General features: G+C 63.4%; 53 protein-coding genes, 1 tRNA gene and 1 pseudogene (1 of these 55 running past the window's edge). 27 read left to right on the top strand and 28 right to left on the bottom strand.

Features of this window, described 5'->3' with window-relative positions; all coding sequences use genetic code 11:
- Positions 1-189 precede the first annotated feature (189 nt).
- The 10 genes from ACIPHN_RS13425 to ACIPHN_RS13470 form a co-directional block, all read right to left on the bottom strand.
- A tRNA-Tyr gene (locus tag ACIPHN_RS13425) sits at positions 190-275 on the bottom strand.
- A 129-nt stretch (positions 276-404) separates the two neighbouring features.
- Positions 405-1,667 carry an AmpG family muropeptide MFS transporter gene (locus tag ACIPHN_RS13430; protein ID WP_400436904.1) on the bottom strand — a complete coding sequence of 421 codons (1,263 nt, stop codon included), beginning with the start codon at positions 1,665-1,667 and terminating at the stop codon, positions 405-407.
- 100 nt (positions 1,668-1,767) lie between these two features.
- Complete coding sequence (metW, locus tag ACIPHN_RS13435; protein ID WP_400436906.1) at positions 1,768-2,370, bottom strand: methionine biosynthesis protein MetW; 603 nt, start codon at positions 2,368-2,370, stop codon at positions 1,768-1,770.
- Positions 2,367-3,506 carry a homoserine O-acetyltransferase gene (locus tag ACIPHN_RS13440; protein WP_400436907.1) on the bottom strand — a complete coding sequence of 380 codons (1,140 nt, stop codon included), beginning with the start codon at positions 3,504-3,506 and terminating at the stop codon, positions 2,367-2,369. The genes metW and ACIPHN_RS13440 overlap by 4 nt, the downstream gene beginning before the upstream one ends.
- Before the next feature lie 325 nt (positions 3,507-3,831).
- Positions 3,832-5,619, bottom strand: a complete 1,788-nt coding sequence (gene ptsP / locus ACIPHN_RS13445) for a phosphoenolpyruvate--protein phosphotransferase (protein ID WP_400436908.1) — start codon at positions 5,617-5,619, stop codon at positions 3,832-3,834.
- Between the two features lie 263 nt (positions 5,620-5,882).
- Positions 5,883-6,152, bottom strand: a complete 270-nt coding sequence (locus ACIPHN_RS13450; RefSeq protein ID WP_400436910.1) for an HPr family phosphocarrier protein — start codon at positions 6,150-6,152, stop codon at positions 5,883-5,885.
- A 51-nt stretch (positions 6,153-6,203) separates the two neighbouring features.
- Positions 6,204-6,614: a PTS fructose transporter subunit IIA gene (locus ACIPHN_RS13455; RefSeq protein ID WP_198984625.1), complete on the bottom strand. Its 411-nt coding sequence runs from the start codon at positions 6,612-6,614 to the stop codon at positions 6,204-6,206.
- Between the two features lie 65 nt (positions 6,615-6,679).
- A complete protein-coding gene (gene gshB / locus ACIPHN_RS13460) occupies positions 6,680-7,630 on the bottom strand; it encodes a glutathione synthase (RefSeq protein WP_400436912.1) in 951 nt (316 codons plus the stop codon).
- Between the two features lie 70 nt (positions 7,631-7,700).
- On the bottom strand, positions 7,701-8,999 hold the full coding sequence (gene gshA / locus ACIPHN_RS13465) for a glutamate--cysteine ligase (RefSeq protein WP_400436914.1): 1,299 nt from the start codon (positions 8,997-8,999) through the stop codon (positions 7,701-7,703).
- A 238-nt stretch (positions 9,000-9,237) separates the two neighbouring features.
- A complete protein-coding gene (locus tag ACIPHN_RS13470) occupies positions 9,238-10,020 on the bottom strand; it encodes an IclR family transcriptional regulator (protein ID WP_400437211.1) in 783 nt (260 codons plus the stop codon).
- Between the two features lie 150 nt (positions 10,021-10,170).
- Here ACIPHN_RS13470 and ACIPHN_RS13475 point away from each other — a divergent pair, with 150 nt between their 5' ends.
- From ACIPHN_RS13475 to ACIPHN_RS13485, 3 genes are read left to right on the top strand one after another with little or no spacing between them, the layout of a single operon-like run.
- Entirely contained in the window at positions 10,171-11,082 is a 912-nt protein-coding gene (locus ACIPHN_RS13475; protein WP_400436916.1) for a polysaccharide deacetylase family protein, read from the top strand.
- Positions 11,079-12,080, top strand: coding sequence for an asparaginase (locus tag ACIPHN_RS13480; RefSeq protein ID WP_400436917.1), 1,002 nt, complete (start codon positions 11,079-11,081; stop codon positions 12,078-12,080). The genes ACIPHN_RS13475 and ACIPHN_RS13480 overlap by 4 nt, the downstream gene beginning before the upstream one ends.
- Positions 12,081-12,087: 7 nt before the next feature.
- Positions 12,088-13,296 carry an MFS transporter gene (locus tag ACIPHN_RS13485; RefSeq protein WP_400436919.1) on the top strand — a complete coding sequence of 403 codons (1,209 nt, stop codon included), beginning with the start codon at positions 12,088-12,090 and terminating at the stop codon, positions 13,294-13,296.
- 96 nt (positions 13,297-13,392) lie between these two features.
- On the opposite strand, the gene ACIPHN_RS13490 is transcribed toward ACIPHN_RS13485, so the two are convergent.
- Genes ACIPHN_RS13490 through ACIPHN_RS13500 form a run of 3 tightly spaced genes read right to left on the bottom strand, consistent with a single transcriptional unit; the run spans position 13,393 to position 16,084 of the window.
- Positions 13,393-14,934 carry an ammonium transporter gene (locus tag ACIPHN_RS13490; RefSeq protein WP_400436920.1) on the bottom strand — a complete coding sequence of 514 codons (1,542 nt, stop codon included), beginning with the start codon at positions 14,932-14,934 and terminating at the stop codon, positions 13,393-13,395.
- A 16-nt stretch (positions 14,935-14,950) separates the two neighbouring features.
- Positions 14,951-15,289: a P-II family nitrogen regulator gene (locus tag ACIPHN_RS13495; RefSeq protein ID WP_006713297.1), complete on the bottom strand. Its 339-nt coding sequence runs from the start codon at positions 15,287-15,289 to the stop codon at positions 14,951-14,953.
- A gap of 12 nt (positions 15,290-15,301) precedes the next feature.
- Positions 15,302-16,084, bottom strand: a complete 783-nt coding sequence (locus ACIPHN_RS13500; RefSeq protein ID WP_400436922.1) for a TorF family putative porin — start codon at positions 16,082-16,084, stop codon at positions 15,302-15,304.
- Positions 16,085-16,501: 417 nt separating this feature from the next.
- Between ACIPHN_RS13500 and ACIPHN_RS13505 the strand changes: the two genes are divergently transcribed.
- The 3 genes and pseudogenes from ACIPHN_RS13505 to ACIPHN_RS13515 all read left to right on the top strand — a co-directional run bounded on the left by ACIPHN_RS13505 (position 16,502) and on the right by ACIPHN_RS13515 (position 17,321).
- The gene (locus ACIPHN_RS13505; protein ID WP_121037228.1) at positions 16,502-16,747 is read left to right on the top strand and encodes an accessory factor UbiK family protein; all 246 of its coding nucleotides are present in this window, start codon (positions 16,502-16,504) and stop codon (positions 16,745-16,747) included.
- Between the two features lie 73 nt (positions 16,748-16,820).
- Positions 16,821-16,925 (top strand): annotated as a pseudogene (locus ACIPHN_RS13510) (magnesium chelatase); the annotation flags it as partial.
- A gap of 57 nt (positions 16,926-16,982) precedes the next feature.
- The gene (locus ACIPHN_RS13515) at positions 16,983-17,321 is read left to right on the top strand and encodes a recombinase family protein (RefSeq protein ID WP_400436924.1); all 339 of its coding nucleotides are present in this window, start codon (positions 16,983-16,985) and stop codon (positions 17,319-17,321) included.
- Here the strand turns inward: ACIPHN_RS13515 and ACIPHN_RS13520 are convergent.
- Positions 17,284-17,658 (bottom strand): winged helix-turn-helix transcriptional regulator, encoded by a 375-nt coding sequence (locus ACIPHN_RS13520; protein ID WP_400436926.1) that lies wholly within the window; start codon positions 17,656-17,658, stop codon positions 17,284-17,286. The two genes, ACIPHN_RS13515 and ACIPHN_RS13520, sit on opposite strands and share 38 nt — an antisense overlap.
- Positions 17,659-18,290: 632 nt before the next feature.
- On the opposite strand from ACIPHN_RS13520, the gene ACIPHN_RS13525 reads away from it, so the two are divergent.
- A complete protein-coding gene (locus ACIPHN_RS13525) occupies positions 18,291-19,733 on the top strand; it encodes a YifB family Mg chelatase-like AAA ATPase (protein WP_400436928.1) in 1,443 nt (480 codons plus the stop codon).
- A 104-nt stretch (positions 19,734-19,837) separates the two neighbouring features.
- Positions 19,838-20,986 carry a DNA polymerase IV gene (gene dinB / locus ACIPHN_RS13530; RefSeq protein WP_400436930.1) on the top strand — a complete coding sequence of 383 codons (1,149 nt, stop codon included), beginning with the start codon at positions 19,838-19,840 and terminating at the stop codon, positions 20,984-20,986.
- Positions 20,987-21,004: 18 nt separating this feature from the next.
- Here the strand turns inward: dinB and ACIPHN_RS13535 are convergent, their stop codons facing one another.
- The gene (locus ACIPHN_RS13535) at positions 21,005-23,008 is read right to left on the bottom strand and encodes an OPT family oligopeptide transporter (protein WP_400436932.1); all 2,004 of its coding nucleotides are present in this window, start codon (positions 23,006-23,008) and stop codon (positions 21,005-21,007) included.
- A gap of 133 nt (positions 23,009-23,141) precedes the next feature.
- Between ACIPHN_RS13535 and ACIPHN_RS13540 the strand changes: the two genes are divergently transcribed.
- Positions 23,142-23,666: a hypothetical protein gene (locus ACIPHN_RS13540; RefSeq protein ID WP_400436933.1), complete on the top strand. Its 525-nt coding sequence runs from the start codon at positions 23,142-23,144 to the stop codon at positions 23,664-23,666.
- A 167-nt stretch (positions 23,667-23,833) separates the two neighbouring features.
- Complete coding sequence (locus tag ACIPHN_RS13545) at positions 23,834-24,178, top strand: DUF1840 domain-containing protein (RefSeq protein ID WP_400436934.1); 345 nt, start codon at positions 23,834-23,836, stop codon at positions 24,176-24,178.
- Between the two features lie 123 nt (positions 24,179-24,301).
- Here ACIPHN_RS13545 and ACIPHN_RS13550 read toward each other — a convergent pair whose 3' ends face one another.
- The gene (locus ACIPHN_RS13550) at positions 24,302-25,507 is read right to left on the bottom strand and encodes an MFS transporter (RefSeq protein WP_400436936.1); all 1,206 of its coding nucleotides are present in this window, start codon (positions 25,505-25,507) and stop codon (positions 24,302-24,304) included.
- Between the two features lie 225 nt (positions 25,508-25,732).
- Between ACIPHN_RS13550 and rsmB the strand changes: the two genes are divergently transcribed.
- The 7 genes from rsmB (at position 25,733) to ACIPHN_RS13585 (ending at position 33,270) form a co-directional block, all read left to right on the top strand.
- Entirely contained in the window at positions 25,733-27,052 is a 1,320-nt protein-coding gene (gene rsmB, locus ACIPHN_RS13555) for a 16S rRNA (cytosine(967)-C(5))-methyltransferase RsmB (RefSeq protein WP_400436938.1), read from the top strand.
- A complete protein-coding gene (locus tag ACIPHN_RS13560; RefSeq protein ID WP_400436940.1) occupies positions 27,049-27,708 on the top strand; it encodes a DUF4390 domain-containing protein in 660 nt (219 codons plus the stop codon). The genes rsmB and ACIPHN_RS13560 overlap by 4 nt, the downstream gene beginning before the upstream one ends.
- Positions 27,705-29,987 carry an ATP-binding protein gene (locus ACIPHN_RS13565; protein ID WP_400436942.1) on the top strand — a complete coding sequence of 761 codons (2,283 nt, stop codon included), beginning with the start codon at positions 27,705-27,707 and terminating at the stop codon, positions 29,985-29,987. The genes ACIPHN_RS13560 and ACIPHN_RS13565 overlap by 4 nt, the downstream gene beginning before the upstream one ends.
- A 131-nt stretch (positions 29,988-30,118) precedes the next feature.
- A complete protein-coding gene (locus tag ACIPHN_RS13570) occupies positions 30,119-30,871 on the top strand; it encodes a response regulator (protein ID WP_400436944.1) in 753 nt (250 codons plus the stop codon).
- 490 nt (positions 30,872-31,361) lie between these two features.
- The gene (locus tag ACIPHN_RS13575; protein ID WP_400436946.1) at positions 31,362-31,619 is read left to right on the top strand and encodes a DUF3567 domain-containing protein; all 258 of its coding nucleotides are present in this window, start codon (positions 31,362-31,364) and stop codon (positions 31,617-31,619) included.
- A gap of 131 nt (positions 31,620-31,750) precedes the next feature.
- On the top strand, positions 31,751-32,428 hold the full coding sequence (locus ACIPHN_RS13580; protein WP_400436947.1) for a tRNA (guanine(46)-N(7))-methyltransferase TrmB: 678 nt from the start codon (positions 31,751-31,753) through the stop codon (positions 32,426-32,428).
- Positions 32,425-33,270 (top strand): DMT family transporter, encoded by an 846-nt coding sequence (locus ACIPHN_RS13585; RefSeq protein WP_400436949.1) that lies wholly within the window; start codon positions 32,425-32,427, stop codon positions 33,268-33,270. The genes ACIPHN_RS13580 and ACIPHN_RS13585 overlap by 4 nt, the downstream gene beginning before the upstream one ends.
- A gap of 14 nt (positions 33,271-33,284) precedes the next feature.
- On the opposite strand, the gene ACIPHN_RS13590 is transcribed toward ACIPHN_RS13585, so the two are convergent.
- The 5 genes from ACIPHN_RS13590 to ACIPHN_RS13610 form a co-directional block, all read right to left on the bottom strand.
- Entirely contained in the window at positions 33,285-34,946 is a 1,662-nt protein-coding gene (locus ACIPHN_RS13590) for an electron transfer flavoprotein-ubiquinone oxidoreductase (protein ID WP_400436951.1), read from the bottom strand.
- Between the two features lie 3 nt (positions 34,947-34,949).
- Positions 34,950-35,885, bottom strand: coding sequence for an electron transfer flavoprotein subunit alpha/FixB family protein (locus tag ACIPHN_RS13595; protein WP_400436953.1), 936 nt, complete (start codon positions 35,883-35,885; stop codon positions 34,950-34,952).
- 10 nt (positions 35,886-35,895) lie between these two features.
- Complete coding sequence (locus ACIPHN_RS13600; protein ID WP_400436955.1) at positions 35,896-36,645, bottom strand: electron transfer flavoprotein subunit beta/FixA family protein; 750 nt, start codon at positions 36,643-36,645, stop codon at positions 35,896-35,898.
- Positions 36,646-36,718: 73 nt separating this feature from the next.
- On the bottom strand, positions 36,719-37,309 hold the full coding sequence (locus tag ACIPHN_RS13605; protein WP_400436957.1) for a HutD family protein: 591 nt from the start codon (positions 37,307-37,309) through the stop codon (positions 36,719-36,721).
- A 14-nt stretch (positions 37,310-37,323) separates the two neighbouring features.
- Entirely contained in the window at positions 37,324-38,508 is a 1,185-nt protein-coding gene (locus ACIPHN_RS13610; RefSeq protein WP_400436959.1) for an NAD(P)/FAD-dependent oxidoreductase, read from the bottom strand.
- 208 nt (positions 38,509-38,716) lie between these two features.
- Between ACIPHN_RS13610 and ACIPHN_RS13615 the strand changes: the two genes are divergently transcribed.
- The 5 genes from ACIPHN_RS13615 (at position 38,717) to ACIPHN_RS13635 (ending at position 43,444) form a co-directional block, all read left to right on the top strand.
- On the top strand, positions 38,717-39,688 hold the full coding sequence (locus tag ACIPHN_RS13615; protein WP_400436960.1) for a LysR family transcriptional regulator: 972 nt from the start codon (positions 38,717-38,719) through the stop codon (positions 39,686-39,688).
- 46 nt (positions 39,689-39,734) lie between these two features.
- Complete coding sequence (gene hutG, locus ACIPHN_RS13620; protein ID WP_400436962.1) at positions 39,735-40,565, top strand: N-formylglutamate deformylase; 831 nt, start codon at positions 39,735-39,737, stop codon at positions 40,563-40,565.
- A 306-nt stretch (positions 40,566-40,871) separates the two neighbouring features.
- Entirely contained in the window at positions 40,872-41,873 is a 1,002-nt protein-coding gene (locus tag ACIPHN_RS13625) for an ABC transporter substrate-binding protein (RefSeq protein ID WP_400436964.1), read from the top strand.
- A 9-nt stretch (positions 41,874-41,882) separates the two neighbouring features.
- Positions 41,883-42,656 (top strand): ABC transporter permease, encoded by a 774-nt coding sequence (locus ACIPHN_RS13630; protein ID WP_400436966.1) that lies wholly within the window; start codon positions 41,883-41,885, stop codon positions 42,654-42,656.
- Positions 42,644-43,444, top strand: a complete 801-nt coding sequence (locus tag ACIPHN_RS13635; protein WP_400436968.1) for an ABC transporter ATP-binding protein — start codon at positions 42,644-42,646, stop codon at positions 43,442-43,444. Before ACIPHN_RS13630 ends, ACIPHN_RS13635 begins: the two co-directional genes overlap by 13 nt.
- Positions 43,445-43,528: 84 nt before the next feature.
- On the opposite strand, the gene ACIPHN_RS13640 is transcribed toward ACIPHN_RS13635, so the two are convergent.
- From ACIPHN_RS13640 to ACIPHN_RS13660, 5 genes are all read right to left on the bottom strand, one after another.
- A complete protein-coding gene (locus ACIPHN_RS13640; RefSeq protein ID WP_400437212.1) occupies positions 43,529-44,251 on the bottom strand; it encodes an amino acid ABC transporter ATP-binding protein in 723 nt (240 codons plus the stop codon).
- 5 nt (positions 44,252-44,256) lie between these two features.
- On the bottom strand, positions 44,257-45,009 hold the full coding sequence (locus tag ACIPHN_RS13645) for an amino acid ABC transporter permease (RefSeq protein ID WP_198984744.1): 753 nt from the start codon (positions 45,007-45,009) through the stop codon (positions 44,257-44,259).
- A 112-nt stretch (positions 45,010-45,121) separates the two neighbouring features.
- Positions 45,122-45,901, bottom strand: a complete 780-nt coding sequence (locus tag ACIPHN_RS13650; RefSeq protein WP_400436970.1) for a basic amino acid ABC transporter substrate-binding protein — start codon at positions 45,899-45,901, stop codon at positions 45,122-45,124.
- Between the two features lie 195 nt (positions 45,902-46,096).
- On the bottom strand, positions 46,097-47,005 hold the full coding sequence (gene rocF, locus ACIPHN_RS13655; protein WP_400436971.1) for an arginase: 909 nt from the start codon (positions 47,003-47,005) through the stop codon (positions 46,097-46,099).
- A complete protein-coding gene (locus ACIPHN_RS13660) occupies positions 47,002-48,045 on the bottom strand; it encodes an ornithine cyclodeaminase (RefSeq protein ID WP_400436973.1) in 1,044 nt (347 codons plus the stop codon). Before ACIPHN_RS13660 ends, rocF begins: the two co-directional genes overlap by 4 nt.
- Before the next feature lie 137 nt (positions 48,046-48,182).
- Here ACIPHN_RS13660 and ACIPHN_RS13665 point away from each other — a divergent pair, with 137 nt between their 5' ends.
- Positions 48,183-48,644, top strand: coding sequence for an Lrp/AsnC family transcriptional regulator (locus ACIPHN_RS13665; protein WP_198984748.1), 462 nt, complete (start codon positions 48,183-48,185; stop codon positions 48,642-48,644).
- 63 nt (positions 48,645-48,707) lie between these two features.
- Here the strand turns inward: ACIPHN_RS13665 and ACIPHN_RS13670 are convergent, their stop codons facing one another.
- On the bottom strand, positions 48,708-50,609 hold the full coding sequence (locus ACIPHN_RS13670; protein ID WP_400436975.1) for a potassium transporter Kup: 1,902 nt from the start codon (positions 50,607-50,609) through the stop codon (positions 48,708-48,710).
- Positions 50,610-51,052: 443 nt separating this feature from the next.
- On the opposite strand from ACIPHN_RS13670, the gene ACIPHN_RS13675 reads away from it, so the two are divergent.
- Genes ACIPHN_RS13675 through ACIPHN_RS13690 form a run of 4 tightly spaced genes read left to right on the top strand, consistent with a single transcriptional unit; the run spans position 51,053 to position 54,850 of the window.
- Positions 51,053-52,093, top strand: a complete 1,041-nt coding sequence (locus tag ACIPHN_RS13675) for an ABC transporter substrate-binding protein (RefSeq protein WP_400436977.1) — start codon at positions 51,053-51,055, stop codon at positions 52,091-52,093.
- 1 nt (position 52,094) lies between these two features.
- The gene (locus ACIPHN_RS13680; RefSeq protein WP_400436979.1) at positions 52,095-53,111 is read left to right on the top strand and encodes an ABC transporter substrate-binding protein; all 1,017 of its coding nucleotides are present in this window, start codon (positions 52,095-52,097) and stop codon (positions 53,109-53,111) included.
- Complete coding sequence (locus ACIPHN_RS13685) at positions 53,092-53,961, top strand: ABC transporter ATP-binding protein (protein ID WP_400436980.1); 870 nt, start codon at positions 53,092-53,094, stop codon at positions 53,959-53,961. Before ACIPHN_RS13680 ends, ACIPHN_RS13685 begins: the two co-directional genes overlap by 20 nt.
- Positions 53,962-53,983: 22 nt before the next feature.
- The gene (locus tag ACIPHN_RS13690) at positions 53,984-54,850 is read left to right on the top strand and encodes an ABC transporter permease (RefSeq protein WP_400437214.1); all 867 of its coding nucleotides are present in this window, start codon (positions 53,984-53,986) and stop codon (positions 54,848-54,850) included.
- A 30-nt stretch (positions 54,851-54,880) separates the two neighbouring features.
- Here ACIPHN_RS13690 and ACIPHN_RS13695 read toward each other — a convergent pair whose 3' ends face one another.
- Positions 54,881-55,409 carry the 3' portion of a methylated-DNA--[protein]-cysteine S-methyltransferase gene (locus tag ACIPHN_RS13695; protein ID WP_400436981.1) on the bottom strand. The gene runs 44 nt beyond the window's last position, so the window shows 529 of its 573 coding nt (coding positions 45-573); the start codon falls outside the window, past its right edge; it ends in the stop codon at positions 54,881-54,883.

Consider the following 55,409-nt stretch of genomic DNA (forward strand, 5'->3'; position numbering starts at 1 on the left):
TGCACAACTACCTAACATTCAAACTGACCAAAACTTTGTGCGGGTGTTTGGAATCGAACCCTCGTCTTAAGCTTGGAAGGCTTCAGCTCTACCATTGAGCTACACCCGCGAGGAGACGACTTTCACTTCACAACCGCCGCGTCTTTCGATCGCGTATTTACTGCAGACTGCTTTGACTTCCCGGCTTTATGGTGGAGAGGGCTGGATTCGAACCAGCGTACTCGTAAGAGGGCAGATTTACAGTCTGCTGCCATTAACCACTCGGCCACCTCTCCGTTCAGGGAACTCAAAACTATAGAGGAACATCTTTTGTCTGTCAACTAAATTTTCGCATTAGGGCAAAATATTTTAGCGACTCAAGATTTGTTGCTCAAAGGAACGATGCGCGACGTTTTTTCGAATCTTCAGGCTTTTTGTGTCTGCGACTCAACCGGCTTTTCGTTCCAGGCCGCAATTCTAGGCAACATCAGCATTCCAGGCAAGGCCAGAACGAAACAAATTAGAAAAAAATTTAACCAACCGGTCTCGGCGACGATAAAACCGACCGAAGAATTGACGAATGTGCGCGGAACAGCCATCAAACTGGTGAACAGTGCAAACTGCGTGGCCGTATAGCGCGGATCGGTCTCGCGCATGATGTAGGCCACGAAGGCGGTCGTCCCCAGGCCCACGCCAAAGGCTTCCAGGCCGATCACCGCGGCCAGGGTGGGCAGGTCGGCGCCGACATGGGCCAGCCAGGCAAAGCCCAGGATGGGCACGGCCTGCAGTACGCCGAACACCCACAGGCCGCGATTGATGCCCAGCCGCACCATCCAGATCCCGCCCAGGATGCCACCGGCCACGCTGGCCCAGAGACTGGTGGTCTTGGAGACCACGCCGATCTCGGTCATCGAGAAGCCCAGGTCGATATAGAACTTGGTCGCCAGGGCGGTGGCCATGCTGTCGCCCAGCTTGTAGAGGAAGATGAAGCCCAGTACCCACATGGCATTGCGCCAGCCGCCGCGGGCGATGAATTCGCGAAACGGCAGCACCACGGCGTCACCGAGGCTCTTGGGCGGCGCGCCATAGACCTTGGGCTCGCGCACCAGCAGCGAGCACAGCAGGCCCGGCAGCATGAAGGCTGCCGTCACCCAGAACACCGTGGCCCAGGGCATGCGATCGGCCAACACCAGCGACAAGGCGCCCGGCACCATGCCGGAGAGCTTGTAGGCATTGACGTGGATGGCGCTGCCCAGGCCCAGTTCGGCCTCGGGGAGGATCTCGCGACGATAGGCGTCGATGGCGATGTCCTGGCTGGCCGAGAGGAAGGCCACCACCGAGGCCATGAAGGCAATCGTGCTGACCTGGGTCAGCGGATCGAGCATGCCCATGGCGCCGATGCCCAGCAGCAGCAGCAACTGGGTGCAGACCATCCAGCCGCGCCGGCGGCCCATGCGGCCAAAGTGGAAACGGTCCATCAACGGCGACCAGACGAACTTCCACGTGTAGGGGAACATCAGCAGCGCGAACAGGCCCAGGGTCTTCACATTCAGGCCCGACTTGGCCAGCCAGGCCTGCAACAGGCTCAACAGGATGAATAGCGGGAGCCCCGAACTGAAGCCGAGGAAGAGGCAGATCAGCATGCGCCGATTCAGGTATTGGTGCCAGGAAGCGGCGGGTGCGGTCATGGGCAGGCCGAATCAGAGAGATCAGAAACAAAAGAAAAACGCCGGTGGCCGACGGACGATGCCGCGGTCGGACCGGCGTTTGCGGTGGCGGGAAGCCGCCTTACTTCTTGCGCAACCTGAACACTGCCAGGCTGCCGCGCCAGTTGGGCAGGTAGCGCACCGGCTTGCCATCCTTCAGCGCCACGCACTCCAGCACTTCCAGGCCGACCTGGTTGGCCAGCGCCGCGAAATCCCTGATCGTGGCGCAGCGCAGGTTGGGCGTATCATACCATTGGTACGGCAGGCTCCTGGACACCGGCATGCGCCCGCGCAGGAGCGCCACACGGTGCGGCCAGTAGGCAAAATTGGGGAACGACACCATCACCTCGCGCCCCACCCGGGCGATCTCGCGCAGCGTGCCTTCCACATCCTTGACCATCTGCAGCGCCGACAGGCACAGCACGGTATCGAAGGCATTGTCCTCGAACATGGCCAGGCCACCATTCAAGTCCTGCTGGATCACCGACACGTTGCGCGCCACGCACTTGGGGATCTGCTCATCGTCGATCTCCACGCCATAGCCGCTGCAGCCCTTGTCGCTTTGCAGGTAGTCCAGCATCACACCATCGCCGCAGCCCAGGTCCAGCACCTGCGACTGTTCGCCCACCCAGTGGGCGATGAAGGCCAGGTCGGGGCGCAATGCGCTCAATTGTTCGAAAGTCATGCGCGGCCCTCCTGCTGCAGTTCTGTCCAGATGCTGGCGTAGTATTCGCGCACCACCTTCATGTAGCGCGCATCATCGAGCAGGAAAGCATCATGCCCGTGCGGCGCGTCGATCTCGGCGTAGCTCACGCGCCGCTTGTTGGCCACTAGCGCCTGCACCATCTCGCGGCTGCGTTCCGGCGAGAAGCGCCAGTCGGTGGTGAAGGACACCAGCAGGAACTTGGCCTGGATGCGGCCGAATGCGCGCGCCAGGTCGCCGCCGAATTCGCGGGCCGGATCGAAATAGTCCAGCGCCTTGGTGATCAGCAGATAGGTATTGGCGTCGAAGTAGGTCGAGAACTTGTCGCCCTGGTAGCGCAGATAGGATTCGATCTCGAAGTCCACGCCATAACCGAACTGGTAGCTACCGGAGCGCAGGTCACGACCGAATTTCTCGGCCATGTCGTCGTCGGAGAGATAGGTGATATGCCCCACCATGCGCGCCACGCGCAGGCCGTTCTTGGGCACCACGCCATGCGCGTAGAAGTCGCCGCCGTGGTATTGCGGGTCGGTCAGGATGGCCTGGCGCGCCACGTCGTTGAAGGCGATGTTCTGGGCCGACAGCTTGGGGGTGGAGGCGATCACCAGGCAGTGGCGCAGGCGGTCCGGGTACATCAGGCTCCAGGCCAGGGCCTGCATGCCGCCCAGCGAGCCACCCATGACCGCGGCGAAACACTGGATGCCCAGGCGATCGGCCAGGCGTGCCTGGGCATTGACCCAGTCCTCCACCGTGACCACCGGGAAATCGGCGCCATAGGGCTTGCCGGTGGCCGGATTGGGATGCATCGGCCCGGTCGAGCCGAAACAGGAACCGAGGTTGTTGACGCCGATGACGAAGAAGCGGTCGGTATCCAGCGACTTGCCGGGGCCGACCATGTTGTCCCACCAGCCGACGTTGTCCGGGTTGTCGGCATAGGTGCCGGCCACGTGGTGGGAGGCATTGAGCGCGTGACAGACCAGCACCGCATTGGATTTGTCGGCATTGAGCGTGCCGTAGGTTTCATAGGTCAGCGAATAGTCCGCCAGCGAGGCGCCTCCCTGCAGGGGGAGCGGCTCGGCGAAATGCATGACCTGGGGCGATACGATTCCGATCGACATGATTGTTCTGCGTAAGTGACAGGGCGCCCTTGCGGCCAATAGGGCAGGCACGGGCGGTCGCTTCGCCGGGAGGCGGTCAACCAGGATGCGACAGGCAACAAAAAAGCCCGGAAGCAACGCTTGCGGGCTCACTCATCGATGGGGCTGGGCTGGTCTTGGGGGGAATACTGCTGATCCAAGCTCGCTTTAGCCGCATTTAGATGGGATCAGTATCCCGGCGCCCGCAAGCTGAAGTTGGTCAAACCGTTCAAATCGGCGCAGTGACATAAGAATACCCAAGTCGGGCAGGCCCGTCAAACGGCCCTGCCCGGCGCGCCCGTCAGCCTCAACGGCGCCGCGCCACCTTGGTATCGCGCACCTCGGGCTCGGCCGCCAGCGCCTGCAACTGCGCCATGGCCGTGCGGATGGCCGCCGGCTCGCTGGCGCGCAGCACCTTCTTGACCTGCGGCTCCAGCAGGCGCAGGTCGCTGTTGAGAACCTCGTTCTTCACCGACAGGATCTGCGAAGGATGCATGGAGAACTCCAGCAAGCCCATGCCCAGCAACAGACGGGTCCACTTGAGGTCACCGGCCATCTCGCCGCAGACCGAAACCGGGATCCCGGCCTTGCGCCCCTGGGCGATCACGGTCGAGAGCAGGAACAGCACGGCCGGATGCAGCGGGTCGTAGAGATGCGCCACCTCGTGATCGACGCGGTCGATGGCCAGCGTGTACTGGATCAGGTCATTGGTGCCGATGGAGAGGAAGTCGAGCCGCTTGATGAACAAGGGCAAAGCCAGCGCCGCCGCCGGGATCTCGATCATCGCCCCCACCGGGATGGATTCGTCGAACTTCTGCTTGCGATCACGCAGCTGCTGCTTGGCCTGGTCGATCATGGCCAGAGTCTGGTCGATCTCGAAGGCGTGCGCCATCATCGGTACCAGCAGCTTGATCGGGCCGAAGGCCGACGCACGCAGGATCGCGCGCAGCTGCGTCAGGAACATCTGCGGCTCGGACAGGCAGTAGCGGATCGCGCGCAAACCCAGGGCCGGGTTCAGGGCGGTCTCCTCATCGGCATCCAGTGGCTTGTCGGCGCCCACGTCGAGCGTGCGGATGGTCACCGGCCGGCCCTTCATGGCGATGACAGCCTGCTTGTAGGACTCGAACTGCTCATCCTCGGAAGGCAGTTTGTCCAGATGCCCGGCACGTCCCATGAACAGGAACTCGGAACGGAACAGGCCGATGCCCATGGCGCCGGCTTCCCAGGCGGTGGTGGCATCCCCGGGCAACTCGATGTTGGCCAGTAGCGTGATGGGCTCGCCATCCTGGGTGATGGACGGGGTCTTCTTCAGGCGCGACAGCTTCTTGCGCTCGCGCAGCATGCGCTCCTGGCGCGCGCGATATTGCGCCAGCACCAGCGGCGAAGGATCGACGATGACCACGCCGGCATCGCCATCGATGATGAGGACATCGTCGTGCTTCACCAGCACCGATGCATTGTGCATGCCCACGGCAGCCGGGATGTCGAGGCTGCGGGCGACGATGGCGGTATGCGAATTGGGCCCGCCCAGGTCGGTGACGAAGCCGGCGAAAGAGCTCTCGCGGAACTGCAGCATGTCGGCCGGCGAGATGTCATGCGCCACCACGATGATGTTGGCGGCAGCCCCGCCGGTGGGCGGCAGGTGGCTGGCCGTGCCGGTCAGGATCTTGAGGATGCGTTCGCCGACCTGCTGGATGTCGGCCTTGCGTTCACGCAGGTAGGGATCCTCGATCTCGTCGAACTGCGCCGACAATTCCTCGATCTGCGTGACCAGCGCCCATTCGGCGTTGTAGTAGCGGTTGCGGATGATGTTGAGCGGCACCTCCGAGAGCATCGGATCCGACAGGATCAACGAATGCACATCGATGAAGGCGCCCAGCTCGGGCGGCGCCTCCTTGGGCAACTCCGAGCGGATGGTGTGCAACTCCTGGTGCACGGCCTTGACGGCGCTCTTCAAGCGCTCGATCTCGGCCTCGACCTGTGCCGCTGCAATCAGGTAGTGTTTGACGTCCAGTGCGGCCGGCGCCATCAAGTGCGCACGTCCGATGGCGATGCCTTGCGACACCGCGATTCCATGTAAGCTGAAAGAAGCCATCGCGTATCTCCTGCCTGTTTTTATATTCCGCCGTATTTCCGGTCGCGGTAGCCTCAAGCAAGTTACCGAACAAATAGCGGTTTGGCAATCGCGACGGGCAAATGCACGGCAGAGAAAGGCTGACAGGCAGTCAGGGTGAACGTTGATTCATGCCACGCGCGGCGCGCGTGGTCATCCTCACATCGCAAGAAGCATTCCAGCCACGCCGCGATGATGCGACGCAATACCGCGGGCGCGGTAGGAATGGGGGTTCAGGACCGTGCTTACTGACCTTCGCCGAACTTGTCGGCAATCAGCGCTTCCAGCGCGGTGAAGCACTCCTGCTCGTCCCCGCCATTGGTTTCCAGGGTGATGACACTGCCCTTGCCGGCGGCCAGCATCATCACGCCCATGATGGACTTGGCGTTGACGCGGCGCTTGTTGAAGGTCATCCAGACTTCGCTCTTGAACTTGCCGGCGAGCTGCGTGAATTTGGCGGAAGCGCGCGCATGCAGGCCGAGCTTGTTGACGATCTCTAGTTCTTTTTGAATCATTTTTCAGCTTTCGTTTTTATCTTGCCAACCGGGTACCACGACTTCTTTGGCTCAGGCCGACGCCGCCACACGGATGCGGTTGTCGATGCGCACTGCACCATTCTGGCCGCCCGCCAGCGCCATTTCAACCACCACGTCGAGGGTATCGTTGCGATAGGTCAGGGCGCGCAGCAACATGGGCAGGCTGATGCCGGCAATCACCGAGACATTGCCCAGTCCGCACAGGAAACCGGTGCAGTTGGAGGGCGTGCCGCCCATGACATCGGTGATGACCAGTACGCCGCTGCCATCGTCGAGACGCTCGACAGCCTCGATCGCCAGTTTTTGCACTTCCGCCGGATTCTGGTCGGCGATCACGTCGATCGCCTCCACCCGTTCGGGCCGCCCCCGGAAAACGTGGGTGGCCGCGGCCAGGAAAGCTTGCCCCAGGGGGGCGTGCGTCAAGAGAAGAATACCAACCATGAAATTGTTGCCATCTGTTGCGACGCGCTTTTCCCCGAGCAGCCCGTCATGCTCTGTTGATCCCATTAGCCAACCGTTCCTGCTGCCGTTTCCAGCGCGTCGATGAACATCGCCGCCACATCAAATCCGGTCTGCTGGGTGATTTCCTGGAAGCAGGTCGGGCTGGTCACGTTGACCTCCGTCAGATAGCTTCCGATGCAATCCAATCCTACCAGCAACAGACCACGTTCATACAGGATCGGCCCCAGGGCCTCTCCGATTTCGATATCCCGCGCCGAGGCCGGCTGGGCTGTCCCCAGGCCGCCGGCGGCCAGGTTGCCACGCACCTCGTTGCCTTGCGGAATGCGCGCCAGCACATTGGGCACGACCTTGCCGCCGATGAGCAGGATACGCTTGTCACCGGCACTGATCTCCGGAATGAAACGTTGCGCCATGATCGTGCGTTGACCATTGTCGGTCAGGGTCTCGATGATGGAGCCCAGGTTCATGCCATCGGCCTTGACCCGGAAGATACCCATGCCGCCCATGCCATCCAGTGGCTTCAGAATCACGTCCTGGTGCTCGGCGTGGAAGGCGCGCAGACGCTTCTCGTCACGCGTGACCAGGGTGGGCGCGGTGTACTGCGGGAACTGGGCAATGGCCAGCTTCTCGTTGTGGCTGCGAATCGCCGCCGGCTTGTTGAACACGCGCGCACCCTGCTTCTCGGCCAGCTCCAGCAGGTAGGTGCTGTAGATGTACTCCATGTCGAAGGGCGGATCCTTGCGCACGATCACCGCGTCGAACTCGGAGAGGAAGCTGGAAGCCGGCTTGTCGGCGCGATACCAGTCCTCGCTATCACCGGTGAGCGTCACCTTGAAGGCATTGGCGGTGACCAGCCCGCTCTCCAGCACCAGGTCGGCCTGCTCGAAGGCATAGATGGCGTGGCCGCGACGGGCCGCCTCGCGCATCATGGCGAAGGTGGAATCCTTGTACGTCTTGAACGTATCCAGAGGATCGGCAAGGAAAGCGATTTTCATGAAACTGGCGTCCTGTTGTCCTGTTGAGCCCCGTCAACACGGGGCGGGAATGTCATTGATTGCTGAATGTTTAATACACTTCCGGATTCGGATCGGTCTTTTCCATCTCCAGCGAGGCCGCCAGCAGGGCCAGGCGCGCCACCACGCCATACATATAGAAGCGGTTGGGGGCAGCCGTACCGGGCTTGGCCATCATGTCGGGTAGCGCATGCTGCTGGGCAAAGGCCAGGGGCACGAAATGCGCACCGGGGGCGTTGAGGTTCTCGTTGACGTCGCGATCGGCATGGACCCGGTAGAAGCCGCCGACCACATAGCGGTCGATCATGTAGACCACCGGCTCGGCCACGGCCTCGTTGATGCGCTCGAAGGAATGCACGCCCTCCTGCACGATCACCTCCGAGACTTCCAGCCCTTCCTTGCCGGCCACCATGCCGGTGCGCTGCTTGCGCGTCAGGTCCTTGATCTGGCTGGCGTCCTTGACCGTCATGATGCCCATGCCATAGGTGCCGGCATTGGCCTTGATGAACACGAAGGGTTGTTCCTTGATGCCGTATTCCTTGTATTTCTTGCGAATCTTGGACAGCAGCGAGGACACGCTGTCGGCCAGCGCATCGGTGCCGGTGCTCTCCTGGAAATCGATATCGCTGACCTTGGCGAACATGGGATTGAGCATCCAGGGATCGACTTCGACCATCTTGGAAAACTTCTTCACCACCTCATCATAGGCCGCGAAGTGATTGCTCTTGCGGCGCAGCGCCCAGCCGGCATGCAGCGGCGGCAGCACGCTCTGTTCGTGCAGGCCTTCCAGCACCGAGGGCACGCCGATAGACAGGTCGTTGTTGAGCAGCACCGTACAGGGGTCGAAGTTCTTCAAACCCAGGCGACGACCATTGGCCGAACGCTCCAGCGGCTCCAGGGTAATGCTGGTGCCGTCGGGCAACTCGATCTGTTGCGATTTGGTCACGCCCGGCGCCAGCGTCCCCAGGCGCACATTGAGCCCGGTCTGGCGGAAGATCTGCATCAGGCGGCCGATGTTCTGCAGGTAGAAGGTATTGCCGGTGTGGTTTTCCGGGATCAGCAGCAGGTTGCGTGCGTCCGGACAATACTTCTCGATGGCGGCCATGGCGGCCTGCACGGCCAGCGGCAGCATCTCGGGAGAAAGGTTGTTGAAGCCGCCGGGGAACAGGTTGGTATCGACCGGGGCCAGCTTGAAGCCGGCGTTACGCAGGTCGACCGAGCAATAGAAGGGCGGCGTGTGCTCCTGCCACTCCATGCGGAACCAACGTTCGATGGCCGGCGTGGCTCCCAGGATTTTCTTCTCCAGCTCCAGCAGGGGACCATTGAGAGCGGTGACAAGATGCGGAACCATAAAAGACCTTAACGATGTGAATGCCGGCAGCGGATGTCGATTTTAGCGGATTCCTGAAATCGTGTTGCGACGCAGTAGGCGCCACTGTTGCCATTTCAGCCCATTGCCAACCCGTTCACGGCCGCTGCCGGGCCGTATCTCGGGAAGTTCAGATGGTGATCATCCTGTGGTTTTAAAGAGTCCGACTCAAATAGTCGGGAATTGACATTTCCGCTCGGCAAATTGACGCCGTTGTTCATCATTGCCGCAACAAACTGCCTGTCTGCCGAACGGCATGTTGCAACATCGGCAATATTTCGCCGATATGGGCCGGATCCATGCGCGTCCAGGTACAGGCCACTGTCAGGGCCGCAATGATGTTGCCTCGACTGTCCATGATGGGCAGGCCAATGGCACCCGTACCTGGCACTGCATGGTTATGGATCCAGGCATAGCCGTGTTCGCGAGCCTGATGAATGAAGCGACGCACGGCGGCGGCCTTGAGCTCGCCATACGCCTCGATGCGCTCCGCGATCTTTTCCAGCACTTCATCCTGTTCGTCCGCTGGCAGGAAGGCCAATAATGCCAATCCTCCGGCGCTCACGCCCAGCGGCTGACGACTACCGACGGGCAACACGGGGGTCTGACGGGCGGCGTGGCCAATGGCACGCTGAACGCAGATGGCGTCATTGCCACTGCGAACGAACAGAAAACTGGTATCGCCGCTCTCCGAGGCCAGCTGCTCCAGGATCGGCAGGCAACTCTGCCCCAGATTGAACTGGGCACACGCCGCCAGCCCCAGTTCGAACAACAAGGCCCCCGGTTGATAACGTCGGCTACCGGGACGCTGCTCCAGCAACTTCTCATGCGACAGCGAGCGCAGGATGCGATGCGCCGTCGGCTTGGAAACATCCAGTGCACGTGCCAGTTCGGTGACTCCGATGCCCTGCCCGGGATGGACTGCTGCCAGCTTCAATGCTGCTGCCGCACGCACGATGGCCTGCGTCTGTGCGCCATGTCCATCCCTCTCATTACTGCTCATCCCGCCTCCCCACGTCGCAAAAGTTTCACATGGCAAAACTCGTCGGTCGCTGCGTTGACCGCGAAATTCTATCTACCTATCGTCGACCAGATCACTTCGTACAAAGGGCTGCTTCCAGCCCGTTTTCCAACCACCAGAAAAGGAACGTCGATGAGCGGCAAGACAGAACCCCTACTGAGCCTGCATGACAGGATCCCCTATGAACCCATCACCCACCGTCCCCGTTTCGTCTTGCCGGGCGATGCCCGCGTGGCCGTATGGACCATCGTCAACATCGAACACTGGCTACCACAGGCGGCCATGCCAAGAACCGTCCTGCCGCCACCCATGGGACAGCCCCTGTTACCGGATGTACCCAATTGGTGCTGGCACGAATACGGCATGCGCGTGGGCTACTGGCGCATGCTGGAAGTATTGCAGCAACATGGCATCAAGGCTACGCTGGCGCTCAACGGCAGCACCTGCGAGCGCTATCCGGCCGCCTGTGAGGCGGCTCTCAAGGCCGGCTGGGAATTCATGGGGCATGGCCTGGTGCAGCAACCCATGCACCGACTCCAGGACCAGGCTGGCGATATCCACAAGACGATCGAGGCCATCAAGGCCTTCACGGGCCATGCCCCGCGCGGCTGGGAAAGCCCGGGCCTGACCGAAACCGACGAGACCCTGGACCTGCTGGCGCAGGCCGGTATCGAATATGTCGCGGACTGGGTGCTGGACGACCAGCCCGTCGCCCTGCGCACCCGTCACGGTGAGATGGTGTCGGTTCCCTATACGGTCGAACTCAATGACGTGGTGATGTCAGCGATCCAGCTACATCGTTCGGACGAGATCCTGCGCCGCGGGCGCGACCAGTTCGACTGCCTCTATCGGGAGGGGGCGCAGCAACCAAGGGTGATGGCCATTTCCATCCATCCTTACCTGACCGGCGTCCCCCATCGCATCGGCTATCTCGATGCACTCTATCGCTACATCTCCCGGTATGACAAGGTCCATTTCTGCACGGGCGCCGAGATCCTCGATATCTACAATGCCCAGGCCAACGCGACAGGATCCCGGCCATGAGGAAATCGCTCTTCGTGCTTGCCACCGGCGGCACCATCAGCATGACCTCCCGCGCAGGAGGTGGCATCACGCCAGCACTAAGTCCACAACAACTGGCTGACACGGTACCCGGACTCGCCGACAGGGTTGATCTCACCCTCCATGCCTTTGCCAATCTGCCCGGCGCCTCCCTGACGCTGACACAGCTGTGCGAGATGGCGGCACTGCTCAATGCACGGCTGGAGCAGGAGTTTGCCGGCGCCATCGTGGTACAGGGCACTGACACCATCGAGGAGAGCGCATTTGTGCTGGATCTGCTGGTCCCATCGGCCAAGCCGGTAGTGGTCACCGGTGCCATGCGCGGCCCGAGGGCAGCGGGCGCCGACGGTCCGGGCAACCTGCTGGCGGCGACCATCGTGGCCAGCGCCGACGCCGCCCGCAACCTGGGTTGCCTGGTGGTGCTCAATGACGAGGTACATGCGGCGCGCTTTGTGCAAAAGTCCCATAGCACCCTGGCCAGCGCCTTCCAGTCGCCCAACCTCGGACCGCTGGGCTGGGTGATCGAAGGACGCTTCCTCTGCAATGCGCAACTGCGGCGCGGTGTACACGTGGCCATCGCAGAACGGGGAGAGGAATATCCCGTCGCCCTGGTCAAGCTGGCCCTCGGCGACGACGGCCGTCTGCTGCGCAGCTTGCCAACGCTGGGATTTCGCGGCGCGGTGATCGAGGCCATGGGCGCCGGCCATGCGCCCGCCCCGGTTGCCCGGGAGATCGATGCCCTCACCGCCCGCATGCCCGTCGTCCTCTGCACGCGCGTCGCTGCCGGCCCCGTCTTGCGGGCCACCTACGGCTTCGTTGGCTCGGAAACGGATCTGATCCGGCGCGGCGTCATCCCCGCCGGATCTGTCAACGCGGTCAAATCCTGCCTGCTGCTGCGACTGGCCCTGGCCAACGGATTTTCGCGCGCGGCCATGGAGCAACTGTTCCAGCAGGCCGGCAACAACTTCTCACCCGAATGAGGAAGCCATGAAAAACCAACGGGCCGCCCTGGCCATGTTTTGCATCTTGCTGTTCTCCTACGTCATCAATGCCATGGACCGGCAGCTTTTCTCGGTCCTGGCCAGCGATGTCCGCAAGGCACTGGATCTGACCGTGCCACAGACCGGCCTGGCCTCGACGGTCTTTACCCTGGGCATGGGACTGGCCGGCCTGCCAGCCGGCTACCTATTGGGCAGGATCAGTCGCAAGAATGTGGTGCTGATCGGCATCCTGGTCTTTTCGGTAGCGACCTGCCTGACGGCCTACGCACGCAACCTGCCGGAACTACTGGCCTATCGCTTCATCTCTGGCCTGGGCGAAGCCATGCAGTTGACCGCCCTGCTGGCCATTGCGACCACCTATTTCTTTCGCCACCAGACCCTGGCTGCCAGTTCGCTCAACTTCACCTTTGGCATAGGTGCCATCATCGGCCCCAACCTGGGTGCAGCCTTGCTCGGCAGCATGGGTTGGCAAGTCCCCTTTCTTGCGTTCGGCTATTCGGGCGTATTGGCGATGGTGCTGATCCTGCTGTTCGTCAAATCCGGCCTGACCGAGGCACAAGCGGACACGGACGAACAACAAGCCCTTGCCGACGCCCACCTCCCTGACAACATTCTGGCGCGCTCGCCGCTGACGCTGGCACTGGCCACGGTCTTTGCGGGCCTGTCCATCTACGGCTACCTCGGCCTGTATCCGACCTATTTGCGGGAAGCACTCGGTTTTGCCCCCGGGGAGGCAGCGTTCGCCATCAGCATGTACGGCTTGGGCGCGCTGCTCTCCCTGGTCGGCGGCTGGCTGGGGGACCGCTACGATGCCCGCAAGCTCCTGGCGCTCTCCCTGACAGTGGCGGCGGCGCTGGGAGCATTGCTGTTTGCCGGCGTGCATGAGTCGCTGGCCCTGCACGCACTGCTGTCCTTCCTGTTCGGTGCGGGCATCAGCGGGGTAGCCTATGCCAACCTGTCTGCCGGGATCATCAAGGCGGTGCGGCGACGTTGTGCCGCCCAGGCTTCGGGCCTCTTTGTCGCCAGTCTCTATATCCCCGCCGCCTTCTCGGGCTACCTGCTGGGTATGCTGAAGGTGAGCATGGGCTGGAGCGCAGCAGGCGTTCTGCAGATCTCGGGGTGTGCCCTCGCCGCAGCCGTACTGGCCCTGCTGGCGCGTCCATCAGCCAACGCCAGCATCGCGAACACCGGCTGAGACAATGAAAAAAGGCGCCCGAAGGCGCCTTAGAAAGAGGCCGTTTCCAGCCCCGAAGGAATATTGCAGACTCGGTACAGTCTTGATGCTTGATGCTTAGTGGTACGCGGATTCGCCGTGGCTGGAGATATCCAGGCCTTCGCGCTCTTCCTCTTCGGTCACACGCAGGCCGATGACCACGTCCACGATCTTGTAGGCGATGAAGGACACCACACCCGACACGATCACGGTGGTCAGCACGCCCTGGAACTGGATCCAGACCTGGCCGCCGATGGAGTAATCCGGTGCCACGGCATTGGTGACGTAGTCGTAGATACCAGTGCCGCCCAGGCTGGGGGCTGCGAACACGCCGGTCAGGATGGCACCCAGGATGCCGCCCACACCGTGCACGCCGAAGACGTCCAGCGCGTCGTCCGAACCCAGGATCTTCTTCAGACCGCTCACGCCCCACAGGCACAGCAGACCAGCGATCAGACCCATCACAACCGCGCCGATCACACCCACGAAACCAGCAGCCGGGGTGATGGCCACCAGGCCGGCAACCGCGCCAGAGGCGGCACCCAGCATGGAGGGCTTGCCCTTGCCGATCCACTCACCGAAGCTCCACGACAGCACGGCTGCAGCGGTGGCCAGGATGGTGTTGACGAAGGCCAGGGCGGCGCTGCCGTTGGCTTCCAGAGCCGAACCGGCGTTGAAACCGAACCAGCCGAACCACAGCAGCGAGGCACCGACCATGGTCAGGGTCAGGCTATGGGGCTTGAAGGCTTCCTTGCCGAAACCGATACGCTTGCCGATCACATAGGAACCCACCAGGCCAGCGATAGCGGCGTTGATGTGCACCACGGTACCGCCAGCGAAGTCCAGCGCGCCCTTCTGGAACAGCCAGCCCGAGACAGCGGTCGCCTTGTCGGCAGCGGCAGCGTCGGTGAAGGCATCCGGACCCGGCCAGAACCAGACCATGTGGGCCATCGGCAGGTAGGAGAAGGTGAACCACAGGATCGAGAACAGGATCACGGCGGAGAACTTCACGCGCTCGGCGAAGGAACCGATGATCAGCGCCACGGTGATGGCAGCGAACGCACCCTGGAAGGCCACGAAGGACAGTTCCGGAATGACCACGCCCTTGCTGAAGGTGCCGGTATTGGAATCACCCGTGAGACCGTGCAGGAACAGGCGATCGAAGCCGCCGAAGAACGCATTGCCCTCGGTGAACGCGATGCTGTAGCCGTAGACGAACCACAGGATGTAGATCAGCGAGAAGATGACGAAGCACTGCATCAGCACCGACAGCATGTTCTTGCTGCGCACCAGGCCACCATAGAACAGGCCCAGGCCGGGCAGGGTCATCAGGATGACGAAGGCGGTGGAGATCAGCATCCAGGCGGTGTCGCCCTTGTTGGGCACCGGTGCCGGTGCAGCAGCGGCAGCAGCCGGAGCGGCGGCAGCAGCAGCGGCCGGAGCAGCCGCGTCAGCCTTGGGTGCAGCAGCGGCCGGAGCAGCAGCAGCGGGGGCTGCGGCGGTAGCGGCTGCAGCTTCAGGCTTGGGCGCGTCCTGCGCCTGGGCCGGTGCGGTAAAACCTACCGCCAAGAGCAGCGCGCCAATGGCGAGCGCGCCGGAAAACATTTTCTTCATGCTCATTAGAATTCCCCTTTTTTTACAGAGCGTCTTTGCCGGTTTCGCCGGTACGGATACGGATCACATCCAGCAGGTCCTGGACGAAGATCTTGCCGTCACCGATCTTGCCGGTACGGGCAGCGGTCTCGATGGCTTCCAGGGCACGTTCGACGATGGCGTCGTCCACGGCTGCCTCGATCTTGGTCTTGGGCAGGAAATCGACCACATACTCGGCGCCACGATAGAGCTCGGTATGGCCTTTTTGACGACCGAAGCCCTTGACTTCGGTCACGGTGATGCCTTGCACCCCGATCGCGGAGAGGGCTTCACGCACCTCGTCCAGCTTGAACGGTTTGATGATCGCTGTGATCAGTTTCATACGAACCTCGTATTAGAAAGTTTTGCTGAGGGAGAAGACAACGCCGTTCTTGCCGACGTTCTTGGAACCGTCCGAAGCCGGCGTGGTGGACACACCGTCCTTGAGGTCGGTACCGACATAGGCCAGGCCCAGGGTGATGCCGGCCAGGTCGTCGAAGGTCTTGGACAGGCCGATCTTCCAGTCGGTATAGCTGACCGCGCTGGGGTTGCCGCGCACGCTCTGGTGACCCACGTGCAGGCCCAGGACCATGCCGTAGAAGGTGTCGATGTTGGCACCCAGGTCAAAATACTGGCTGTACTTGCTGTTGACCGCGCCGAACAGGTTGGTCAGCGACTGCGAATACTTGAAGTAACCCGGACCGTAGCCGACCTGGCCGTACAGTTCGAAGGTATTGGCATTCTTCACGCCGCTGTTGGCCAGGGTGTTGCCCGGGTAGTAGTAGTACAGGCCACCCACGTCATAGGTGAAGCCGCCGCCGATGTCACCGCGCTTGCCGCCATAGATATCCCACTCGACCGGGCCCTTGGTATCGGTACCGGTCAGGGTACCGGCATCCTTGATCCACTTGATGGTGCTCAGCCAGGTACCTGCATACAGGCCGGTGGGGTTATTGGTGTAGTCGGCACCGCCCTGCAGGGCCGGGTCGAAGCGGCTCTGGGTCAGGCCGCGGTAGCGATAGTCGCTCACGACGGCGGCGTTGAAGGTCAATTCATTGTCCGGCTTGGCGTCTTCTGCACGTGCCACGGTAGAAACGAAGGATGCGGCGATGGCTGTTGCAAGAATCAGTTTCTTCATGACTTCCCTCTGGTTTGTGTTTAAACAATAAAGTCGTTTTTTGTTTTGCCTTTACCACTTAGCAGGAGCCGTGCCATGTCTATTAGGCATAGGAGGCTTGTGTTTTCGGCATAAAGCCGGGATCCGTGTCGAATTTTTTCGCACTCCAGTTCAAAATAGTGCAGCAAACCCGGAAATGCACGCCATTGGTGCAACAATATTTGCTTTTTGACAAACTTGCGTCAAACACGGCAAACACATTTTGGTGCGCCGGGGACAAAGACGGTCGGGATCACCAAGTCGGCGCATTTCCCGCAGGAAAACCCGTAGTCCGCGGCACGGACTCGCAAAATTCCGGTCTGAAGAGGACATCCTGTTTTGAGGATGGGCGGGAAACCGCTAAACTTGCGATCCAGCTATCTGCCAAGGAGATCCGACATGGACAAGCCCCCGTTTTTTGAAGACCTGCAATCCAAGATCAACAAGGCGATCGAGAACTCACCGGCCAAGGACATCGAAAAGAACGTCAAGGCCATGCTGAGTCAGGGTTTTGCCAAGCTGGACCTGGTCACGCGCGAAGAATTCGACGTCCAGGCCCAGGTACTGGCCAAGACCCGCGCCCGCCTGGAAGCGCTGGAAGCGCGTGTTGCCGAGCTTGAAGCTCAGCAAAAACAGAATCCATGATCCTGGCGACGACTCTCTTTCTACTTCCTCCCCCGCGTTTTTTCCCTTCTGACAAGCTGCCGGGCTCATTGCGATGAGCCTGGCGGTCTTGCGCAGCCGCGCCCTGGCCGGCATGGCCGCCCCACCGGTGACGGTGGAGGTGCATCTGGCCAATGGATTGCCCTCCTTCACCAATGTTTATCCGATTTAAATTATAATTTTACTTTTAAAATCAAACACTTAGATTATATTAGAAATGACCTCGTCCGTCAAAGCGTACTCATATATTCGGATGTCTACCGAAATCCAACAAAAAGGGCACAGTGAGCAACGCCAGCGAGAGCTGTCAGAAAACTACGCCAAATTGCATGGATTGGAATTGGTCGATCAGTCGGTCTACAAAGACATTGGGGTTTCTGCTTTTAGATCAACCAATCTGGAAAGTGGGGCTCTGGGTCAATTCGTCACCGCATTGAAAAGCGGGAAAATTGCACGTGGCTCAGTTCTGCTCGTGGAATCGCTAGACCGACTGTCACGAGACTCATCCCATATCGCGCTCAGACTGTTTCTGGTGTTGATTTGCTCGCAGATTTGACCCTCTCCATTTGACCCACCTTCCATTGCCTGCTGAAGGCAGCCACCCGGTCATACGACCCCTCATATCCCAGCTCTCTTAAGTCCAGGAACATCTGTTTCAGGGTCCTTCTTTGCTTCCGAGATTTGATCGCCTCTGCGCTGAGCCAGGCGGAGAGCCTGGCGGTGAATTCATCGAGCGAGCTTGGCGAACGCCTTGCTGGATAAGCGGGTTCGCTGACATCGGATCGGATGTAGCGGCGAACAGTGTTGCGGGAAATGTCGAGCCTGCGGGCGATTTCCCGAATTGAGATGCGGTCTCTGATGTACCAGCGTCGAATAATTCCAAGTAGGGCCACGTCTATCACTCCGTTCTCCCGCTCGCTGTGATGAGCAGGATTGTGGTCTAAACATGGGTCAACTTTGGATGCAAATTTCCTGGGAAAGTGGGTCAGTTTTCAATGCAAATCAACAGTAAATGGTCCAATTCCTAACTTCATCGCTGGTATTTAGTGGGGCGATGTGACATTGGCTGTGTGCCCATCTCATGCTTTTCCAATGCTCCCTAACCTGCACACAAAACTCGGCGGCATTGTTTAGCCGAGGTGGCACCTGCAGCAGCATATGGACATGCAGTCTTCCAGATTTACCCTGCTCAATAACGGGCACAACATACAAGCGCTTGTTGTAACGGCGATGGGCTCGTCCATAAGCAAATGTATTTAGGCCTTTGAGTATCCGACCAACCGTCCTACCAAGCTCCCCGTAGCTGAGCCTTTCGACTGTACAGTCCGGCCGAGGAATACCTTGCCTGAAAGTAAGAGTCACTGTCAGCCAGCGCTCCTGCTTTTCCAACACTCGATTCGATATAAAAGTCACCAAATTGCTGTGATGGTGATTAAAGTTTGGCATACACGATATTTTCTATAAGAAATTATTTGATTTAAGTGATTGATTTAAAAGGGTATTTTTATATTTATATATCGGATATTTGTTTACCATCGTCGGGCTGCCCGAGGCCGAGGTGAAGGAAGCCCGCGACCGCGTGCGGGCCGCGCTGCAGAATGCGCGCTTCGAGGTGCCGGCCCGGCGCATCACGGTCAACCTGGCGCCAGCAGACCTGCCCAAGGAATCCGGCCGTTTCGATCTCGCCATTGCCCTGGGCATCCTGGCGGCCTCCGGACAACTACCCGCCGACCGGCTGGATGACTATGAATATGCCGGCGAGCTCTCGCTATCGGGACAGTTACTACCGGTGCGCGGCGCGCTGGCCATGACCTGCGCCATGCACGGCACCAACCGGGCCGACCCGGCCGAGCGACCGCCACGCGCCTTCATCTTGCCGCAGGCCAATGCCGACGAGGCGGCCCTGGTGGCCGAGGCCACCATCCTGCCCGCCAGCTCGCTGCTGGAGGTCTGCGCCCATTTCACCGCCCGCGACGACAGCCAGCGGCTGCCACGACATCACGCCCGGCAAGCCCTGGCCGCACCGGTCTATCCCGACTTCAGCGATATCAAGGGCCAGTTGCAGGCGCGCCGCGCCATGGAGGTAGCGGCTGCCGGCAACCACAGCATCCTGCTCGTGGGCCCACCGGGCGCGGGCAAGTCGATGCTGGCCATGCGCTTTCCCGGCATCCTGCCGCCGATGACCGGTGAGCAGGCCCTGGAATCGGCCGCCGTGCAATCGCTGGGCGGCAGTTTCGACATGGCCCGCTGGAAGCAACGGCCCTACCGCGCCCCGCACCACACGGCCTCGGCCGTGGCGCTGGTGGGGGGCGGTGGCACGCCGCGTCCGGGCGAGATCTCGCTGGCTCATCACGGCGTGCTCTTCCTGGACGAGATCGCGGAGTACCCGCGCAGCGTGCTGGACGTGCTGCGCCAGCCGATGGAGTCCGGCCGCATCAGCATTTCGCGGGCGGCACGGCAGGCGGAGTTTCCGGCGCGCTTCCAGTTGGTGGCGGCGATGAATCCCTGCACCTGTGGCTGGCATGGCCATTCTTCGGGCAAATGCCGCTGCACGGCGGAACAGGTGCGACGTTACCAGGACCGCCTCTCCGGACCCCTGCTCGATCGCATCGACATGCAGTTGCAGGTCGCGGCCCTGACGCCGGCCGAACTGGCCACGCAAGCCCCGGGCGAATCCAGCGCCAGCATCGCCGCCCGGGTGGCCGCTGCCTTCGACCGGCAACTGGCCCGCCAGGGCAAGCCCAACAGCCTGCTGGCCGGTCGCGAAATCGACTTGCATTGCCAGCCCGATGCGCCGGGCGAACAATTGCTGCAAGCCGCCATGGTCCGCCTGGACTGGTCGGCGCGCGCTTATCACCGGGTGCTCAAGCTAGCGCGCACGATTACCGACCTGGAGGGCGTCGCGCGGGTGGAGAAACGGCATGTCGCCGAGGCGATCCAGTGTCGGCGGGGGCTGGTTACCTCATAGCGGCCGCGCAACGGCCGGGGCACTGCAAGACAACCGTCACCAGCAAGACGATTTTTATCTAGAATCCCCCCTTGTCTGTACTCACGCCCCGTCCGTCCCCACTCATGTCCGCTGACCGTCGCATCGCGCATATCGACATGGATGCCTTCTTCGCATCCTGCGAACTGTCCCAGTACCCCGAACTGCGCGGCCAGCCCATGGTGGTCGCGGGGCGGCAGAGCCATGCGCCCCGGATGAAGGACGACGGCACGCGGGAGTTTTCGCGGCTGCGCGACTATGTGGGTCGCGGCGTGTTGACCACCGCCACCTATGAAGCCCGCGCCCTCGGCGTGCATTCGGCCATGCCGGCCATGAAGGCGGCCAGGCTGGCGCCGGATGCGGTGCTGCTGCCGGTCAATTTCGAGCTGTATCGTCGCTATTCGCGGCAGTTCAAGGAAGCCGTGCGGGAGATCAGCCCCATCATCGAAGATGTCGGCATCGACGAGATCTATGCCGATGTCTCGGCGCTGAAGGGCAGTTCCGAAGAGATCGCGCGCCAGCTGAAGGCGGCCGTCTTCGAGGCCACCCGGCTCACCTGTTCGGTCGGTATCGCGCCCAACAAGCTGCTGGCCAAGCTGTGCTCGGATATGCAAAAACCCGACGGGTTCACCATCGTCACCATGGAAGACCTGCCCGCGCGCATCTGGCCGATGCCGGCCAGTCGCATCAATGGCATCGGGCCCAAGGCGGCCATGAAGCTCAAGTCCCTGGAGATACAGACCATCGGCGAGCTGGCCGCCTGCGAGGAGCACTGGCTGGTCAGCCATTTCGGCCGCAGCTACGGCGCCTGGCTGCACCGGGTGGCCCATGGCCGGGATACGCGCGCTGTGGTCACGGAAAGCGAACCCGTCTCCATGAGCCGCGAGACCACCTTCGAAAACGATCTCCACGTCACCCGCGACAAGGCCGAACTGGGCAGGATATTCACGCAACTGTGCGAGCGGCTGGCGGCGGACCTGGAGCGCAAGGGCTATCTCTGCCGCAAGATCGGCATCAAGCTGCGCTTCAGGGATTTCTCCACCATCACCCGGGACACCACCCTGGAGACACCCGCCGCCGATGCCGCTTCGATCCGGACTGCTGCCGGCGGTTGCCTCAAGCGGGTCGACCTGAGCCAAGCCATCCGCCTGCTGGGTGTGAAGGCCAGTGGCCTGGTCCGGCCCGATGCACTGGCCGGGGACGCACCCCGGCAATTCTCGCTGGACCTGGAATGAGGCGGATCATGCCGGTGCTTAACGTGCCGGCATGATCCGCCGCGCGAACACCAGCAGGATCCAGGCAAATGCCGCCAGGCCCAGCCATTGGCCGATGCCTTCGAAGCTGCCCGCCACCAGTGCCAGGGGCGCATCGCGGCCGGTCAGGCCGATGATGGCGGCCAGCAGCACACCCACCAGGCTTTCGCCGACGATCAGCCCGGAGGCCACCAGGATGCCGCGCTGGCGTGGCTTCTCGGCGTAGGCCTCGACATCGATACCCGCTGCCTGGGCACGGCGGCGCAAGGCGCGTTCGATCAGCCAGCCCAGCAGGGCACCCACGAACAGGGCCGAACTCACCATCGGCGGCAGGTAGATGCCGATGCCCACGGCCAGTACCGGCAGGCGTGCGGCGCCACCGCGTCGCGCCAGCAGCCAGTCGACCACGATCAGTACCAGCCCCAGCACCACGCCGATGCCCAGCATGGTCCAGTTCAACTCGCGCGTGAAGATGCCGGTGGCAATGGCCGTCATCAGCGTGGCCTGCGGCGCGGCCAGCGCCTGGGCGGCATCCATGCCCGCGCGCGGCAGCGCGCCGGTGAAGCCATAGGCGTTGTAGAGCAGGTTGAGCACTGGCGGGATGACCAGCGCCCCCACCACGCAGCCCACCAGCAGGGCCACCTGCTGGCGCCACGGCGTGGCACCGACCAACTGGCCGGTCTTGAGGTCTTGCAGGTTGTCATTGGCGATGGCCGCCACGGCGATGATGGCCGCAGTCACGAACAGCGCGATGGCGATGGCCAGCTTGCCGCCTTCGGCCGTGGCCAACAGCGGGTCGACCGCGCCTGAGGCCAGCAACAGCAGCGATACCAGGATCACGGCGACGATGCCGATGCCCGAGATGGGGCTGGAGGACGAGCCGATCAGGCCGGCCATGTAACCGCAGGCGGCGGCCACCAGGAAGCCGAACACGAAGGCAAACACCACCGCATAGACGATCAGGCCGATGAATAGCGCCGGGCTCACCGGCGCATCGGCCAGGAAGGCTGCGAACACCACGGCTAGCAAGGCGATCATGGCCAGGCTGATGATGATGATCCAGCGTGGCGACAGATCCTGGTCCGGGCGTTCAGACCTGCCCTGCTGGCGCCGGGCCAGTGTCGACAGCGAGGCCTTGACGCCGTCGACCATGGGCTTGAAAAGCGTGGCCAGCGTCCAGATCGCGGACACGCCGATCATGCCGGCGCCGATGAAGCGCACCTGGCTTTTCCACAGGCCGTTGGCGAAATCTGACAGCGCCAGGTCGGCCGCATGGGGGGTGACGGCCGTCAGGTAAGGGACGGCCACGCCCCAGGCGATCACCAGGCCGATCAGGATGGCGATGCCCGAGACGATGCCGATCATGTAACCCGCCCCCACCAGGGCCAGCGAAAAGCCCATGGTCAGGCGCAGCACCGAGGCGCCGGCCGAGAACCACAGGCTCATGCTCTCGGCAAACACCTTGAAGCCACTGGCGATGACGCTGAAACCCGCCGCCAGCGCGCCACCGAAGAGGATGTCGCGCAGGCCGCGCCGGGTTTCCTCGCCACCATCGGCGTCGGCGCTGCCCACGCGCAGGATTTCGGCTGCCGCCACCCCTTCCGGGTAGGGCAAGGCACTCTGCACCACCATCACGCGCCGCAGGGGAATCGAAAACATCACGCCCAGCATGCCGCCGGCGGCGCAGATGCCCAGCGTCTGCAGGAAGGGAAAACCTTGCCAGTGGCCCATCATCACCAGGCCGGGCAGGATGAAGATGATCGATGACAGGGTTCCCGCCGCCGAGGCCTGGGTCTGCACCATGTTGTTTTCGAGGATATTGGCATTGCTGAACAGGCGCAGCACCGCCATCGAGATCACGGCCGCCGGAATGGCCGAGGAGAAGGTCAGGCCGACCTTGAGCCCGAGGTAGACATTGGAGGCGGTGAAGATCACCGTGATCAGCGCGCCCAGCAGCATGCCGCGCAGTGTCAGTTCCGGTAGCCCGGCTTGTTGATTGTTCATGGGAAAAGAGGGTTCCGTTGGGATGCATTCTTATACCGCAAGAATTACTCTTCCACTATCAGACAAGGCCCTTTTTTGTGCCCGCTCGGCGCTTTGCTATGATGGACCTCCCTGCCCTGATGCCTCTTGCCCCATGCGCCTTCGCTTCGCCGTGATTTCCCTCAGCCTGGCCGCTCTGGTGCTGGCCGCCTGCTCGCCCCGCTACAACTGGCGCGAAGCCAGCGACAACGGCGCGCATTTCGTCGTGCTGCTGCCCGCCAAGCCGGCCAGCGTGACCCGCAGCGTGGACCTGGACGGCCCCCGGGTGGACATGAGCATGACCGCCGCCGAGGTCGACGGCCTCACCTTTGCCGTCGGCACGGCCGAGCTGCCCGATGCCGCCGCCGCCAACCGCGCGCTGGAGGCCATGCGCACCGCCCTGCTCAACAATATCGGCGGCCAGGCGCAGGGTGCACCGACCTGGCCAGGCAAGACCGATGGTTTTGCCCGCAGCCTGGATATCGATGCCCATGGCGTGGCGCGCGGGCGTCCGCTACGGCTGGTGGCCCGGCTGGCGGCCAAGGGCACGCGGGTGTACCAGATCCTCATCGTCGGCGATGAAAAAACCATCACCGATGAAAATATTGAAACCTTTTTCAGCTCTTTCAAACCAACATAGGCCCGGATGACAAAGCCCCGGACTGCGGAGTATTCTTGTTCCTGCCTGTGACTCCAGACAGGTAGTCCCGCAGCGATGCGGTAGCAGTCTGCAGCGCATTTCCCGATGCTCCGGCCAGACCGGGCCTCGACCAAAAATCGTTTCCAATCAAAGATCCCAGAGGAAATATGCTGATCACCTTCAAATCAAAAGCGGCCGCCGACGTGGTGATGTATGAATCGCACGCCAAGCCCATCCTGGACCTGCTGCACAAGGATCCCGCCCGTGGCGTGATCACCGCAGCCGAAGCCGGCGACGCCATCGCCCAGCTGGAAAGCCAGATCAGCGCCAGCAAGGCGCATGAAGCCGCCGAAGTGCTGGCGCGCGACATCAATGCCCACCACAACGCCGACATCGACGATCACAAGCACGAGAAGATCGAGCCGGTCACCTTCTCGGCACGCGCCTATCCGCTGCTGGACATGCTGCGTGAGGCCAAAAAGGGCAACTACGACGTCCTGTGGGGCGTCTGAAGCACCTGTCGCCCTGAAGTCTGTGCAGTGCCGCCACCCGACGGCATGAAAAAACGGCTGCCGCGATCATCCACCGCGGCAGCCGTTTTTGCGTTGAGGCGCGCCAGGCGCTGGCCTGGAGGATCAATGCCGCCCGCGCAATTCACCCAGGTAATACAACAACGCCAGCATCGGGAAGGCAAACCCCAGCCAGGTCACGCCGCTCCAGCCGGCCTGGGCATAGATCCAGCCGCCCAGGCCCGAGCCGGCCGCGCCGCCGGCGAAGAAGGTGGCCATGAAGAGGCCGTTGAGGCGGCTGCGGATTTCTCCGCCGAGGGCATAGATGGCGCGCTGGCTCAGCACCAGGTTGGCCGACACGGCGAAATCGAGCAGGATGGCCGCCAGCAGCAGCATGGCCAGCGAAAACGTGCGGCCGCCCTCGAAGAGGTGCGGCAGCAGGAAGGACAGCGCGCCACACAGCAACGCCGCGCCGGTCGCCGGGCGGCTCCAGCCACGGTCGGCCATGCGTCCGGCCAGGGGAGCCGCCACGACGCCGATCACGCCGGCAAAGGCGAAGAGCGCGATGCCCTGCTGCGAGATGCCGAAGCGCGGGCTGGCCAGCCATAGTGGCGAGGCCGTCCAGAACAGGCTGAAGGAGGCAAACAGCATGGCGTGATAGAAGGCGCGACGACGCAACAGCGGCGTGGTCTTGACCAGCGTCCACATGGACGCCAGCAGGGCCGCATAGTGCAGGCCAGCCGGCGGCTGGCGCCTGGGGAGATAACGCACCAGCACCACGATGAGTGCCGCCACCAGCACCGCCGACAGGCCGAAGATGGCATGCCAGCCGAACAGGTCGGCCACCAGGCTGGCCAGCGGCCGCGCCAGCAGGATTCCCAGCAGCAAGCCGCTCATCACATTGCCCACCGCCCGGCCGCGGCTGTGCAAGGGCGAAAAATGCGCCGCATACGGCACCAGCACCTGCGCCCCCACCGAGGACAAGCCGATCAGCAGCACCGAGACCAGCAGCTGCGTGGCACTCTGGGCCAGGGCCGCGCCGACCAGGGCGATGCAGGTCACCACCAGGCCCGAGAGGACCAGGCGGCGGTTCTCGAACAGGTCGCCCATGGGGACGATGAAGAGCAGGCCCAGGCCATAGCCGACCTGGGTCAGCGTGACGATCAGGCCGGCGGCACCGGGCGAGATACCGGTGGCGCGGCTGATCGGCCCGATCAGCGGCTGGGCATAGTAGAGGTTGGCGACGATGATGCCGCAGGCGGCGGCCAGCAGCAGCACCATCCAGCGGGGAATATCGTCGTGCGGGGCGTGATCGGCCTGTGGGGCGGACATCGGGACCTTCCTTGTGCGGGAGCAGCCTCGGAACGGACTGCGGGAGGGCACTTTAGCCGAAGCCGGCGATTCCTGCTGGCGGGCGCCCGCTACTTCTATTTCCAACGTACAGGTGTGGCCGGGGCTGGCGGCTGGTACACTGGCGGGCCGCGCCGGTCGCGCCCGCAGTTGCCATCATGAAATGCCGACAACCCTGGCGCCTGGCCTCCTAGAGCAAGCATTGACGTGATCCAGATTTCCCTTCTCTCCTCCTCGGCCAAGGCCGATTCGCTGGCCTACCAGCTGGCCTATGCCGCCCAGGCAGTGGCCGCCGTGCGTGCCGGCCACGCCTTGCCACAGGCACTGGCGCAGATCTTCGCGCGCAGCGATGCCCCCGCCGCCTCGCGTGGCGCCATCCAGGACCTGAGCTACCGCGCCATGCGCGGCCTGGGCCTGAGCGACGCCCTGCTGGCCCTGCTGGCCAACAAGCCACCCCAGCCCGAGGTGCTGCACGGCCTGCTGGTAAGCGCGCTGGCGCTGCTGGCCGACGAGGACGAGGCCGGCTATGACAGCTTCACCGTGGTCAACCAGGCCGTGGAAGCCGCTGCCATCAGCCCGGAGATGAGCTTCGCCAAGGGCGTGGTCAACGCCATCCTGCGCCGCTTCCTGCGTGAGCGGGCGACGCTGATGCCGCAGGCCACCAAGACCCCGCCCGGCACCTGGAACTACCCGACCTGGTGGATCGACCGCCTCAAGTCGGCCTACCCCGAGGATTGGCAGCGCATCCTCCACGTCGGCAACCAGCCCCCGCCGCTGACCCTGCGCGTGAACCGCCGCCGAGCCACGGTCGAGCAATACCTGGCCACGCTGACGGCCGCCGGCATGCAGGCACGCCAAGTCGGCCCCAGCGCGGTGCGGCTGGACAAGCCGGTGCCGGTGCAGCAGATCCCCGGCTTCGCCGAGGGCGTGGTCTCGGTGCAGGACGCCGCCGCCCAGTTGGCCGCGCCGCTGCTGGATGTGGCCGATGGCATGCGCGTGCTGGACGCCTGCGCCGCCCCCGGCGGCAAGACCGGCCACCTGCTGGAGCTGGCCGATCTCGACCTGGTGGCGCTGGACCACGACCCGCGCCGCCTGCAGCGCATCGACGAGAACCTGGCGCGCCTGCAGCTGACGGCCCGTCTGAGCACCGGCGACGCCCGCGAGGACGACTGGTGGGATGGCCAGCCCTTCGACCGCATCCTGGCCGACGTACCCTGTACCGCCTCGGGCATCGTACGGCGCCACCCGGATATCCGCTGGCTGCGACGCAAGACCGACACCACGCAGCTAGCAACACTTTCCGCGCAAATTTTGGACAAGCTTTGGCACATGCTGCGACCGGATGGTAAATTGCTCCTCGTAACCTGCTCGCTGTGGCCCCAGGAATCTGAACAGCAAGCGATCGCCTTCGCGCAGAAACACAATGCCATCCGGCTGCCCGCTCCAGGTCAACTGTTGCCGACCGCCGGCGGGGATGCCGACCACGATGGCCTGTTCTATGCGCTGTTCCAAAAAACGGGTGCATGAATTTGACGCAATCGGCTCTCTTCCCTTCCCGTGCGCGCAGCCTGCCAGGCTGCGCCGCGCGCGTTCATGCCCACCTGACCGCCTTGCTGCGGCAGGGATGGCAGCAATGGCTGCTGACCCTGGCCCTGGTGCTGCTGCTGACCTGCCCGGGTACCAACGCCCATGCCGCCGAGATCACCGTCAACCAGGCCAGCATCGAGGCCAGCGACGAGGGCTATCGCCTCTCGGTGGCCTATGACTTCGAATTGAATCGCGGGCTGGAAGATGCCCTTTCGCGCGGGGTGCCGCTGTATTTCACGACCGAGGTACAGCTGACCCGACGCCGCTGGTACTGGTTCGACGAGAGCAGCGTGTCGGTCTCGCGCACCGTGCGCATCTCTTACAATGTGCTGACGCGCCAGTATCACACCGCCATCAGCGGTCAATTGCAGCAAAGCTTCACCAATCTGGAAGATGCGATGACGCTCATCCGCCGCCCGCCGCGCTGGATCATCGCCGACAACAATACCCTCAAGGCCGGCGATAACTACAACGTGGGCCTGCGCATGCGCCTGGACGTGGCACAGCTGCCCAAGCCCTTCCAGGTCAATGCGCTCAACAACAGCGACTGGCGCCTGTCCTCCGACTGGATCGAATTCACCTACAAACCCGAATGAGCCGCACCTTACGCTATCTGCTGGTGGTCGGCGGGGGCGTCATCAGCATCCTGCTGTTCCTGCTGGCCTCGGCTTCCGAAAACTCCGCCCTCTTCGAACAGCACTATCCGTGGCTGCTGTTCTTGAACGGCCTGGCCGCCATTTCGCTGCTGGGCCTGGTGCTCCTGCTGCTGGGGCGTCTTTACAAGCGTTACCGGCGCGGCAAGTTCGGCTCCAAGCTGCTGGCGCGGCTGGTGCTGATGTTTGCGCTGGTGGGCATCGTCCCGGGGGCGGTGATCTACCTGATGTCGGTGCAGTTCGTGTCACGCTCCATCGAATCCTGGTTCGACGTGCGCATGGAGGCGGCGCTGGAGTCCGGCCTGAACCTGGGCCGCAATGCCCTCGACTCCTCGCTGTCGGACCTGGTCTCGCGCGCCCGCGGCATGGCCCAGGAACTGTCGGACATGAGCGATTCCGAGCAGGTGACCTACCTCTCGCGCCAGCGCGACCAGAACATGGAAATCACCATCGTCAACGGCAACGGCCAGGTGATGAGTACGGTGGGCGGCGCCATCGGCTCGCTCACCCCCATCCTGCCCAGTACCCAGGCGATGCGCCAGGCGCGGGTCTCGCGCGCCTTCTCGGCGGTGGAAAGCGACGACACCCGCCCGCCTAGCGGCGAATCCGACTCCGACGGCAACCTGCGCCTGCATGTGGTGGTGCTGGTGCCGGCGCCCAGCCGTGGCCTTTCCCTGCAGTCCGAGACGCGCTACCTGCAGATCCTGCAGCCGGTGCCCGACTACCTGGCCACCAATGCCGAAACCCTGCGCCTGGCCTACAACGAGTACCAGCAACGCTCGGTATCGCGCTCCGGCCTGCGCAAGATCTACCTGGTGACCCTGACGCTGACCCTGCTGCTGGCCATCTTCGCGGCCATCGCCAGCGCCTTCCTGATCGCCAGCGACCTGGCCAAACCCCTGCTGCTGCTGGCCGAAGGCACCAAGGCGGTGGCCGAGGGCAATCTCTCGCCACGGCCCATCGTGAGCACCTCCGACGAGCTGGGCACGCTCACGCAGTCCTTCAACATCATGACGCGCCAGCTGCTGGAGGCGCGTACCTCGGTGGAAAAGAACCGCGCCGAGCTGGAAAACGCCAAGGCCTACCTGGAGTCGGTGCTGGCCAACATGTCCGCCGGGGTGATGGTGCTGGACGGCCAGTTCGACATCGTCAGCGCCAACGAATCGGTGCGCCGCATCCTGGGCTACGACTTCTCGGCCGACATCGGCACGCCGCTGCAGACTATCGAAAGCCAGGCGCCGTTCGCCCAGGCCATCATCCGCGCCTTCTCCGAACAGCTGGCCCAGCACAGCAGCGACGCCTCGCGCGACGGCCTGCACTGGCAGCGCCAGTTCGAACTGTCGCGCCAGCCGGGCGCGGCGCTGGAAGCCGAGGGCGAACAGGGCGGCAAGCCCGATCATGACAAGCTCACCCTGCTGGCGCGCGGCTCGCACCTGCCGGTCGAAAACGGCGTGGGCTATGTGGTGGTGTTCGACGATATCAGCAACGTCATCTCGGCCCAGCGCTCGATCGCCTGGGGCGAGGTGGCGCGCCGCCTGGCCCACGAGATCAAGAACCCGCTGACCCCCATCCAGCTCTCGGCCGAGCGCCTGCAGCACCGTCTCTCGGATAAGCTCATGCCGGCCGACGCCGCCATCCTGGACAAGAGCACCACCACCATCGTCAACCAGGTCACGGCCATGAAGCGCATGGTGGACGACTTCCGCGACTACGCCAAGACGCCGCCGGCCAAGCCGGAGGCGCTGGATCTGAATGCGCTGATCGAGGAAATCCTCAACCTCTACCTGGCCGGCGATGGCCGTGACGTCATCCAGGCCCGCCTGGCGCCGGACATGGCCAAGGTCATGGGAGACGCCACCCAGATGCGCCAGGTCATCCATAACCTGCTGCAGAACGCCCAGGATGCGGTGGCCGACGACCAGCCGGACTCGCCCCGCATCGATGTGCTGACCGAACAGATCGAGATCACCGGTGCCGATGGCACCGCCCGGCCGGCGGTGCGGCTGTCCATCACCGATAATGGCCCCGGTTTCTCGCCCAAGATCCTGGCCCGCGCCTTCGAACCCTACGTCACCTCCAAGGCCCGGGGTACCGGTCTGGGGCTGGCAATGGTCAAAAAAATCGTCGAGGAACACGGCGGACGCATCGATATCCAGAATCGTACAGAGGGGAGAGGCGCAAAAATTGTAATTTTGCTGGTAAAGTTAGCACCTATTGAATAAGGCTCAAGATTCGAATGCACCATGCCGGGTTCACCGGCAGTTCATCAAGGCCGGTCCGCCACCGTTGAACCGGCCGGCCCGGAACAAGATCGAAAACTTGGACAATGAACTAGCAGCGAGGAAAGCAGCACATGGCTAACATCCTGGTCGTCGATGACGAAATGGGTATCCGCGAATTGCTCTCAGAGATTCTGGGCGATGAGGGGCATGTCGTGACCACTGCGGAAAATGCGCAGCAGGCACGCGAGCTTCGCCAGGCCGGCGTGCCTGACCTCGTGCTGCTCGATATCTGGATGCCCGACACCGACGGCGTCACGCTCTTGAAGGAGTGGCAGCGCGATGGTCTCCTGACGATGCCGGTGATCATGATGTCCGGCCACGCCACCATCGATACCGCCGTCGAGGCCACCCGCATCGGCGCGCTCAACTTCCTGGAAAAGCCGATCGCGCTGCAGAAGCTGCTCAAGGCCGTGCAGCAGGGCCTGTCGCACAGCCGCGAAGCGGTCCGCCCGGCCAGCTATCGCCCGGCACCGGTGGCAGCGGTCGCCAATGGCGCCGGCGACGGCCTGCATGTCCCCGAACACGTCACCCCGGTGACCGCCTACGCCCCCGCCCTGGGAGGCGAACCGGCGCATCATGGCACACCGGCCGCCGCCGCCCCCTTCGGCCAGGTCGCCGACAATGCCGCCAACATCTCCTTCGACCTGCCGCTGCGCGAGGCCCGCGACGCCTTCGAGCGCGCCTACTTCGAGTACCACCTGGTGCGCGAGAACGGCAGCATGACCCGCGTGGCCGAACGTACCGGCCTGGAACGCACCCACCTCTACCGCAAGCTCAAGCAGCTGGGCGTGGAACCGGGCAAGCTGGCCCGCAAAAATCACTGAACCTGATAGCGCAGCCGCCAGGCTGCCGGCTGGATGAACAACGGGACCCTCTGCGGTCCCGTTGTCTTTTACGCCACCCCTGCGCCGATACGCGGCCAGGATGCAGACTGTGGCCCGATCAGAATTTTCCTGATGTTCTTTTCGGCACAAAAGCGGCATGCTGGTATCACATCAGGGCCAGCCCTGTTGAAAGGCCTGTAGAGGGGCCCGCCCCGGCGCTGAACTTCCCCCGGGCAATGCCATCTACCTTCTGCAGGACAAGCTGGACCGGTGGCCATTGGGCAAAGGCAACAGGAGAGCCATCAAAGTTTTGGGCCCAGGCTGCCGTAACCAGAGACAGGAGCGCAAGCGACGCGGCGCTCCGTCAGGAAGCTGTATCGAAGTAGCCAGAAATGCATCATCAGGCGTGGCCCGGCAGGATGGGCCTTGAAATTTGACGGTGAAGGCGCCACTTCCTTTTCGAAGCAGTATTCCAGCATAAGGAGTCACTATGAACCTGATCTACAACAGCGAGCAATACAGCGTCGTCGAATTCGGTGCGGACAACGACCATGAAGCCCTGCGTTTCGGCGGCTACGAGATCATGGACAAGTCCGGCCAGCGCGAGATCTACATCGACGGTCCGGCCGCCGAGCTGTTCCGCAAGGACGTGCAGGAGCTGATCGCCTCCGAACCCACGATGGACGACATTGACACCTTCCTGAGCCGCTATGACGTGATGATGCGTCATCCCATGACGCTGCACTGAACACGGATGATCTCCACCGCCCCATGACGCCGCGCTCAAGCGCGGCGTTTCTCTTTGTGGTCAGCATCCTGTCGGCGTGACCGGGGCCGCCTCCGTTAGAATGGCGCTTTGCCGTCCGAGCTTGCGTCCCCGTGAATTCCACCCCCATCAGCAGCGCCCAGACAGGCGTGCATGAGCAACTGGCCGAACTGGTCGCCCGCCACGCCGCCCATCCCTTCCGCAAACCCGTCACCGACTACAACCTGCGCGCCTTCGAGGCCAGCATGGCGGCCTGGCGCGCGGCGGGCGAAGCGCCGCTGATCCTCGACACCGGCTGCGGCGTGGGCCTGTCCACGCTGAACCTGGCCACGCAATACCCGGACCACTTCGTCATCGGCATCGACCAGTCAGCCGACCGCCTGGCGCGCAATACCCTCTGGGAAGGGCCGCAGCCGCACAACCTCTGCTTCGTGCGCGCCGACCTGGTCGACTACTGGCGCCTGGCGCTGCAGGCGGGATGGCGCCCGGCACGGCATTACCTGCTCTACCCCAATCCCTGGCCCAAGATCGGCCACCTGGCACGGCGCTGGCAGGGCCATGCGGTGTTTCCCGCCATCGTGGCGCTGGGCGGGCAGATCGAATGCCGCAGCAACTGGCAGATCTATGTCGAGGAATTCGCCGCCGCGCTGCACCAGCTGAGCGGCCTGCCCGTCCAGGCCGAGCCCTGGCTGCCTGAGACGCCCATCACCCCCTTCGAACGCAAGTACCAGGCCTCCGGCCATGCGCTGTGGCGCTGCCGCGCCGATCTCGACACGGTGCGCAGCGCATGAGCCTGTCCGTCATTGCCCTGGTGCTGGCCGCTGCACTCCTGCACGCCTCCTGGAACGCCCTGCTCAAGAGCAGCCATGACCGCCTGGCCTCGCTGTCGCTGATGACCATCGGTGCCGGCCTGGGCGCCATCCCGCTGGTGCTGTGGCGGCCCTGGCCGGATGCCGCCAGCTGGTTCTACATCATCCTTTCGGGTGTACTGCATACCGGCTACAACCTGTTCCTGATCCGTGCCTACCAGATCGGCGACTTCGGCCAGTCCTATCCGATCGCGCGCGGTTCCTCGCCCCTGCTGGTGGCACTGGGGGCGGCGCTGTTCGCCGGCGAGCAACTGGGTGTCCATACGGTGGCAGGCATCCTGCTGGTCTCGGCCGGCATCGTCAGCCTGGCCGACCTGCGCAACCTGGGCCGGCGCGAGCACCTGGCCGGCCCCATGGCGGCCTTTGCCACCGGGGCCTTCATCGCCGCCTATACCGTCACCGACGGCATCGGCGCGCGCCTGGCAGGAGATGCCATGGCCTACGCCGGCTGGCTGTTCGTCACCGACAGCATCCCGCTGGCCCTGATCTACTGGCGCCGGCATGGCCGCTCGCCGGTGGTGCTGAACCAGAAAGAGACCTGGATCGGCCTGGCCGGCGGGGTGATGTCACTGCTAGCCTATGGCATCGTGATCTGGGCCGTGACGCTGGCACCCATGGGCATGGTATCGGCCCTGCGCGAGACCTCGGTGCTGTTTGCGCTGCTGATCGGCGCGCTGTTCCTGGGCGAGAAGCTGACGCTGCGGCGCGTGCTGTCCTGCCTCGTGATCGCAGCGGGTGCGGTGGTGCTGGGCGCGCATCACTGAATGCCCCGATGACACTACATCCCTGAATAATTCGGCCCACCGCCCCCCTCAGGCGCGACCCAGACGATATTCTGGGTCGGGTCCTTGATGTCGCAGGTCTTGCAGTGCACGCAGTTCTGGGCATTGATCTGCAGGCGTTCGCTGTTGTCCTCGTTCCTGACGAACTCATACACCCCCGCCGGACAGTAGCGCGATTCCGGGCCGCCGTACTTGGCCAGGTTGATCTGCACCGGCACGTTCTTGTCCTTGAGCGTGAGGTGGGCGGGTTGGTCTTCGCCGTGGTTAGTGTTGGAGATGAACACCGACGACAGGCGGTCGAAAGTCAGCTTGCCGTCCGGCTTCGGATAGTCGATCGGCGCATAGTTGGCCGCTGGTTTCAGGCACTCATGGTCCGCATGCGTATGACGCAGGGTCCACGGCGCCTTGCCGCCGAAGAGCACCTGGTCGATGCCCACCAGCAGCGTGCCGGTCACCAGACCACGGCTCATCGAGGGCTTGAAGTTGCGGGCCTTGTGCAATTCTTCCTTCAGCCACGACGCTTCGAAGGCAGCCGGATAGGCGGCCAGCTCATCAGACTGGCGGTTCTCGCCCAAGGCCTGGAAGGCGGCATCGGCGGCCATCATGCCGCTCTTGATGGCGGCGTGGCTGCCCTTGATGCGCGAGGCATTGAGGAAGCCCGCATCGCAGCCCAGCAGCGCACCACCCGGGAACACCAGCTTGGGCAGCGATTGCACACCGCCCGCGGTGATGGCGCGGGCGCCGTAAGAGAGGCGCTTGCCGCCTTCGAAGAACTTGCGGATCTCCGGGTGGGTCTTGTAGCGCTGGAATTCCTCGAAGGGCGACAGGTAGGGATTCTCGTAGGCCAGGCCCACCACGTAACCCACTGCGACCTGGTTGTTTTCCAGGTGATACAGGAAGGAGCCGCCATAGGTATCGTTGGCCAACGGCCAGCCGGCGGTGTGGATCACCAGGCCGGGCTGGTGCACCTCGGGCTTCACTTCCCACAGTTCCTTGATGCCGATGGCATAGGTCTGCGGATCACGGCCGGCGTCCAGCTTGTACTTGGCGATCAATTGCTTGCCCAGGTGACCGCGCGCGCCTTCGGCGAAGAAGGTGTACTTGGCGTGCAGTTCCATGCCCAGCTGGAATTCGGGGCCGGGTTCACCTTCCTTGTTGATGCCCATGTTGCCGGTGGCCACGCCCTTGACCGAGCCATCGTCGTTGTAGAGGATCTCGGCGGCGGGGAAGCCGGGGAAGATCTCCACGCCCAGCGCCTCGGCCTGCTGGCCCAGCCAGCGGGTGACGTTGGACAGCGAGATCACGTAGTTGCCGTGATTCTGGAAACAGGCTGGCAGCAGCCAGTTGGGTGTCTTGTAGGCCTTGGTGGCGGAGAGGAAGAGGAAGCGGTCTTCGCTCACCGGGGTGTCCAGCGGCGCGCCTTGCGCCTTCCAGTCGGGGATGAGTTCACTCAGGGCGCGCGGGTCCATGACCGCGCCGGAGAGGATGTGGGCGCCGATTTCACTGCCTTTTTCCAGCACGCAGACCGACAGGTCCGACGACAACTGTTTCAGCCGGATCGCAGCCGCCAGGCCGGCTGGTCCACCACCGACCACCACCACGTCGTACTCCATGGATTCGCGTGGACCATATTGTCCAAGCAACTGCGCCATCTGCATCGCTTACCCCAGTTCCTTGACCAGCGCCGGCACGAGCTCGAAGAGGTCACCGACGATGCCATAGTCGGCCACCGAGAAGATGGGCGCTTCTTCATCCTTGTTGATGGCCACGATGACCTTGGAGTCCTTCATGCCGGCCAGATGCTGGATCGCACCGGAAATGCCGACGGCCAGATAAAGCTCCGGCGCGACCACCTTGCCGGTCTGGCCGATCTGGTAGTCGTTGGGGACATAGCCCGCATCCACCGCCGCCCGCGATGCGCCCAGGGCAGCGTTGAGCTTGTCGGCCAGCGGCCCGAGCAGCGCGGCGTAGTGCTCGCCGGAGCCCAGGCCTCGTCCCCCCGAGACCACGATCCTGGCCGACGCCAGTTCCGGCCGGTCTGTCGGATTGGTCTGTCGCGAGACCACGCGCGAGAGTCCGGCATCGGCCACGACGGTGACTGGCTCGATGAGCGCATGGCCGCCTGTGCAGGCGGCCGCCTCGAAGGCAGTGGCACGCACCGAGATGAGCTTGATCGGATCGGACGACCTGACGGTGGCAATCACATTGCCCGCGTAGATGGGTCGCTCGAAGGTGTCCGCATCCACCACCCGGGTGATCTCGGAAATCTGCGCCACATCCAGCAACGCCGCCACCCGTGGCAAGACGTTCTTGCCGGCCGCCGTCGCCGTGGCCATGACATGGCTAAAGGCGCCGGCCAGCGCCACCGCTTGCGCCGCCAGGTTCTCTGCCAGGCCATCGGCGAAATGCGCTGCGTCCGCTACCAGTACGCGGTCCACACCGGCCACGGCAGCTGCGGCGCGAGCGACCGGCTCGCACTGCTGGCCACAAACCAGCAATGCAATGTCACTGCCGCATTGCCTGGCCGCCGTTACCGCGTGCAGTGTGGCGCTCTTGAGCGATTGGTTGTCGTGTTCGGCGATGATCAGGACTGACATGGACATTTCCTCAAATGACGTTGGCTTCGTTTTTCAGCTTTGCGACCAGCGCGCTGACATCGGGCAGCTTCACGCCGGCCTTGCGAACGGGCGGTTCGGCAAGCTTCAGCGTACTTAGTCGCACGGCCACCTCGACACCCAGCGCCTGCGGCGTGAGCACCTCCAGCGGTTTCTTCTTGGCCTTCATGATGTTGGGCAAGGTGACGTAGCGCGGCTCATTGAGCCGCAGGTCGGTCGTGATCACCGCCGGCAGCTTCAGGGCAATGGACTCCTGGCCGCCATCGACTTCGCGGGTGACGATGATTTCTTCTCCGGCCATTTGCAACTGCGATGCAAAGGTGGCCTGCGGCATTCCCGCCAGGGCCGCCAGCATCTGGCCTGTCTGGTTGCTGTCGTCATCGATGGCTTGCTTGCCGACCACCACCAGGCCGGGCTGCTCCTGGATCAGCACCGCGCGCAACAGCTTGGCCACCGCCAGCGGCTGCAGCTCCTGTGCGCATTCCACCAGGATGCCGCGATCGGCGCCGATGGCCATGGCCGTACGCAAGGTTTCCTGGCAGGCAGCGGGGCCGCAGGAGACCGCCACCACTTCCGTGGCCACGCCGGCTTCCTTCAGACGTACGGCGGCTTCCACGGCGATCTCGTCAAACGGGTTCATGCTCATCTTGACCGCGCCGACATCGACACCGCTGCCATCGGATCTGACCCGCACCTTCACGTTGAAATCGACCACGCGTTTGACTGCGACAAGTATTTTCATGACTTCATCTGCCTCAATAAAAAAGTAACCAGGCCACGCACGGCGCCTCATCAAGCACCGGTATCCGACCTGATCAGATGGAATGGACACGCACCAACACCGCACTGGCATCGTCGTCCAGCGGCAGGCAATGCGGACCGGGGCCCGCGCGATCCCAGGCCAGCTGCCCCTGGGCGACCACGACATCGCCCGACACTTGCCAGCGCCCCGCAAGCGGCAGCAGCGCCCAGGCCGCAACGCTCCCGACCTGGCAAGCCTGTCCGATCACCCGCAGTTCACCGCGCACCAAGGAACGGCGCACCATCAGGTTCAGGAACTGCGTTTGCCCGCTACCAGGCTCACGTTGCGCATACCAGCGCGGCTCCCCCGCGAAGCGGATCGCCTGCAAAGGCCGTGCACAGACTGGCTCCGTGGAACTGCTCGTCAGGCTCACCTCGCCACTACCCAGCAAGAGCGCGTGCCGGTCCATGCCCGGAAGGACCGAAAACTCGCCATCGGCCACGATATTGGCCAGGCTCAGACGCCAGTCGGGCGCGGCGTCATCCCGGGACAGAGCAGCGTGCTCGCTGCCTGCATTGGCCCAGCCACTGGCCAGCGGGCGCGTCGTGCCGCCACCGTTGCGCCAAGGCTCGGGCAACACCTCATCGAGCAGGACGATCTGCATGGCGAGCCCGCCGCTCAGGACACTGCACCCGACCCGTACTTGCCCACCAGCAGCTTGCCGGTGGAGAAGCGTTCGATCGAATAGGGATCCAGCGAGACGTCGGTGGGCAGCCCCAGGGCGCATTGCGCCAGCACCTGTCCGACCGCCGGCGACAGCTTGAAGCCATGACCGGAGAAACCGAATCCGGCGATCAGGCCCTCCACCCCCGGCAACTGCCCCAGCACGGGATTCCAGTCAGGGGTCACGTCATAGACACCGGTCCAGGAAGTCGCCAGGCCCGCCGTCTCATAGCTGGGGAAACGTTGTGCCACCTGCTCGCCGATCTCCACGATGGCATCCAGGGGCACGTCGCCCTGCTCGGTATCGGGCGTCTCCAGGCGCTCGCCGACCACGCCCTCGGACACCAGCATCTGGGTGCCGCCATAACTGCGGCCGTAGAGCATGCCCCGGGAAGCCAGGTCCTTGAAGACCGGCATGGCGAAGGTATAGGCCTGCGGCCCCTCCAGTGCCAGCACCGTATGGCGCTCCGGCCGCACCGGCAGGGTCAGGCCGGTCCAGGCGGCCAGCTCCGGGGTCCAGATGTTTTGCGTGCTGATGACCACGTCGCTGAGGAAACGGCCGGCGCTGGTTTCCACACCGCGCACGCGACCGTTCTCGATGAGCAGGCGCTCCACGCTGACACCCTCTTTCACGGTCACGCCGCGTCGGCGCGCGGCACGCGCAAACGAAGTCGCCACCAGATAGGCGTCGGCAAAACCGGCCTCCGGCTCGAAGCTGATCAGGGCCGCATCATCGAAGCGGGCAATGGGCAGCAGCTCGGCGGCCTGCCTGGCATCCAGATACTGCAAGGCGATGCCCTGCGCCTCCTGGCCCTTGAGCGATGCACGCAGTGGGTCGAGCTTGTCGTCATCGGCAGACCAGATCATGTAGCCGCACTTGACCAGTCCGCAGGACGCCTCTTCATCCTCCACATAGGCAGAGAAATTGTTGAAGGTGTCCCACGACAACTGCGCCAGCGCGACGTTCTCCTGCACCGAATAATGCGTGCGCAGGATGCCGGAGGACTGCGAGGTGGTGCCTTCGCCGACGGTCTTGCGATCCAGCACGAGGACCTTGCGCGCGCCCAGCCGGGCCAGGTGGAAAGCGGTGGAAGTACCAATCACGCCGGCGCCGATCACGATGGCGTCGTAAGCATTCATTGCAGGGTTCATAGCATCCTCTTCAATCAGAATGGCATGCAGTGTCACCTGAAAAAATCGACAAGCGGGGCAGCATTAGACAAACTAATGTTTTGAAGAAGTGGGTATTAACATCACGCTCCGGTACCTGCTTTCGTTCCATGATCACCCCACGCGACCGCAAGAAAAACCACTTCCGGCCGCACGTCTCTTCGGAAAGGATCGTTCCATGCCTGACATGCCATTCGACCTGCACGCCCTCCAGGCTTTCGTCGCCGTCTGCGAAGGTGGCTCCATGATCGAGGCTGCCCGCAAGCTGGGAGTCACGCAAAGCGCCATCAGCCAGCTGATCAAGTCGCTGGAAACCCAGAGCGGCATGGTGCTGCTGGACCGCGAATTCCGCCCGTCCCGCCCCACCGCTGCCGGTCGCCTGTTGATGGAACTGGCGCAAGACCTGCTCGAACATGCGCAGCGCGTCAATGAACGCCTGATCGATGCCTCGCGCTCGGAGGTAGCGCAGATCCGCCTGGGTGGCGTGGATTCCTTCTCGGCCACGCTGGGTCCTATCCTGGTCCAGGCCATCGCCAAAGGAGCCCGGCAGATCTCGCTGTGGTCGGGACTCACCCCCATCCTGTCGGAGCAACTGCAGCGACGCGAGCTGGACCTGGCGGTGTGTACCGAATCGACCGTCAATGACCTGCGCATCGAACAGCGCCTGCTCTTTTCCGAATGCTTCCTGGCGGTGATTCCCAGAAGCGTGGCCGAGCGGCATGCCGATGCCGGCCAGGACTACCAGGCGGCCCTGCAAAGCCTGCCCCTGCTGCGTTACACGCGCCGCTCGGTCATCGGCCAGCAGATCGAGCGCTATCTCCGGCACATCAAGCTGGACGCACCGCGCCGCCTGGAATTCGATGCCACCGATCCGATGCTCAACCTGGTGGCATGGGGCATGGGGTATGCCGTCACCACGCCCTTGTGCCTGTGGCAGTCGCGTCACTGCCTGCCCGATGTGGTGCTGGTGCCGCTGCCGCCCAGCCAGCTGGGTCGCCGCAATTTCTTCCTGCTCTCCCGCGAGGGCGAATGGAACAGCCTGGCCGAAGAGATCTCGGCCCTCACCCGCCAAGCCCTGCAGGACAAGATCGCCCCCGCCATCCGCAAATCGCTACCGGGCCTGCCCAAGGATGCGTTCTCCTGGAAGTAAAGGGCAGCGGCATCTCACCCACCGTTTTTCACCGACAAGGAACTGCATGCAGAGCTCCACCTTCGACTTCCACCAGGGCAGCGCGCCGCTGCTCATCTCCATCCCCCACATGGGGCGCCAGATCACGCCCGGACTGGCCGCCAGGATGACGCCGCAGGCCCGGCTGCTGGCCGATACCGACTGGCATCTGGAGCAGCTGTATGGCTTCGCCAGGACCCTGGGAGCCTCCCTCCTCGGCGCCCGGGTCTCGCGCTACGTGATCGACCTGAACCGCCCGCCCGACAACGCCAGCCTGTATCCCGGCCAGACCACCACGTCCTTGTGCCCGACCGAGACATTTCGTGGCGAGCCGCTCTACCGCCTCGGTGCCGAACCGACAGCAGAAGAAACAAGCCAGCGCCTGCAGGAGGTCTGGCGGCCCTATCACCAGCAGCTGGAGAGCGAGCTGCAGCGCCTGCGGGCGCTGCACGGCTACGTCCTGCTGTGGGATGCACACTCCATCGCCAGTCACCTGCCCCGGCTGTTCGAGGGCAAGCTGCCGGATTTCAATATCGGCACCAACAACGGACAAAGCTGCGCCACGACCGTCGCCGATGCGGTGGCTGACGCGGCAGGACAGGCATGTCCGCCGGCCGGCCATACCTGGGTTGCCAACGGGCGCTTCAAGGGCGGCTACATCACGCGCCACTACGGCCTTCCTGCCAACGGCATCCACGCCGTCCAGATGGAAATGTGCCAGTCACTCTACATGGATGAACACGCTCCCTTCAGCTACCAGCCCGCCCGCGCCGACAAGGCAGCAACGCTGGTACGCCAGATGATCGAAGCCGCCCTGGACGCCCTGCGCGAGCACACCGGAGCCGGGCGCGGCGCATGAGCGTTTTCCGTGCAGCCCGAGCGTGAAATGCACAGCGCCGAGGCGTACACGCACCGCTGCGGCGCAGCTAGATTAGTGCCCAAGATACTTTGTATTAGTTTTTCTTAAGCGGGCCGGGCTGTCGTCATCAATCAGTAATATCGACGCTGTCACGTCACCTGCAGGCGCAGGTCGTCAGCACGACTGACGACCGCCGCAGCGGGAATGGCCGGGCATGGTGGCGATGCAGGCAGGCGGGAGATCTGCGCAGGCCAGACCTGAAGTGATCCACCAAGAGATTCCACATCCAATCTGAAGGAGCAAGCAATGAACCAGAATCGACGCAGGGTCATGAAGCAGATGATCTCGCTGGCCGCCGCCGGCGCTGCCGGCATCCCCCTCGCGGCCAGTGCAGCTACGCCCACCGTGATCAACTATGGCGGCTCGGCCTGGCTTGGCCACTACTCGGCCTACATCGCCATGAAGACCGGCCTGATGGCCAAGTACGGCATCGACCTGCGCTGGCAAGCCTTCTCCACCTCCTCCGCGCGCATGGCCGCGGTGATGGCCGGCAACGTCGACATCGCCGGCACCGGCGTGGTCTCGGCGCTGGCGCTCATGGCCAGCGGGGCCCGGCAATTCCAGCTCATTGCCACTCCCAACAACTTCGGCCGCGCCGAAGGCTTGCTGGTGCGCGAGAACATCAAGGAACTGGCCGACCTCAAGGGCAAGAAGATCGGTGTTACCTATGCCTCCAGCGCCCATGTGCTGCTGCTCGACGTGCTTGCGCAAGCCGGTATCAACGCAGACAAGGACGTGGCCATCATCAACCTGCCGGCGACCGAACTGCTCACCGCCTACAAGGCCAACCAGATCGACGCCGCTGCCGCCTGGACTCCGACCTTCGACCGCATCCGCGCCCTGCCCGCGACCAGGACGCTGTTTGACGACAGCGCCTTCTCTCTCTACAAGAGCTACAAGATGTCCCCAGGTCCCGATGTGCTGCTGACCCGCACCAGCTTCGGCAAGGACAATCCGGGCGCCGTGAAAGCCTTCATGCAGGCCATCTTCGAAGCCAATGCCATGCTCACCAACAAACCCGAGGAGGCGGCGCGCCTGCTGCTGGAGCTGACCTCCCTGTCCATGGAAGAACAGCTCGGCGTCATCAGGCAGACCGAGTGGTTCACGCTGGCCGATCAGAAGGCGCTGATGAGCGACCCGGGCAACTTCGTCGTGGGTCTGCAAAAGCTGGCCGAGATGCTGGTCAAGCTCAAACAGATCGACTCCATGCCGCAAGTGCGCCAATGGGTCAACACTACCTATCTCTGAGGCCCACCTATGGAGAAGAAGAAAGAATGGCTCACCGGCGGGGCGCTGGCTACCCTGTCGGTCGTTTCCCTTGTGGCGTTCCTGCTGCTGTGGGAAGGCATATGCCGGGCCGGCATCGTGGATGCGGTGTTCCTGCCGGCGCCCTCGCAGATCCTCACACGCGCCCTGCGCATGTGGCAGCAGGATACGCTGGTGATCAACATCCTGGCATCGGCCCGGCGCGTGATGGTCGGCTTCCTGGCGGCGGTGCTGGTTTCCATTCCGCTGGGGATCATGCTGGGTACATCGAAGATTGCCCGTGCGGTCTTCGATCCCATCCTGTCCTTCCTGCGGCCCCTGCCCTCGATGAGCTGGATTCCATTGACGCTGCTGTGGTTCGGTATCACCGAGACGCAGAAATACAGCATCGTGTTCATGGGCGCGGTGACCCCTGCCCTGCTGTATGTGATCGAAGCCACCCAGGGCGTTGATCCGCTGCTCATCCGCGCCGCGCGCAACCTGGGAGCCAACCGCTGGCAGGTGATGCGTGAAGTGATCCTGCCGGGCTGCATGCCGCAGATCCTCTCGGGCATGAAGGTGATCCTCGGGCTGTCGTGGACCTGCGTGATCTCGGCCGAGCTGGTCGCGGCCAAGGAGGGCCTGGGCTTCATGATCATGAACGGCAAGGAATTCTTCCAGACCGATACCGTGGTGCTGGGCATGGTGCTCATCAGCTTTACCGTCCTCATCACCGATATCGTCTTCCGACTGATTCAAAGGAGTGTGCTGTCATGGCAGAAATGAAGACCCCACCCAAGGCCGGGCCGATGATCGAATTCCGCGGCACGGGCAAATCCTTCGGCAGTCTGAAGGTCCTGGAAAGGCTCGATCTGCAGGTGGTCCAGGGAGAATTCCTGGTGCTGCTGGGTGCCTCGGGCTGTGGCAAGTCGACCATGCTCAACCTGGTCTCCGGCTTCGAACGTCCTACTACCGGCAGCGTCTGGGTCAATGGCCGGGAGGTCAAGGATGTCGATCCGGCCTGTGGCATGGTGTTCCAGCAGTACGCCCTGTTCCCCTGGAAGACCGTGCGCGAGAACGTCGAGTTCGGCCTCAAGATGCGGGGCGTATCACGGAGCGAACGCGCCCGGGTTGCGCAGCATTACATCGAGATGGTCGGGCTGAAGGGCTTCGAGGACAGTTTCCCCAGCAAGCTTTCCGGCGGCATGAAGCAACGTGTCTCGATTGCGCGGGTACTGGCCAACGACCCGGATGTGATGCTCTTCGACGAACCCTTCGCCGCACTCGACGCCATGACCCGCCAGGTGTTGCAGGAGCAATTGCTGCAGATCTACGAAAAGAGCGGCAAGACCATCATCTTCATCACGCACTCCATCGATGAAGCGCTGATGCTGTCCACGCGCATGGTTGTCATGGGCGCCAAGCCCGGACGGGTGGTCCAGGACATCCACAATGACCTGCCGCATCCGCGCACGGCCGAAGTCCAGCTGTCGTCCCGCTATATCGAACTGAAGCGCTCGATCTGGGAGACCGTGCAGGTGGAGGTGATGAAAGGGCTGGAGGGCGTCAAGTAAGACAATTGCGGACACGGGGTGTGCATGCTCCGCTGGCTTCAATCACGCAAGCCAGCGGGCAGCTTGAACATACCTCGGTACTGCTTACAGCACCTTGCGCAGGAAGTCGCGCGTGCGTTCATGATGCGGATCGCCCAGCACCTGCTGCGGCGGTCCTTCTTCCATGATCACCCCCTGGTCGATGAAGAAGACGCGATCCGAGACTTCGCGGGCAAAGCCCATCTCGTGGGTGACCACCACCATGGTCATGCCCTCCTCGGCCAGCTGCTTCATCACCGTCAGCACTTCGCCCACCAGCTCGGGGTCCAGCGCCGAGGTCGGTTCGTCGAAGAGCATCACCTTGGGCTCCATCGCCAGCGCGCGGGCGATCGCCACGCGCTGCTGCTGGCCACCGGAGAGCTGGTTGGGGAAGGCGTCGATCTTCTCCAGCAGGCCCACCTTCTGCAGCAGCTTCTCTGCCACCAGCACGGCCTCGCGGCGCGACATCTTCTTGACCTGCATGGGTGCCATGATCAGGTTTTCCAGCACGGTCATGTGCGGGAACAGGTTGAAGCGCTGGAACACCATGCCCAGGCCGGCGCGCAGGGCGTTGAGATCGACCTTGGGGTCATTGAGCTGGACGCCCTCGATGAAGACCTCGCCATCGCTGACTTCTTCCAGGCCATTCAGGCAGCGCAGGAAGGTGCTCTTGCCCGAACCCGACGGGCCGATCACGCACACCACTTCGCGTGCCTTGATCTCGCAATCGATGCCACGCAGGATATGCGCCTGGCCGAAGCGTTTTTGGAGCTGATTGACCTTGATCATCGTGCTCATCGTGCATCCCCCTTGCCGTAACGGGCTTCCAGATGGCGCACCAGCGCCGACAACAACAGGGTAATGACCCAGTAGATCACCGAGATGGTCAGGTAGGGCTCCCAGTAGCGGGCATAGGCGCCCGACACGGTACGCGCCGCATAGGCCAGCTCGGCCAGGCCGATGGCCGAGGCCAGCGAGGAATCCTTGACGATGGCAATGGCATTGTTGCCCAGCGGCGGCAGCATGCGGCGGAAGGCCTGCGGCAGCACCACCTTGCGCAGGGTCGCCATGTAGGTCATGCCCAGCGAACGCGAGGCTTCGGTCTGGCCACGGTCGATGGACTGGATACCGGCGCGGAAGATCTCCGACACATAGGCACCCGAGTTGAGCGTGATGGCCAGCACGGCCGAGGCGAAGGCGCCATAGTGCGAGCGGATCTCGCGCGCCAGGTCACCCGAGAGGATCAGGCCGCCGCTGGGATTGATCAGCATCGGCATCAACGCGAAGTGGATCAGCAGGATCTGCACGAACAGCGGCGTGCCGCGCAGGAAGCTGACATAGAAACGGATCGGCCACTGCACGCAGTAGCACAGGAAATATTTCCAGAAACCGTGGCGAGCCTCGGCCAGTCGGCCGACGCCCAGCACCAGGCCCCAGCAGGTTCCGGCGATCACGCAGATGATCGCGGCCTTGAGGGTCATCCAGGTGCCTTCGACGAACAGGGGCAAATATTCGCCGATGATTTCCCATTGGAAGAAGGAATTCATGAAGAGGTCCGGGTAAGCAGTGAGGCTGGCGCCCTGCGCGAGTTGTGAGCGGCGGGCGGCAGCCGGGAGGAAGGACGGCGCAATGGCGATGCCAGTGCGCCGGTGACGTCGATTACTTCAGCGGCAGGGTCGGTACTTCACCATCGAACCAGGTCTTGTAGATCTTGGCATAGGTGCCGTCGGCGACGATCTGCTTCAGGCCGGCGTTGATCTTGTCCAGCAGTTCCTTGTTGCCCTTCTTGACGGCGATGCCGAAATACTGGCGCACGAACTTGTTGTCGCCCACCACCTTGAACTGCTTCTCGGGATGGTTCTTGATGTAGAACTTGATGACGCCCACGTCACCCACGGCGGCATCGACGCCACCGCGATACAGTTCTTCCAGCATCAGCACGGTGTTGTCGAAACGGTGGATGGCGGTGCTGGCCTTGCCCAGTTCTTCGGAGACCACGATGTCGCCGGCGGTGGAATTGACCACGGCCACTTGCGACTTCTTCAGGTCGGCCAGCGAGGTGATCTTGGCGTCGCCGCTGGTGATGATGACTTGTTCAGCCGGGAAGTAAGGCAGCGAGAAATCCACCATCTGCGAACGCTTGTCGGTGATGGTGATGCCCGAGACGATGATGTCGCGGTCACCCTGGCCGAGGGTGGCGAAGATGCCTTCCCAGGGCGTGCTCACCAGCTGGATCTTGAAGTTGGATGCCTTGGAGATGGCCTTGATCAGGTCGATGTCGAAGCCCACCAGCTCCTTCTTCGGGGTTTCGAATTCGAAGGGGCGATAGGTGCCACCGGCGCCCACGACGTAGGTCTGGTCAGCGGCCAGCGCGCCGCCGGCGGCACAGGACATGGCCAGCACGCTGGCGGCGACGGTCAGGATTCTCTTGAGCGACATGATGTGATCTTTCTGTAGGCGATGGAGTGGTCGGGCGGCCAGCAAGGCGACTTTTGCCCTCATGCAACCCCGGTTGAGGACCGATTCCTGGCGTGCGGGAAAGCGCATGAGCGCGCGCCCGTCTCGCCCGCCAGTAGCGGAAAACCCTGAATAATCCGGCATTCGCCGGATTCCTTCAACTGCAAATTACAGCTCCTAGCGAATCAGCGTCGATTTGCCGAACAGGCTTTCCACCAGGTCCACCACCAGTTCGGCGGTCTGGTTGCGCACATCACAGGCGGGATTGAGTTCCATCACCTCCAGCGAGGCCAGGCGCCCGGTGTCGGCGATCATTTCCATGCACAGCTGCGCCTCGCGATAGGTGGGTCCGCCCGGCACCGCCGTGCCCACCCCGGGGGCCAGCGCGGAGTCGAGGAAATCCACATCGAAACTCACATGCAAGTGGGTCTGCGGCCCGACCCCCGAGAGCGCCTGCTCCATGGTCAGGCGCATGCCGTGTTCGTCGATGTGACGCATGTCGTAGACGCGCACGCCCAGCTCGCGCAGGTGACGCTTCTCTTCGCGGTCGACGCTGCGAATGCCGATCTGGCAGATCTGCTGCGGCAGCAGGGCCGGCACCTGCCCGCCGATGCCGGCCAGCGCCTGCGGCCCCACGCCCAGCAGGCAGGCCACCGGCATGCCGTGGATGTTGCCGGTGGGCGAGGAGGCATCGGTGTTGGCATCGGCATGGGCATCCAGCCACAGTACGCGCAACTCCTTGCCCTGCTGGCGGCAATGCTGCGCCACTGCGGCAATCGAGCCGATCGCCAGGGCATGGTCACCGCCCATCAGCAAGGGCAGCTCTTCCTGCCGCAAGGCATCGCCCACGGCCGCGAAGACCGTCTGGTTCCATTGCACGACCTGGTCCAGGTGACGCAAACCCTGCACCGGCGGCAATTGCGGATTGGGTGGCCCGGCCAGGTCGCCGCTGTCGCGCACCTCCAGCCCCAGCTGCGCCAGGGCGCGGCCGAGGTCGGCCACGCGCAGCGCCGCCGGGCCCATCGAGGCGCCACGGCGGCTGGCGCCGACATCGGTGGGCGCGCCCATCAATCTGATCTTGTTCATGCGTTTGCCTGTTCCTTCCATGCGCCGGGCGACACCGCCAGGCCGTAGAGATTCTTGGGATCATCGAGCTGCGGGACCAGGTCGATCTCGCGGGTGAAGCGCGCATCGACCTGTTCATCAAGGTAGCGCAGCGCCGAGAAATCCTCCAGCGCGAAACCGACCGAATCGAATACCGTCACCTCGGCGGCATCGCCCCGTCCGCTGGCCTGCCCGGCCAGCACCTGCCACAGCTCGGTGACGGCGAAGTCGGCCGGCATCTGCTGCAGCTCGCCCTCGATGCGCGATTGTGGCTCGAATTCCACCACCACGCGCGCGGCCTCCATGACGCCGCGATGCAATTCGGTCTTGCCCGGGCAATCGCCGCCGACCGCATTGAGGTGCATGCCCGGCGCCAGCATGTCAGGCGTGATGATGACGGCACGGCGCTTGTCGGCCGTCACGGTGGTGACGATGTCAGCCCCCTTGACCGCCGCGGCCACGCTGGCCGCGCGCACCAGCCGCAGGCGCGGATAGCCGCGCAGGTTGCGCACCAGCTTGTCGGTGGCGGCCGGATCGGTATCGAACAGGCGGATTTCCTCGATGCCCAGCAGCGTATGGAAGGCGATGGCCTGGAACTCACCCTGGGCGCCATTGCCGATGAGCGCCATCACGCGGCTGTCAGGCCGCGCCATGTGGCTGGCCGCCAGCACCGAGGTGGCGGCGGTGCGCAAGGCGGTGGTCACGGTCAGTTCGCTCAGCAGGCGTGGATAGCCGTTGTCCACATTGGCCAGCACACCGAAGGCGGTCACCGTCAGCAGACCCTGCGCGGTATTGGCAGGGTGGCCATTGACGTACTTGAAGGAATACAGCTTGCCATCCGAGATCGGCATCAGCTCGATCACCCCCAGGGGCGAATGGCTGGCCACGCGCGCCGTCTTGTCGAACTGCGGCCAGCGCAGGTAGTCGTCACGGATGGTTTGCTTGAGCTGGCCCAGGATGGTGGGCAGGGATTGGCTGGCAATGAAGGCCTGGATGTCGTGGGTGCCGATGTACTTGACCATGATGCGTCGGCCACGCGACTGGCCGCCTCTGCTGTCGTGATGGATGAAATCTTATCCACATTGGCGAGAAATTAGCTTTCGTTTTCGCTCATGATTTGCCATGATCATGAAACTTTATTTCATCAACGGGGAGCATCATGGACAAGATCGACGTCAGGATCCTGGAATTGCTGCAGCAGGACGGCCAGATGAGCAATGTCGACCTGGCCGAGCGCGTCCACCTGTCGCCGCCGCAATGCATGCGGCGCGTGCGCGCGCTGGAGGAACAGGGTGTCATCCGCCGCTATGCCGCCCTGGTGGCGCCCGGTGAAGTGGGCCTGAACGTCACCGCCTTCGTCTCGCTGTCGCTGGACCGGGCGCAGTTCAAGCGGGTGCGCGAGGTCGAGAAGGTGATCAAGGCCTTTCCCGAGATCATCGAGTGCCACACCATCTCGGGCGACTTCGACTACCTGTTGAAGGTGGTCTCGCAAGACCTCAAGAGCCTGTCCCACTTCCTCACCGACCGGCTCATGCAGGTACCGGGCGTGGCCGGGCTGCGCTCGATGATCTGCCTGGAAGAGGTCAAGCCAAGTTCGCCGCTGCCGATCTCGCTGGAATGAAAAAGGGCCGCCTCGATGGCGGCCCCTTGCGCTCAGGCATGCGTGGGCAAGCCCGCAGGACGGTCAGATCTCGACCTTGGTCCCCAGCTCCACCACCCGGTTGGCCGGGATGTGGAAGAAGTCCGAAGGCTTGGCGCCGTTCTGGTACATCCAGGCGAACAGGCGCTCGCGCCACAGCGACATGCCCAGGAGCTTGCTGGGCACCACCGTATCGCGGGCCAGGAAGAAGGACGTATCCATCAGGTCGAAGTGGTGGCCGAACTGCTGCTCGGTCAGGTCCATGACCTTCTGCACTTCCGGCGTTTCCTTGAAGCCGAAGGCCGCGCGCAGCAGGTAGGTATTGCCACCCAGTTCCTTCATGGTCAGGCGCTCGCTGTCGGCCACGTAAGGCACGTCCCAGATGCTGATCTTCAGGAAGAACACGCGCTCATGCAGGATGCGGTTGTGCTTCAGGTTGTGCAGCAGCGCCACCGGCACGGTGTCGATGTTGCCGGTCATGAACACGGCCGTGCCGCCCACGCGATGCGGCGGATGCGCCAGCAGGCCTTCGATGAAGGGTTCCAGCGGGATGCCGTCATCCTTGACACGCATGCGCAGCAGCATGCGACCCGAGTACCAGGTCATCAGCAGGAAGAAGGCCGCGCCACCGATGACCAGCGGGAACCAGCCCCCCTCGGTGAGCTTCAACAGGTTGGCCGCGAAGAAGGCCACATCCACCACCATGAAGCAGCCGGTGGCCACGACCACGGCCGGCATGCGCCACTTCCAGATATGCCGCATCACCACGCCAGCCAGCATGGTGGTGATGACCATGGTGGTGGTCACCGCCACGCCGTAGGCGGCGGCCAGGTTGTCGGATTTCTTGAAGGCCAGCACCACGGCCACCACCAGCAGCAGCAGCATCCAGTTGATCAGGGGAATGTAGATCTGGCCCTGCTCATCCTCGGAGGTATGCAGGATGCGCATGCGCGGCACGAAGCCCAGCAGGATGGCCTGGCTGGTCAGCGAGAAGGCGCCCGAGATCACCGCCTGCGAGGCAATCACGGTCGCCAGCGTCGACAGCACCACCATGGGCAGCACCAGTGGTTCGGGGACCATCAGGTAGAACGGATTCTGGATCGCCTGGGGGTGCGCAATCAGGTTGGCGCCCTGGCCGAAGTAGTTGATCAGCAGCGACGGCATCACCGTGAAGATCCACGCGTAGCGGATCGGCTTGATGCCGAAGTGACCCATGTCGGCATACAGAGCCTCGGCCCCGGTCAGCACCAGCACCACCGAACCCAGCACGATGAAGGCCTGCAGCGAATGCTCGGCCATGAAGCGTGCGGCATAGTAGGGATTGATGGCCACCAGCACTTCCGGCGCCTTGGTGATGTTGTACAGGCCCAGCAAGGCCAGCGACAGGAACCAGACGAACATCACCGGTCCGAAGAAGCGTCCCACCACGCTGGTGCCATGACGCTGGATCAGGAACAGCACCACCACGATCACCAGCGTCAGGGGAATGACCACATGCGCCGTCGATGGCGCGGCGATCTCCAGCCCCTCCACCGCCGAGAGCACCGAGATGGCCGGCGTGATGACCACGTCACCATAGAACATGCAGGCGCCGAACACGCCCAGCATCATCAACAGCTTGGCGCGCGGCGAGCCCGAGGTCGCCGCCCGTAGCGACAGCGCCATCAGCGCCAGCACACCACCTTCGCCGTTGTTGTCGGCGCGCAGCACGAACATCACGTACTTGATGGTCACCACGATGGTGATGGCCCAGAACAGCATGGAAATGATGCCCAGCACTGCCCCGGGAGAAAAGGCGATGCCGTGGTCGGGACTGAAACATTCCTTCAGTGCATACAGCGGACTGGTACCGATGTCGCCGAACACGACGCCCAGCGCGGCCAGGGTAATGAGGTGAAATCGCTGCGAACGTAAGGAAAGATTTGGATTGGTGTGAGATGAACTCATCTGGCTCCCTTTGCTTCTTCAAATTGTCGCCGGCGGGTCTGACATTGACAGCGCATTGGGCCATCGTCAGACGTGGCCGGCCATCCACCCGGGCAGGACGCGTACTTTATCGCACTCTACCTGCGACAGGCTCAAAATGCCTCACGGTGCTGCAAGTCGTTGCGCGCCAGCCTCTTGCACGACGCCGAAAACTTGACAGCGCAATAATGTCCGAGGTTCGGAATTGCACTGCACCAATTTCCCCGTTTCCGGCCAGAATCCCCGCCACGCCTGCTCTGTCGGGCTATACCAGGGCCGCATATGGATATGCGGTAATCGAGTTTTTCTTTCTCTCCTGCCCTTTATATACTCCGAACGAATAAAGAACCGCGTTTTCCCATCATGACGGTTCTAAGCCATCGCCGCCGGTTTCGCCGGCCAGCCATCCACCGACACAGGACATCATGACCACTCCCCTCCCCTCCACGGGACGCCTGCGGCGTCTGTTCAATTTCAGCCTTGCCGGCGGCCTGGCCGTGTCGCTGCTGGGCGCACCGCTGATGGCGCGCGCCGAGGGCCAGCTGCGCATTGCCGAGCAGTTCGGCATCGTCTACCTGCTGCTCAATGTGGCGCAGGACCAGCAACTGATCGAGAAGCATGGCAAGGCGGCCGGTGTCGATATCAAGGTGGAGTGGCTCAAGCTCTCCGGCGGCTCGGCCGTCAACGATGCGCTGCTGTCGGGCTCGGTCGATATCGCCGGCGCCGGCGTGGGGCCGCTGCTGACCATCTGGGACCGCACCCATGGCCGCCAGAACGTGCGCGGCGTGGCCTCTCTGGGCAACTTCCCCTACTACCTGGTGAGCAACAATCCCAAGGTCAGGACGATCGCCGACTTCAGCGACAAGGATCGCATCGCCCTGCCCGCCGTGGGCGTCTCGGTGCAATCGCGCGTGCTGCAGTATGCCTCGGCCAAGCTGTGGGGGGATGCGCAGTACAACAAACTGGACAAGATCAGCATCGCCGTACCGCATCCGGATGCCACCGCTGCCATCATCAGCGGCGGCACCGAGATCACCGGCCACTTCGGCAATCCGCCCTTCCAGGAACAGGAACTGGCGGGCAACCCCAACGCCCATATCGTGCTGAAGTCCTACGACGTACTCGGTGGCCCCTCCTCGGCCACGGTGCTCTACGCCACCGAGAAATTCCGCCGCGACAATCCCAAGACCTACGGCGCCTTCCTCGGCGCCCTCGATGAAGCCGCCAGATACATCACGGCCAATCCCGAGAAGGCGGCCGACATCTATCTCAAGGTCAACAAGGGCAATACCGACCGCAAGCTGCTGCTGCAGATCATCAGGAATCCGGAAGTGCAATTCAAGATCGCGCCGCAGAACACCTACGGCCTGGCCGAGTTCATGCACCGCGTGGGCGCCATCAAGAACAAGCCGGCATCGGTGAAGGATTACTTCTTCGATGACGCACACATCCAGGGAGGCAGCTGAGATGCGCCCGTCATTGCTATCGCGTAAATTGTTTCCGGCCCTGCTGGCCGGCGTGCTCGCCATCGGACTGTCGGCCCAGGCCCATGCCGAGGGCAGCATCCGCATCGCCCAGCAGTTCGGCATCGGCTACCTGATCCTGGACGTGGTGCAGGACCAGAAGCTGATCGAGAAATACGGCAAGCAGGAAGGCATCGATATCAAGGTCGAGTGGACCAGCCTGTCGGGCTCCACCGGCATGAACGAGGCCCTGCTGGCCGGCGCCCTGGACGTGGTCTCGGCCGGCGCGCCACCGGCCCTGGTGCTGTGGGACCGTACCCGCGGTCGCCAGAACGTCAAGGCCATCGCCTCGCTGGGCTCCATGCCCAACTACCTGCTGAGCAACAATCCCGACGTCAAGACCCTCAAGGACTTCAGCGACAAGGACCGCATCGCCGTGCCGGCCGCCGGCGTCGGCTTCCAGTCGCGCACCCTGCAGATCGAGACCGCCAGGCTCTATGGCAAGGCCGACTACAAGCGCTTCGACAGCATCTCGGTGAGCCTCTCGCATCCCGATGCGACGGCGGCCCTGATCGCCGGTGGTTCGGAAATCAACGCGCACTTCTCCAGCCCGCCCTTCCAGTACCAGGCGCTGGAACACAAGAACGTGCACAAGGTGCTGAGCTCCTACGACATCATGGGGGGCCCGGCCAGCTTCAATTTCCTCTACACCACGCAGAAATTCCACGACGACAATCCCAAGACCTATCGCGCCTTCTACAAGGCGCTGGTGGAAGCGGCCGATTTCATCCGCAACAACAAGGCCAAGGCCGCCGATACCTTCATCCGCGTGCAGAAGTCCAAGCTGGCGCCGGCATTCGTGCGGCGCATCGTGGAAGACCCGGAAATCAACTTCACCGTCTCTCCCGAGCGCAGTTACGTCTACGCCGAGAAACTCCACGAACTGGGCGTGCTGAAGAACCGCGCCAGCTCCTGGAAAGACTATTTCTTCGAGGAAGCCTATGCACAACCCGGCAGCTGAAACCGCCAGCGTGAGCGCGGCCGCAGCCCACCTACCGCTGTTGCAGGTGGATCGCGTGAGCCTGCAATACCGCAGTGCCACTGCCGTGGTGCAGGCCACGCATGAGGTCAGTTTCGACGTCCATCCGGCCGACCGCTTCGTGCTGCTGGGCCCCTCGGGCTGTGGCAAGTCCAGCCTGCTGAAATCGGTAGCGGGCTTCCTGCCGCCGGCCGCGGGCGAGATCCGGCTGGACGGCCAGGCGGTGCACCAGCCGGGGCCGGACCGCATCGTGGTGTTCCAGGAGTTCGACCAGTTGCCGCCCTGGAAGACGGTGCTGCAGAACGTGATGTTCCCGCTCTTGGCCTCGCGCACGCTGGGCAAGCGCGAGGCCGCCGAGCGCGCCCGCCACTATCTGGACAAGGTCGGCCTGGCGCGCTTTGCGGATGCCTATCCGCATACGCTGTCGGGCGGCATGAAGGCGCGCGTAGCCATCGCCCGCGCGCTGGCCATGCAACCCAAGATGCTGTTGATGGATGAGCCCTTCGCCGCGCTCGATGCGCTGACCCGCCGCAAGATGCAGGAGGAATTGCTGGCCCTCTGGGAAGAGGTGCGCTTCACCCTGCTCTTCGTGACCCACTCCATCGAGGAAGCGCTGGTGGTCGGCAACCGCATCCTGCTGCTCTCGCCCCATCCGGGTCGGGTGCGCGCCGAGATCAACAGCCACCAGTACGACCTCGGCAGCCTGGGCGGCGCGGGCTTCCAGCAGACCGCGCAACGCATCCACCGCCTGCTGTTCGAGGAAGGCAGTGGCAACCCCACGCCCACTACCGAAGACGCCATCCATTTCGGCGATGTCCGTTTTTCCTATTGAGGATTGAGCAATGAGTCACCCCCTGCCGCAGACGCCGCCGATCCGCGACGAATACGAAATCCCGCTGGCACCCCTGCCCGGCCTGGTGCTGCAACGACAGTTCTCGCTGGCGCAACGCATCTGGCAACAGGGCTGGGTGCGCAAGGGCGCCATCCTGATCCTGCTGGCCCTGGTGTGGGAAATCATCGCCCGATGGCAAGACAATGACCTGCTCCTGCCGACCTTCCTGCAGACGGCCCAGGCCTTTCTCGATGGACTGCGCAGCGGCGAGTTGTTCGGCAAGACCTGGCTGTCGCTGCAGGTGCTCCTGAAAGCCTACGTGCTGGGTATCGTGGCGGCCTTCGTGCTGACCACGCTGGCGGTGTCCACCCAGTTCGGTCGCGACCTGCTGGGTACGCTGACCTCGATGTTCAATCCGCTGCCGGCCATTGCGCTCCTGCCCATTGCGCTGCTGTGGTTCGGCCTGGGCGAAGGCAGCCTGATCTTCGTGCTGGTGCATTCGGTGCTGTGGGCACTGGCGGTCAATACCTATGCGGGCTTCCTGGGGGTATCGGAGACCTTGCGCATGGCCGGTCGCAACTATGGCCTGCGCGGCCTGGGCTTCGTGCTGCAGGTACTGGTGCCGGCAGCCCTGCCCTCGATCCTGGCGGGCCTGCGCATCGGCTGGGCGTTCGCCTGGCGCACGCTGATCGCGGCCGAACTGGTGTTCGGCGCCACCAGCGGCAAGGGCGGCCTGGGCTGGTACATCTTCCAGAACCGCAACGAGCTCTACACCGACAAGGTCTTCGCGGGCCTGGCGATGGTCATCATCATCGGCTTGCTGGTGGAAAACCTGGTCTTCAATACGCTGGAACGGGTGACAGTGAAGAAGTGGGGCATGCAGCGCTGATGCCTGCCGTGCCGCGTGTGATCCGGGCGCTTACAGCAACGACAGCTGGTTGGGATCCTCGCGGCGCCGATGCTGCGCCTTGCGGCGCGGATCGATGACCTGGCCGGCATCGCGGCCCTCGGTGGAAATGCCCTCGATGGCCAGCAGCAGCTTCTTGACGTGCAGGCCACCGGCGAAGCCGGTCAGCTCGCCGCCCGAACCGATGACGCGATGGCAGGGCGCGATGATGGAAATGGGATTGCGGCCATTGGCCGCGCCCACGGCGCGCACGGCTTTTTCGTTGCCGAGCTGGCGCGCGATATCGAGGTAGGTGCGGGTCTGTCCATAGGGAATCTCCAGCAGTGCGGACCAGACCTGGCGCTGGAATTCGGTACCGTCGAAGTGCAGCGGAATATCAAAGCTGTCGCGCTCGCCGGCGAAGTATTCACGCAACTGCTGCTCGGTCTCCAGCAGCACGGTGCGATCCTCGTCCTCGACCATCTCGCCCAGGCGCACGCGGGTCGCGTCATCGTCTTCCCACAGGATCGCCGCCAGATGGTCGCCACGGGCCACCAGTTTC

Source organism: Herbaspirillum sp. NPDC087042 (genome assembly GCF_044745245.1).
Taxonomy (GTDB): domain Bacteria; phylum Pseudomonadota; class Gammaproteobacteria; order Burkholderiales; family Burkholderiaceae_D; genus Herbaspirillum.

Excerpts from the sequence above, each read along its gene's own strand:
- ACIPHN_RS13430 (WP_400436904.1), bottom strand. The coding sequence starts at position 1,667 with ATGACCGCACCCGCCGCTTCCTGGCACCAATACCTGAATCGGCGCATG.
- metW (WP_400436906.1), bottom strand. The coding sequence starts at position 2,370 with ATGACTTTCGAACAATTGAGCGCATTGCGCCCCGACCTGGCCTTCATC.
- ACIPHN_RS13440 (WP_400436907.1), bottom strand. The coding sequence starts at position 3,506 with ATGTCGATCGGAATCGTATCGCCCCAGGTCATGCATTTCGCCGAGCCG.
- ptsP (WP_400436908.1), bottom strand. The coding sequence starts at position 5,619 with ATGGCTTCTTTCAGCTTACATGGAATCGCGGTGTCGCAAGGCATCGCC.
- ACIPHN_RS13450 (WP_400436910.1), bottom strand. The coding sequence starts at position 6,152 with ATGATTCAAAAAGAACTAGAGATCGTCAACAAGCTCGGCCTGCATGCG.
- ACIPHN_RS13455 (WP_198984625.1), bottom strand. The coding sequence starts at position 6,614 with ATGGTTGGTATTCTTCTCTTGACGCACGCCCCCCTGGGGCAAGCTTTC.
- gshB (WP_400436912.1), bottom strand. The coding sequence starts at position 7,630 with ATGAAAATCGCTTTCCTTGCCGATCCTCTGGATACGTTCAAGACGTAC.
- gshA (WP_400436914.1), bottom strand. The coding sequence starts at position 8,999 with ATGGTTCCGCATCTTGTCACCGCTCTCAATGGTCCCCTGCTGGAGCTG.
- ACIPHN_RS13470 (WP_400437211.1), bottom strand. The coding sequence starts at position 10,020 with ATGAGCAGTAATGAGAGGGATGGACATGGCGCACAGACGCAGGCCATC.
- ACIPHN_RS13475 (WP_400436916.1), top strand. The coding sequence starts at position 10,171 with ATGAGCGGCAAGACAGAACCCCTACTGAGCCTGCATGACAGGATCCCC.
- ACIPHN_RS13480 (WP_400436917.1), top strand. The coding sequence starts at position 11,079 with ATGAGGAAATCGCTCTTCGTGCTTGCCACCGGCGGCACCATCAGCATG.
- ACIPHN_RS13485 (WP_400436919.1), top strand. The coding sequence starts at position 12,088 with ATGAAAAACCAACGGGCCGCCCTGGCCATGTTTTGCATCTTGCTGTTC.
- ACIPHN_RS13490 (WP_400436920.1), bottom strand. The coding sequence starts at position 14,934 with ATGAGCATGAAGAAAATGTTTTCCGGCGCGCTCGCCATTGGCGCGCTG.
- ACIPHN_RS13495 (WP_006713297.1), bottom strand. The coding sequence starts at position 15,289 with ATGAAACTGATCACAGCGATCATCAAACCGTTCAAGCTGGACGAGGTG.
- ACIPHN_RS13500 (WP_400436922.1), bottom strand. The coding sequence starts at position 16,084 with ATGAAGAAACTGATTCTTGCAACAGCCATCGCCGCATCCTTCGTTTCT.
- ACIPHN_RS13505 (WP_121037228.1), top strand. The coding sequence starts at position 16,502 with ATGGACAAGCCCCCGTTTTTTGAAGACCTGCAATCCAAGATCAACAAG.
- ACIPHN_RS13515 (WP_400436924.1), top strand. The coding sequence starts at position 16,983 with ATGACCTCGTCCGTCAAAGCGTACTCATATATTCGGATGTCTACCGAA.
- dinB (WP_400436930.1), top strand. The coding sequence starts at position 19,838 with ATGTCCGCTGACCGTCGCATCGCGCATATCGACATGGATGCCTTCTTC.
- ACIPHN_RS13535 (WP_400436932.1), bottom strand. The coding sequence starts at position 23,008 with ATGAACAATCAACAAGCCGGGCTACCGGAACTGACACTGCGCGGCATG.
- ACIPHN_RS13540 (WP_400436933.1), top strand. The coding sequence starts at position 23,142 with ATGCGCCTTCGCTTCGCCGTGATTTCCCTCAGCCTGGCCGCTCTGGTG.
- ACIPHN_RS13545 (WP_400436934.1), top strand. The coding sequence starts at position 23,834 with ATGCTGATCACCTTCAAATCAAAAGCGGCCGCCGACGTGGTGATGTAT.
- ACIPHN_RS13550 (WP_400436936.1), bottom strand. The coding sequence starts at position 25,507 with ATGTCCGCCCCACAGGCCGATCACGCCCCGCACGACGATATTCCCCGC.
- ACIPHN_RS13560 (WP_400436940.1), top strand. The coding sequence starts at position 27,049 with ATGAATTTGACGCAATCGGCTCTCTTCCCTTCCCGTGCGCGCAGCCTG.
- ACIPHN_RS13565 (WP_400436942.1), top strand. The coding sequence starts at position 27,705 with ATGAGCCGCACCTTACGCTATCTGCTGGTGGTCGGCGGGGGCGTCATC.
- ACIPHN_RS13570 (WP_400436944.1), top strand. The coding sequence starts at position 30,119 with ATGGCTAACATCCTGGTCGTCGATGACGAAATGGGTATCCGCGAATTG.
- ACIPHN_RS13575 (WP_400436946.1), top strand. The coding sequence starts at position 31,362 with ATGAACCTGATCTACAACAGCGAGCAATACAGCGTCGTCGAATTCGGT.
- ACIPHN_RS13585 (WP_400436949.1), top strand. The coding sequence starts at position 32,425 with ATGAGCCTGTCCGTCATTGCCCTGGTGCTGGCCGCTGCACTCCTGCAC.
- ACIPHN_RS13590 (WP_400436951.1), bottom strand. The coding sequence starts at position 34,946 with ATGCAGATGGCGCAGTTGCTTGGACAATATGGTCCACGCGAATCCATG.
- ACIPHN_RS13595 (WP_400436953.1), bottom strand. The coding sequence starts at position 35,885 with ATGTCAGTCCTGATCATCGCCGAACACGACAACCAATCGCTCAAGAGC.
- ACIPHN_RS13600 (WP_400436955.1), bottom strand. The coding sequence starts at position 36,645 with ATGAAAATACTTGTCGCAGTCAAACGCGTGGTCGATTTCAACGTGAAG.
- ACIPHN_RS13605 (WP_400436957.1), bottom strand. The coding sequence starts at position 37,309 with ATGCAGATCGTCCTGCTCGATGAGGTGTTGCCCGAGCCTTGGCGCAAC.
- ACIPHN_RS13610 (WP_400436959.1), bottom strand. The coding sequence starts at position 38,508 with ATGAATGCTTACGACGCCATCGTGATCGGCGCCGGCGTGATTGGTACT.
- ACIPHN_RS13615 (WP_400436960.1), top strand. The coding sequence starts at position 38,717 with ATGCCTGACATGCCATTCGACCTGCACGCCCTCCAGGCTTTCGTCGCC.
- hutG (WP_400436962.1), top strand. The coding sequence starts at position 39,735 with ATGCAGAGCTCCACCTTCGACTTCCACCAGGGCAGCGCGCCGCTGCTC.
- ACIPHN_RS13625 (WP_400436964.1), top strand. The coding sequence starts at position 40,872 with ATGAACCAGAATCGACGCAGGGTCATGAAGCAGATGATCTCGCTGGCC.
- ACIPHN_RS13630 (WP_400436966.1), top strand. The coding sequence starts at position 41,883 with ATGGAGAAGAAGAAAGAATGGCTCACCGGCGGGGCGCTGGCTACCCTG.
- ACIPHN_RS13635 (WP_400436968.1), top strand. The coding sequence starts at position 42,644 with ATGGCAGAAATGAAGACCCCACCCAAGGCCGGGCCGATGATCGAATTC.
- ACIPHN_RS13640 (WP_400437212.1), bottom strand. The coding sequence starts at position 44,251 with ATGATCAAGGTCAATCAGCTCCAAAAACGCTTCGGCCAGGCGCATATC.
- ACIPHN_RS13645 (WP_198984744.1), bottom strand. The coding sequence starts at position 45,009 with ATGAATTCCTTCTTCCAATGGGAAATCATCGGCGAATATTTGCCCCTG.
- ACIPHN_RS13650 (WP_400436970.1), bottom strand. The coding sequence starts at position 45,901 with ATGTCGCTCAAGAGAATCCTGACCGTCGCCGCCAGCGTGCTGGCCATG.
- rocF (WP_400436971.1), bottom strand. The coding sequence starts at position 47,005 with ATGAACAAGATCAGATTGATGGGCGCGCCCACCGATGTCGGCGCCAGC.
- ACIPHN_RS13660 (WP_400436973.1), bottom strand. The coding sequence starts at position 48,045 with ATGGTCAAGTACATCGGCACCCACGACATCCAGGCCTTCATTGCCAGC.
- ACIPHN_RS13665 (WP_198984748.1), top strand. The coding sequence starts at position 48,183 with ATGGACAAGATCGACGTCAGGATCCTGGAATTGCTGCAGCAGGACGGC.
- ACIPHN_RS13670 (WP_400436975.1), bottom strand. The coding sequence starts at position 50,609 with ATGAGTTCATCTCACACCAATCCAAATCTTTCCTTACGTTCGCAGCGA.
- ACIPHN_RS13675 (WP_400436977.1), top strand. The coding sequence starts at position 51,053 with ATGACCACTCCCCTCCCCTCCACGGGACGCCTGCGGCGTCTGTTCAAT.
- ACIPHN_RS13680 (WP_400436979.1), top strand. The coding sequence starts at position 52,095 with ATGCGCCCGTCATTGCTATCGCGTAAATTGTTTCCGGCCCTGCTGGCC.
- ACIPHN_RS13685 (WP_400436980.1), top strand. The coding sequence starts at position 53,092 with ATGCACAACCCGGCAGCTGAAACCGCCAGCGTGAGCGCGGCCGCAGCC.